Source organism: Bartonella occidentalis (assembly GCF_037070875.1).
Classification (GTDB): domain Bacteria; phylum Pseudomonadota; class Alphaproteobacteria; order Rhizobiales; family Rhizobiaceae; genus Bartonella.
Map to the genome: position 1 here is coordinate 288357 of NZ_JAYMZJ010000002.1, position 49867 is coordinate 338223.

Below are 49867 nucleotides of genomic sequence, written 5' to 3' on the forward strand. Positions count from 1 at the left end.
GATACACCACCCCAACCGAGAGTTTTCAATCCTACACAAACGAAAAATTTTTCTTCGAATAATCATGCTCGTAGGAACACCCCTCCTCCAAATGTTGATACTTATAGATTCACAGAAGAAATGGTAGAAAAAACTGGGCCAATCATGGTTCCAGAAGTTCCGTACACCGCTCCAGAGTATGATACACCTATTGATAATCTGAAAGAAGAATTTTCTGATGTATTTAATGTAGGAAATGTTCCAGAAAAAAATCCTTCACAACAACAAGATGACATCCTTAACGAAATTTTTCACCAAACTGCACAAAATCCGGAAACAGATCAATATGTAAGCACCCAAGAGCAACACGTTAACTATTTTCCTTCTGACAACATAGAGCATTACTCTTCTTTTGCCCCTAATGCACCCTATAATAATGTAAGTGCTCCCTCCTCTAATGCCTCGGCAATCCCTTTTTTAAAAACTTTTACCGTTAGTAAAATTTTTACAAAAGGTGTTATTTTTCTTATTTTGATAACAATTGGCTTTATCGGTTATTCTCATTTCTTGATACCATCACAAAAAAATAAAAACTCGCTTATTATCCATGCTGATAATACGCCTTTTAAATTTAAACAAGAAGCAACTGATAACGAAAATAACATTGCTGATAATTTAGATATTTATAAACAAGCAACAGGGCAGAATGAGGAACAAAAAAATACGCAACCATTTCTTATTGATACTTCTGAACCGCTTGAAGATTTACCATCACAAAATCAAAAAGAATCCGAAAATACCTCATCTGTTTTTGTTGATGAGCCCGATGTTGAAGATGCAGTAACGAAAGCTATCAATCACACTATTCCAACTCGAGAAGTACAAACAGTTATTGTAAAAAAAGATGGTACAACTATGCTTTCTTCAGACAATCATACAAATACAGAATCTGCAGACAGTCCTGAGATAGTTGACGAACTCAGTGCAGATCAACTTCAAGAGGATCATGCTACTTCTTCAGAAATTTCTGATAAAAATAGCCAAACAACAGAACATAACCTTATGGATGGTACTGATAAAATAATAGCACAAAATACTTCTATCCCTAAAATTATACCAATTCCTTCACCTGCAAAATTTAATTCAATGGCACAAACACATGTTGCTTCCCATTCTAGTCCATCTGTCCAAGCAAGAGTGCAAGATTCAGAAAGTTACTATGTACAAGTAGCATCCCAACCAACATCTGCATTGGCTCAAGATTCCTTGAGAAACATAAAATTCAAATTTGGATATCTTATTGGCAGTCGTCCTCTAAATATTCAGTCTGCTCTTATCCCAGGAAAAGGTACCTATTATCGTGTTCGTATTCAAACCCACAATCGTAGTGAAGCCATAAACCTTTGTGAAGATATAAAAAACTCTGGAGGAAGTTGTTTTATAACACGCTAGGAAAATAATATAATGTTTTTAGTAATATAACTCTTTATCTTTCTGCCCATTATCAACTTATCAGTTAATTCCATGGGTAGAAATTAGTTTTCATAAGTCGTGGCGTAGCACTTTTTTCAAATTTTTCTGTCTTAATAATATGCATAAGCGAAATCGTTCAAACACTCATTGAATGATAATACGTATAAAAATTTTAAGTTACTTAATAAAAACTCAAAGAAAGATTATGAAATTTTTTAATTTTATAATGACACATTGACTCAAAAAACTACTAAACATAATGTAAAATTGAAGTTATCTGAATTTATTTCTCAATAAAATAATAAGAATAAATGCATTCCAGAAAGTTTTATTTATGAAATTTCCAACATCACCGCTTCCATTTAAAATAGAACAACACCCATCACCTCTGCCAGATGAAGACCGTGAAAAGATTTTAAAAAATCCTGGATTTGGTCAATTTTTTACAGATCATATGGTAATCATCCAATGGACTGAAGATAAAGGCTGGCATGATGCCATTATTTCTCAGCACAAACCTTTAGAAATTAGTCCAGCGAGTACAGTTCTGCATTATGCGCAGGAAATTTTTGAAGGCCTAAAAGCATACCGTGCAACAGATGGACGCATTTTGTTGTTTCGCCCAGATTCTAATGCACAACGTTTTATAGAATCAGCACGACGATTAGCTATGCCAGAGTTGCCACAGGATATCTTTTTAGATTCGATTAATCAGTTGGTAAAAATTGATCAAAAATGGGTTTATAATCATCCAAATGCTAGCCTTTATATACGTCCATTCATGTTTGGAAACGAAAATATTCTAAAAGTCCACCCTTCTCGAAAATATATATTCTGTATTATAGCATCTCCTGTTGAATCATATTTTATAGGAGAAGAAAAGTCTATCAGCGTATGGCTTGAAACCGACTATAGTCGTGCTGGTCCAGGCGGTACAGGCACTGCAAAATGTGGTGGTAACTATGCAGCAGGTTTGCTTGCACAAAATAGTGCGGCAAAAAATAATTGCAGCCAAGTACTCTTCTTAGATATGGTTGAACATAAATGGATTGAAGAACTAGGTGGTATGAACGTTTGTTTTATCATGGAAAATGGTACGCTCGTAACACCTCCTCTTAATGGTACGATTCTTCCAGGAATAACTCGTAATTCAATTTTAAAATTGGCTCAACAAATGGGACTAATTGTGGAAGAACGCCCCTATTCTTTTGAATCACTCAAAAAAGATGCAGAAAATGGTTACCTTAAAGAAGTATTTGCTTGCGGAACTGCTGCTGTTATCACATCAATCGGTCATTTCAAATATAAAAGTGGAGAATTTACTATTGGAAATGAAAGGATCGGCACAGTCACAAAGCAACTTCGCACACAGCTCGTTGACATTCAAAGAGGAAACATAGAAGATAAAAACGGTTGGGTACACTCTGTACAACTATCATAATAGCAAAAAGCACTCTTAAAATATGTCGACCAAGAGCTTTCTTTATAGGGGAATCTTTCCAAAGTTCCCCTTCTACCTTATTTATAAACAGCAACTAAAAAAATTAATCAAATTTTGAGAAATCTCTATGTTGTGCTTTAATATTACGGATTGTATTTGTATGTGAACGCATCACTATAGTTTCCGTCTGAATGTTACGAGAAGTGAATTTAACACCAGAAAGCATATTGCCATCAGTGACACCTGTTGCAGAAAACAAAACATCACCCTTTACCATTTCTTCCAAAGTATAAGCTTTATTAGGATCTTCAATTCCCATTTTGGCCGCACGTGCAACTTTTTCTTCTGTATCAAGCTGTAAGCGCCCTTGCATCTGTCCACCAATACAGCGCAAAGCTGCAGCAGCTAATACCCCCTCTGGCGCCCCACCAATACCCATATATATATCGATACCCGTTTCATCTGGATCAGTTGTATGAATAACAGCAGCTATATCACCATCACCAATTAAGCGGATTGACGCACCCGTTGCACGTACTTTATTGATTAATTCCGCATGGCGAGGCCGATCCATAATACAAGCAGTAACCTGATTAACGGCAACTCCCTTAGCTTTTGCAAGCGCATAAATATTGTCAGCAGGATCAGCATCTATATCAACTATACCCTTTGGATAACCAGAACCAATGGCAATTTTTTCCATATAAACGTCAGGAGCATAAAGGAGATTACCCTTCTCAGAAATTGCGACCACAGCTAAAGAATTGGCAAGGTTTTTAGCACAAATCGTAGTTCCTTCAAGCGGATCAAGTGCAATATCAACTGCTAATCCATTTTGAACACCTACTTTCTCTCCGATATAAAGCATTGGCGCTTCATCACGTTCACCCTCTCCAATAACTACTGTACCATCAACAGGCAAACGATTAAGTTCTTGACGCATTGCATTTACAGCAGCTTGATCTGCAGCTTTTTCATCACCATGCCCTCGCCAACGGGCAGCTGCAACAGCAGCACGTTCGGTCACGCGTACCAATTCAAGAGTTAAAATACGATCAAGTCCATTTAAAATTTTTTGAGCTGTTCGCATATAAAAAATCCTACTGAATAAATGCTATTAAGAAACATTAACATTTATTGCCTAACATTAATAACAAAGATTTTTGTAAAAATAGAAACTTTCCACAAAAGAAAAGACGTAATCTTACACTGTTATTATATGATAGATCATCAGATTAGGTCATACGTTCAATACGAATGAATTGAGATTTTGCAACGAGATGGCCATCCTTTTCAATTGCTGCAAGTGCCTGTCGTATATTAACTTCTGTTGTTTCATGCGTTATTAAAATAATTGTTTTGGCCACTTGGTTTTCTACGAAAGGTCTTTGAACTATCGATTCTAATGAAATTTGATTGTCGGCCATATGCTTTGCAACTGCTGCAAAAACACCAGCACGATCATAAACATTTAAGCGAATAAAATAACCACCTGCGTGATTGGAAATACGCGCTTTTTTATGAGGAGTAAGCTCCAATGCTGGTATCGCAAAAGCAGGTGCATACTGAAAACCAGGACGAGCTTTAGCTATATCAGCCAAATCCCCAATAACCGCTGATGCTGTTGCAGCTCCTCCAGCACCAGGACCAGAAAACAGTAATTCACCTAATAAATCGCTTTTAATAGAAAGAGCATTAGTCACACCATGAATTTGTGCAATCATTGATGAGGTTGGTACCATAGTTGGATGAACGCGCTGTTCTATTCCAGAATCGATTTTTAATGCAACACCTAACAATTTAATCCTGTAACCTAATTCATCAGCCGCACGTATATCAATTTGCGAAATATTACTAATTCCTTCAACATAAACATCATTTAACGAAATAGCAGTCCCAAATGCCAAACTTGTCAATAAAGCTAATTTATGAGCAGTGTCATTTCCTCCAATATCAAAAGTCGGATCAGCTTCAGCATAACCGAGCCTCTGAGCATCTGCTAAACAGTCTTTAAATGAAAGACCTTCAGTAAACATCCTTGTTAAAATATAGTTGCAAGTTCCATTTAAAATACCATAAACCCGTGATATGTGGTTACCAGAAAGCGATTCTCTCATTGCTTTGATGACAGGAACTCCGCCTGCAACAGCAGCTTCAAAATTTAAAAAAACTCCTTTTTTTTCTGCGCTAACGGCAAGCTCTGTTCCATATTGAGCAAGGAGCGCTTTATTGGCAGTCACGACATGATGCCCAACCTGAAGTGCCTTTTTAACAGCGGCATGCACGACATCTAAATCACCACCAATTAGCTCAACAAATACGTCAATTTCATTAGAGCCCGCCATCTCTAAAGGTGAATCAAACCATTTTATATCACTCAGATCAATTCCACGATTACGATTTTTATTACGCGCGCTAACAGCAACAACTTTAATTGGCCGTCCGCATTGACAAGCCAAACTACTCTCTTTTTCTCGTAAAATACGAACCACTGAAGTACCGACTGTCCCAAGGCCTCCAATGCCAACCTTTAAAGCTTCTGACATTATTCAAACTACCTATCTCTTACTTTCATTGAAAAAGAATACTTTAAATTATTTGCAACGCAACGCGCATAGTGCTTATTAATAACCATTTAAATATGCTCTAGTTCTGTAAACTAAAAACCAACATCAGCATAACAAATCTGACCGCTTAATCAAAAGCACTAAAAATATAAATTTCTCATTTTTTGAAGATAAAAATCGATATGAATAAAACGTCTTGAGAAACAGGCACACGCTCTTAATCATTTAAAGGTGCATTGTTTTATTAATCTTTAAATCATTATTGTACACAATTACATACAAACCACCATTCTTTAAGGCTATTCCCCTAAATTACACTTCACATCAAAAACAAAAACCAGCGCATCCGATTTGTGCACGATACAATTCTAAGATATTGAAAAATAGTAAAATTTAGAAAGTTTGACATAATTTATAAGACGACAATATAAAGCGTCTTCCGATTATGCATTCTCAAATTAATAATGCCACAACCTTTTAGCGTACTAAAAGCTTTTAAACAGTGATTACTTCAAATGCATAAACTAACAAACAACTAAAATTTTCTTCAAAATTTCTTACTTTTCTGCATAAATAAATATGAAAAGAAGTAGCATCTATTATTGATGCCTGCTCTGCTCAATTTGTTTCAAGACTTGCTCAGCTTGGTGGTACGCATCATCTTTTATTTTAATGGAAAAAGACGAACTTGTAGATTTTTCTCTAGAGAAAGTTTTTACCTGCTGCGTATCGCTTGTTAATTTATTGATGAGCATTCGCCGTTCTGCATCAGTAAATTGCTTTGTAGCTGCTTTTGGTTGCATTGAGAAATCTATAATATGATCACTTTTTTTCATGACAGCAGATCTTTGAGTAAGTGAAGTGGTTTTTTCATTATACACACACCCACCAATAACGAATAAGATAGCACAAAAAAATACTCTCCAGCTCAAAGATACTGACTTTATCATTTTTATCTATTCCCTAAATAAAAAAACCAACTGATTAATGTTGCGTAAAGACCAAAATCTTTATGCAACTTTTATAATACGTTTTTAGAAAGATTTTAGAAAAGAACAATCTCAGTGAAAATATAAATATGTTTACAAATAATTCAATAAAGTACGTTTTTTTTTAAAAAAATGACATACAGGACTTGCGAAGTAAAAAGATCCTCTCTATAAGGCTCATCATTGGTTTGCGCCCATCGTCTAGCGGTTAGGACGCCGCCCTTTCACGGCGGAAACAGGGGTTCGATTCCCCTTGGGCGTACCATTTTTAGGTTGTAATAGTTTGATTTTATTCTCATTTTTTAATCATCAGAGAAGTGTAAAAGTAAAATTTCTAACACGTTTTTATATAAAGAATCACAAAAACCTTTAGATAGTTTTTTCCCATCAACAATAAGATTACGCTTCTCTACGCATTAATGATGAAATAAAAACCAACAATAAAAGATAAGTTTTTCAATAAGAAAGTTCGTAATAATCCAAGTTTAGAGCCATACCAAAACGTGTATCGCTAATTTTTTCACAAAATTTATCTCCACGATTCATGAATTCTCTTTTATACAGAAATGATTTTTACTTAAAATACTCTAAAAAACTATTCTGGAATTCAATTTATATGGCCAAATCTAATTAAGTTCGTTTGGGCTTTATCCAAATTGGTAATAAAAATTTGAGAAGTAAAATGACAAAATACAAAACTTCATCATTTTTTTGCTAATTTGTTTGTCAAATATAGTGTTTTTAAAATAATAATTTAAATAATATAACTTTATAAAATAATAAATAAATAATAAATTAAAATCTATAGTATTAATAAATATTTTTCTATCATTATGTATAGATTTTACTTAATATAAATTAATAACGACCAATCACATTGTATTTTTTGAAAATATCATATTCTATTAATGTTATATTTATTGCATTTTCCTGTCCATTTATCATACCTGTTTTTTACTTTTTATAGTGATTTTTATGGTAATGTTGAAAATGCTGTAAAAAACAAATCACTTACAATGAAAAAGGACTTTTAATGATAAAAATCAAAGTAAAAAACCCTGTTGTTGAAATCGATGGGGATGAAATGACCCGCGTCATTTGGAAATATATCAAAGAAAAACTAATTTACCCTTATCTTGACATTGATCTGAAATATTACGATCTTTCCATTGAAAACCGAGATGCGACTAATGACCAAATAACTATCGACTCTGCTCATGCTATTAAACAATACGGGGTTGGTATAAAATGTGCGACTATCACTCCTGATGAAGCACGTGTAAAAGAATTTAATCTAAAAAAAATGTGGAAATCACCAAATGGTACAATTCGCAATATTTTAGGAGGTACCATTTTTCGCGAACCTATTATCTGTAAAAATGTTCCACGTCTTGTTTCTCACTGGACAAAGCCAATTATTATTGGACGCCATGCCTTTGGTGACCAATATAAAGCTGTTGATTTTAAATTTCCTAGCAAAGGAAAATTAAGTATTAAATTTGTTGGAGATGATAATAAAGTTATCGAACATGATGTTTTTGATGCTCCAAGCGCAGGCGTTGCTATGGCGATGTATAACCTTGATGAATCAATTCGTGATTTTGCCCGCGCATCTTTTAATTATGGATTACAGAGAAATGTTCCAGTTTATCTTTCAACAAAAAACACCATTCTTAAAGCTTACGACGGTCGTTTTAAAGACATTTTTCAAGAAGTATTTGATACGGAATTTAAAAATGAATTTGAAAGTCGTAAATTATATTACGAACATCGCCTGATTGATGACATGGTTGCTTCCTCACTTAAATGGTCAGGGGGCTATGTTTGGGCATGTAAAAACTATGATGGTGATGTTCAGTCAGATATCGTTGCTCAAGGCTTTGGTTCTCTTGGTCTCATGACCTCTGTTCTCATGACATCAGATGGTAAAACTGTTGAAGCAGAGGCCGCGCATGGTACAGTAACCCGCCATTATCGCCAGTATCAAAAGAATGAAGAAACATCAACAAACTCTATTGCTTCTATTTTTGCATGGACATGTGGACTGGCACATCGTGCAAAATTAGATAACAATGAACAATTAAAGCACTTTGCCACCATGTTAGAAAAAGTTTGTATTAAAACCGTTGAAGAAGGCTTTATGACAAAAGATCTTGCTCTTTTGATTGGGCCTCAACAAAGATGGCTTTCTACAACAGGATTTCTAGATAAAGTTGATGAAAATCTTAAAAAAGCAATGGCCAATTAAACCATAACTTAATAAAATTCTAAAGCTCTTCGAAAGAAGAGCTTTAAATCTTTCCTTGGAAAATTTAAATAATTGCTTTATAAGTAAAGAAAGTCAATTCTCTATCAAATAGCAAAAAATAGTGAAACAACAAAGCTGGTCTGCGCTTTTATGGAATAAAAATGGTTTGCGCTCTTTAACGTTTACGGGCGGGGTAGCTTTACATGCCATCAACGTTTACATTGTCATCACTATTTTGCCTTCCCTTATGGATGATATTGGTGGTGAACTATATTATTCTTGGGTAGCTACTGTTTTTATTTCAGCATCACTTCTTGGTACTTCACTTGCAACAAAAATATTAGGAATACTAGGCTCTCGAAAAGCTTATGTTGTTTCTGGATTTATTTTTACTATTGGTACCTTTATATGCAGTATTTCTACGACTATGCCATTATTTTTAATAGGGCGCTTTATCCAAGGATTTGGAAGTGGTTCGCTATTATCCCTGTCTTATTCCATGGTACGCATTGCTTTCAGCCCACCTTTATGGTCACACGCATTAAGTATTATTTCCGCAATGTGGGGAATATCAACCTTATTAGGACCAGCTATTGGTGGTATTTCTGTACAATATGGCGTATGGAGAATTGCATTTTGGATAGTCGGCTTATTAGCAATAATCTTTTCACTCATAGCATTTAAAGTCTTACCAAAAGAAAATGAACACTATAATATCCCAACATCACCTCTTCCCCTCCTACAACTCTTCACACTCACCTTATTGATTTTTATCATTTCTGTTTGTGGTGCTGCAGATGCCACAGAAGCAAAAATTTGCGGGTTAATTATCGGATTTTGTCTCCTCTTTGTTTTAGCCAAAATAGAATCATCTGCACTCCATCCTATGTTGCCACGTAAAACCTTTTCTTTCTCTTCTGAATTTTTTTCTATTTACTCATTAATACTCGTTATCACCATAGTAGCATACAGTATAGAGCTTTATTTTCCACTTTTTCTTCAAGAGCTTCATGGGCAAGATCCACTTATTGCCGGTTATATGGCAGCACTAATAAGCCTTGGTTGGACATGCGGTTCTTTATTAAGTGCTGGCGTATCCGCAAAAAAAATTTGCAGCATTATTATATATTCCCCCATATTAAGCCTTATAGGCATATGTATTCTCTTATGGCTTGTTCCAACAGAAATTTCCACACCTAAATATACTTTCGTTATTGGCTTAGCATTATTTACTATTGGGGTTAGTGCTGGCACAGCATGGCCACATCTATTAACGAGAATCTTACAATGCGCAAATGATAAAGATGCTCTGCGTGCAAGTGAATCTCTTACCTCTGTACAGCTATTTTCAGCAGCTTTAAGCGCAACATTAGCAGGGACAATCACCAATCTTGCTGGCTTATTCAATCCTGGAGGAATAGCTGGAATGATTTTCGCAGCAAAAGCTCTCCTTGCAACTCTCGTTAGTCTTTTATTTTGCCTCGGTATTCCATTTTCTGTGCGTGTTGCCTGCGGTATACTAAAAAATCCAACCGGACAACCAAATAAATGAATAAAAAGTATTCATAAGTTTTTCAAATGTTGATCACGTTTTTCCACATACCATGAAAAGCAAAAAATCAATAATCCACACAACGTTAAAATACCTCCCCAAACAGCAGTATATTCATAACTATAGCCTAACTTTAAAACCCATGCTCCAGATTCCGCTCCAAGAGCGTTAGCAATATTAAAAGCAGATTGCATTAAAGCTCCTGCCAAAATCTGTCCATGCACAGAAACATCCATAATTTTTGCTTGTATAGAAGGCATAGATGCAAAAGAAGTGCCAACAAGAAAACATCCTAAGGCTGCTGTTAATGGCATATAAGATAAAAAGAAAAAAAGAAAAAAAACAAATGCACTCCAAAGCATAGCAAAAAATATCATTGGTGAAATGCCAATTTTCACTGCACATTTAGGTCCCAAAAGATTGCCTACAACCATCCCTAACCCAATCAACGGCATAATAAATGGTATCCAATCAAGCAAAACTCCTGAAACATGCATCAATGTTGATTTAATATAAGTAAAAACAGAAAATAATCCTGATGCACCAACAGAAACCATCACCAAAAGTAGCCATACCTGTTTTTGTTTTAAGGCGCTAAGTTCACGCAGAGGATTTGTTTTTGAAGTATTTGAAACAGAAGGTAAAAATTCCCAAATAAGGAAACAACACAGTAAAGCAATAATACCGACAAGAATAAAAGCAATCTGCCAACCAACAATCTGCCCAATCCAAGTTACACTAGGTGCTCCCAAAACCGTTGCGATTGTCAAACCAAGCATAACACCACCAACAGCTTTAGAACGATCATTTATCTCCACCATTGAAGATGCAACCATAGCTGCAAGCCCAAAATAAATTCCATGTGGAAGACCACTAAGAAATCGCAACACCACTAACATTTTAAAATCAGAAAAAAATGCGCTGGCAATATTTGCAAGAGCGTAAAAAAACATTAATCCTATCAAAACAATTTTATGTGGTAGCTTAGCTGTTGTAACAGCCAAAAGAGGTGCTCCAACGACAACCCCTAGTGCATAAGCGGAAATATATTGACCAGCCGTAGGGATATCAACATGTGAGCTCTGAGCCATCTCTGGCTGTAAACCCATAGCACCAAATTCAGCAGTGCCAATAGCAAAGCCCCCCACTGCAAGAGAAAAAACTGCCCAACGCTGCACTTTAGGATCAATTCCAAAAGGCAAAAATGCATTTTTTTTATTAAAATTCTTCATTATGATCATTTCTATAGTTATACTCTAACTACAAGCATCTGTAATATACATAAAAGAACTAAAAACACTTTTACTCCTATGCCTTTTATGAAGTTTCCAAACATCACCCATCGTCAAAAATGAAGCTCCAGCTATTGAAATATTTTTTATAAAACAATTATAATTAAGCTGTTTGTGTCTTTTAAGCTCTCAATTTAAAAGAAAATCACTTCACCATTAACCACATAAACAAAGCAGTTTTTATTCCTATATGAATGCCTACAAATTTTCGATTAAACAATAAATTACTCAAAATTATTACACGCGCAAAACTGTATCAATCTCTTTTGCTGAGAATTTATTTTTTACAATCAAAAATATAAAATGCTCCATAAAATATAATTTTCATATTTTTTTAAAGATTCACTAACTCCTCATTAACATTATTGCTTTAAATAACAGTGGAAACAGAAAGTCAGTTCGTTTCTCTCCGGATCAGGTAGCGCGTACCGGAGAAACAACTTCTGTTGAAAAATATAAACTGTAAGAAAAATATATAAAACAGCATTGTGTATCCATTTTCTATGGAAAACACGATTCATGCTTTTAAAAGCATTGAATAAAATACCGTATGTTATATTAATTCCTCGTTACTTTTGCATTCATAAACCTCATTTCAGCACAAAGTTAGTGCACCTCCCCTACTTCAAATAGAAGTACAAAAAGACTGCATAAATTACTGATAATAAAAAAATTATTTCATGTAAAGTATCTTTAAAAGAGGTTCACCTCATTCAATTAAACGGCGCAAATAAGCATAACTATAATCACATACAACAGATAAAGAAGTTGTAAATCAAAGGAATAATATCTTTACGTATGACCTTACATAAATAATTTTACCAAAGTTGATAAAACTAAACCATGATCATCCCATACATCTTATAACACAATAAACATATTAAAACCGAGCACAACAATTTTTAAAAGATTATAAAAAATGTCCTTATCCCCATACAAGATAGCATGCTTATCCTTCTACAAGATTAACAATTAGCCATCCAATACAACGCTAACACTTTATACTTTCACAACAGCAAACATTTCAATAAGTCCTACCTCTTTTAGTAATTGGACAAAATGTTTATGCAATTTCATATTATTTTACACTGCTCGGAATAATGCCAAACATAACTTTATCTGGCTGATGACAAAAGCTGTTTTACAACGCCATCCTCATAATAAAGCAAGTACCATAGCAGACTTACATTTCCACTGTTCTTTCAGATAATACAACAATAGATTGAACCAACTAAATCTAAATATAAAAATTAAAATAAACGCTTGCATTTCAATAAAACGCTTTAGAACTTCATCTCATAATATATTCCATTAATACAAGAATAAAAAATTATGCCTTGTTCACAATTTTATGAATTTCCACAGTCAGCATAGCTGAAAATATACTAAAATCTGTTTCAATAAATCTAAACCAACATACAAACTCATGTGAAGTTTATTCTTATTCTCCTAAACATACAACAGATTCAGTTTCCAACAGCAATATCCAAACAAATGTTTCCTAAAATGATATATCCTTTCCTCCCTCAAGCACATAATTGACTTGTTATATATGACTTTAACAATTTCTACTGTTTCATGAAAAATAAGTACAGATGTACTCAATACATCTCTATCTCTTCATCGTTTTACCTCGCACGCGCGCATATTTATCTTGAGAAATTTTCTACAATGAAATTTTTTTAGCATCATTTGCATCTTTTTGATGCCATAAAAACATCATACTATTTCATAATAAGATTTCCACAATTTGATATATTTCTTTTACAAAAAATATATATTTTAATCTATAATATGATTTGATCATTTTACAGCGGAATGCAGTAATAAATACGTAATCAAAATTGTGCATAAAACGATTAATATTACTAAATATCTAATTACCGCATCCAAATAATCCGCGTAATATTCAAATAAAAAATTCTCTCACATATGTGAGAGAAAATATAAATAAAATAATAACTTATTAAACAAGCTTAATCTAATGCAATTTTCAATATCATATATTAAATAAAAATTTCAGACTATTTTAATAAAAATTAAAAAGATCTATAAGTATAGTTATCCTATAATACTTTATACTACTTCATATCTGCAGCAATTGTAGCTTTGATAATTACATCAGGATCTGCAACAGGTTCACCTCGCTTAATTTGATCAACATTTTCCATACCCTCAATAACTTGCCCCCATACGGAATATTGACGATTAAGCCAAGGGGCATCTGCAAAGCAGATAAAAAACTGCGAATTAGCAGAATTTGGATCCTGACTACGCGCCATAGAAACTGTACCTCGCTTATGAGAAAGATTAGAAAACTCCGCTATCAAATCGGGCTTATCTGATCCTCCCATACCCGCACGCGATAAATTAAATTTTTCACCATCCTTTTTTCCAAATTTTACATCACCAGTTTGAGCCATAAAGCCATCAATAACTCGATGAAATACAACATTATCATAAGCTTGCTCACGTACAAGCTCTTTAACACGAGCTACATGACAAGGAGCTAAATCAGCAAAAAGTTCAATAACAACCCTACCCTTTGTTGTTTCAAAAATTAATGTATTTTCTAAATCTTTAGTCTCTGCCATATAACCCACTCCTGTCACTTACTTATCAACTTTTAAATAGGCAGTAATAATAACATCAGGATCTTTTACAGATCCATTATTACCTACTGTGCCTTTTTTAATCTTATCAACAACATCCATTCCCTTTATGACTTCTCCGACAACAGTATATTGACCATTTAAAAAAGCAGAGTCATCAAAACAAATAAAAAACTGAGAATTTGCTGAATGAAGATCTTGTGAACGCGCCATACCAACAGTACCACGCTTAAACGGCTGTTTTGAAAACTCTGCTGGTATATTAGGGTAATTTGAACCGCCCATACCAACACGTTTAAGATCAAAATCCACACTCCCTTTTTTACCAAACTTTACATCACCAGTCTGAGCCATAAAGCCAGGAATAACACGGTGAAATACAACATTATTGTAAGCGCCCTCCTCTGTTAATTTTTTAATTTGCTCAACATGTTTTGGAGCTAAATCAGGACGCAAACGAATAATCACATCACCATTTTTAAGAGATAAAACAAGGATGTTAGAATCATTTGCGAAAGCACTCAATGAACAAAAACAGAAAATAGATGTTAAAATGGCAAAAACTCTAAGATACACAATCACTCTCTCCTAAAGATTGAAATTTTAAACACAAAGCTTGTGCAACATTTAAAGGCACAAAGGGTGCTACATTGCCTCCCATAGCAGCAATTTGGCGCACTAAAGTGGAAGTTATCGCACGTCCAGAAATGCTCGCTGGCAAAAAAACAGTCTGCAACTCAGGAGCTATAATACTATTCATACCTGCCATCTGCATTTCATAATCAAAATCAGTACTATCACGCAATCCACGAATAATAAATGAAGCACCAATCTCACGAGCCTTATGAATCAAAAGATTATCAAATGAAATAACTTGTATTCGATCAGGCTCAACATTTAATAATTCTTTTCTTATCTGCTCAATTAAATCAACCCGTTCTTCAAAGCTAAAAAGAGTTTTTTTTGTAGCCTGCACACCTATAGCTATAACGACTTTATCAGCCAAAACTAGACCGCCTTTCAAAACATCAAGATGACCGTTTGTAAAAGGATCAAAAGAACCTGCGTAAAGAGCAATTCTCATCATTCTACTCCGCTACCTTGATCCCCCTCAATAATATCAGCAGTATCTGAATGCTTCCTACTTTCACTGTCTAATTGGCCAACATCATCTTCAGGCTCAGAAATACGCTCAACTGATACAACTTTTTCTCCCTCAGCCGTATTAAAAATCGTCACCCCCTTAGTTGAACGACCAGCTATACGAATACCATCAACTGGGACACGAATAAGTTGTCCTCCATCCGACACCAACATAATTTGATCTTGCGCTTTTACCGGAAAAGCCGCCACTAATTTACCAATTTCAACAGTTTTAGATGGATCTGTTGCACGAATTCCTTTCCCACCACGTCCCGAAATACGGAATTCATATGAAGAAGATCGCTTGCCATAACCAAATTCACTAACTGTTAAAAGCATTTGCTCACGAGCATTAAGTTCTGTGTAGCGTTCATCTGTCAACTCTGTTTCAATTCCACCATCGCCTTCATCAAGAGCAGAAATATCCTCAGAATCTGAACCAGTTGCACGACGTTCATTAATCACACGTTTAACATAAGCAGCACGTTCAACTGACGTCGCCTCAACATGCTCTAAAATAGTCATCGAAATAACTTTATCACCTTCCGATAAATTGATACCGCGTACTCCTACTGAATTACGACCTGCAAATAAACGAACTTCAGTAACTGGGAAACGAATACATTGCCCATTAGCCGTTGTTAAAACAACATCATCATATTCCGTACAAGTTTCCACAGAGAGAATTTCATCTCCTTCTTCATCAAGTTTCATTGCAATTTTACCATTACGATTAACTTGAACAAAATCTGATAATTTATTACGACGCACAGTGCCACGTGTTGTTGAAAACATAACATCCAATGCGCTCCAATTTTCTTCTCCTTCTGGCAAAGGCATAATAGTTGTTATACGCTCACCTTGCTGTAAAGGAAGCAAATTGATCAAAGCTCGCCCGCGTGATTGTGGTGTACCGATAGGTAAACGCCAAACTTTTTCCTTATAAACAATCCCACGTGATGAAAAAAACAGAACCGATGTATGCGTATTAACCACGAATAAACGCGTTACAAAATCCTCATCCTTCGTGGACATACCAGAACGTCCTTTACCACCGCGTCGCTGCGCACGGTATGTATTGAGAGGCACACGCTTAATATAGCCACTATGACTAACTGTTACGACCATATCCTCTGATGCTATCAAATCTTCATTATCCATTTCAGCACTGCCAGAGCCAAATACAGTACGTCTAGGAGTTGCAAATACTTCCCGAAGAGCATTTAACTCATCTTTAACAATGTTCATAATGCATGTCCGAGATGCTAAAATATGAAGATAATCGGTAATATCCACTCCAATTTTATTTAGTTCATCAGCGATTTCATCACGCCCAAGTGCTGTAAGCCTTTGCAAACGCAATTCCAAAATAGCGCGCGCTTGTTCTTCAGATAAATTATAAGTATTATCATTATGGATAACATGACGAGGATCATCAATCAGCTTAATCAAAGATGCCACATCAGCAGCTAACCAACGCCGCTCCATGAGTTGTATACGTGCTGTTTGTGGATCAGGAGCTTTTCGAATTAATGCTATAATTTCATCAATATTGGCAACAGAAATAGCAAGACCAACTAAAACATGAGCACGTTCACGTGCTTTACGCAATAAATATTTTGTCCGCCGACTTACAACCTCTTCTCGGAAAGACACAAATGCACGAAGCATATCGAGCAACGTCATTTGTTCAGGCTTTCCCCCATTCAACGCCACCATATTACAACCAAAGGAAGTTTGCAGCGGTGTATAACGATACAATTGATTCAAAACAACATCAGCAACAACATCTTTCTTAAGTTCAATAACGACGCGATACCCATCACGATCAGATTCATCACGCAAATCAGAAATTCCCTCAATGCGTTTATCACGCACCAATTCCGCCATTTTCTCAATCATCATTGCTTTATTAACTTGATAAGGTATCTCGCTTACAATTATTGCCTGTCGACCATTACGAATCTCTTCAATATCAACCTTAGCACGCATAATAATCGAACCGCGGCCTGTTTCATAAGCAGAACGAACGCCAGAATGACCAAGAATAATACCACCTGTGGGAAAATCGGGACCAGGAATAATTTCAATTATTTTATCAAGTGTTATATCGGGATCATCAATCAAGGCAATACAGCCATCAATAACTTCACCAAGATTATGAGGAGGAATATTCGTTGCCATTCCCACAGCGATACCACCTGACCCGTTAACCAAAAGGTTTGGAAAGCGAGCCGGTAACACTACTGGTTCATATTCACGTCCATCATAATTGTCTTGAAAATCAACAGTATCTTTATCAATATCAGCTAAAAGCTCTTCTGAAACTTTTTCTAAACGACATTCTGTATAGCGCATTGCTGCAGGCGGATCACCATCTACAGAGCCAAAATTTCCTTGACCATCAATTAACGGATTTCGTAATGAGAAATCCTGTGCCATACGCACCAATGCATCATAAATTGATGAATCGCCATGAGGATGGAACTTCCCCATAACTTCACCAACAACACCCGCAGACTTACGGTAAGGCTTGTTAAAAGAAAGCCCCATCTCGTTCATGGCATGCAAAATACGTCGATGAACGGGCTTTAAACCATCACGTACATCAGGAAGTGCACGCGAAACAATCACGCTCATCGCATAATCGAGATAAGAGCGCTGCATTTCATCAATAATGCTGACTGATTCAATACCAGTTAGCACATCACGTTCTGGTAGTGGAGTAAGATCGGTCACGGCTTTAAGACTTTCAAAAAAGAATCATTTCACTCTTTTTATATCTAAAAATACGTCAAAACGCCAACTCCCCCCCTGGAATAGAAAAAAAATTTAACAATCATTTTCAATAAGTTACTTATTTGTGTTTAAAAGCACCAATAAAAAGAACAGGATCTCCTTTCCTGCACTTTAAAAATTTAGATAAATAATTAGAAAAGCACAAAAAGAAATAAAAGATAAAATATTAAATCTTGAAGCGCTATCAAAAAGGTACATCATCATCTAATTTGTGAGAAAAACTCTCTCCTGATTGAGTGCTGTTTTGACTAAATACATCCCGCTGACTTAAGTTACTCTCACCAAAATCACCACCGCTATAATTGCCGCTCGACTGGTGTGCTCCTTGCACTTGCTCTCCGCCAGCTGCTCCACGCCCATCAAGCATTTGTAATTCACCACGGTATTTTTGCAAAACAACCTCTGTGGTATAACGATCATTACCATTTTGGTCTTGCCATTTACGCGTCTGTAACTGACCTTCAATGTAAATTTTGCTGCCTTTTCTTAAATATTGCTCTACAAGCTTAATGAGATTTTCGTTAAAAATAACAACATTATGCCACTCTGTGCGTTCTTTACGTTCATTTGTATTACGATCACGCCAACTTTCCGAAGTAGCAATACGCAAATTTGCCACTTGATCACCAGAATTTAAACGGCGAATTTCAGGATCTGCACCAAGATTACCAATTAAAATAACTTTATTAAGGCTACCAGCCATCGCATAAACTCCAAAATAGTAAACTGCGCAATTATAACAAAATATAACAACAACGTATAGTTTATTTCATCAATAAAAATAAAGATCTATCATCTTTATTTTCTTCTTATAGAATTTTCAATCTCTTTCCACATTATAAATGTGCTACACACATTGTAATTCCTTTAAAACAGTTTTATTTTACTTTAGATATTAATTTTATCACCTATGCTAGGGATAAGCATGCCTCACCAAAAATACATCTCTATTCGCGGCGCTCGTGAGCATAATCTTAAAAACATTGATCTAGACCTCCCTCGTGATAAACTGATCGTTATAACAGGACTTTCCGGTTCAGGGAAATCATCTTTAGCTTTTGATACAATTTACGCTGAAGGCCAACGCCGCTATGTTGAAAGCCTTTCTGCTTATGCGCGCCAATTTCTAGAAATGATGCAAAAACCTGATGTTGACCGAATAGATGGTCTTTCTCCCGCTATCTCTATTGAACAAAAAACAACCAGCCGTAATCCTCGGTCAACAGTGGGAACTGTCACAGAAATTTACGATTATATGCGCCTTCTTTTTGCGCGTATTGGAGTTCCTCATTCCCCTACTACAGGACTTCCTATTGAGAGTCAGACTGTAAGCCAAATGGTTGATAAAATTATGAGCTTACCAAAAGGTACACGGATATTCATTATGGCACCAATAGTGCGAGGACGAAAAGGAGAATATAAAAAAGAATTAACAGAGCTTGTAAAAAAAGGATTTCAGCGAGCCAAAGTTGATGGAGAGTTTTATGAAATTTCTGATATTCCCCTTCTTGATAAAAAATATAAACACGACATAGACGTTGTGGTAGATCGTCTTGTTGTGCATAATGACATTAGCTCTCGCTTAGCTGATAGTATAGAGACTTGCTTAAAGCTTGCGAATGGAATTGCAATTGTTGAAATGGCAGACCAACCTTTAATACAAAAAAATTCAAAAGAATCTGCCAATAAATCAAAAAATGAAACACATAAACGCCTTACCTTCTCAGAAAAATTTTCATGCCCTATATCTGGATTTTCTATCCCTGAAATTGAACCACGACTATTTTCATTCAATAATCCTTTTGGTGCTTGCCCTATTTGCGATGGACTTGGTACAAAAAAGACAATTGACCCGACTAAAATTATTCCAAATAAGAATCTTAGCTTAAAGGATGGAGCAATCGCTCCTTGGGCTAAATCATCCTCACCTTTTTATCATAATACCTTAGAGGAACTGGGAAAAATTTACGGATTCAAACTGACAGATAAATGGAGTGCACTTTCAGATGAAGCTCAAAACGCTATTCTATATGGCATAAAAGAAAAGACAATGTCTAATGATTTAGCGTTGCATAAAACAACACAACACTTTGAGGGCATTATTCCCAATATGGAAAGGCAATGGAAAAAAACAAATTCTGCCTGGTCACATGAAGAAATCGAGCGTTATATGTCTTCTTCTCTCTGTCCATCTTGCCATGGCTATCGTTTAAAACAAGAAGCGCTTGCTGTCAAAATTCATGGAATGCATATTGGAGAAATATCAGAACTTTCTATCTTAAAAGCAGATGATTGGTTTGCTAACATTCATCAATACCTGACTGAAAAACAACGTAATATCGCAGTACGTATTTTAAAAGAAATTCGTGAACGCTTAGCTTTTTTAAATCATGTAGGGCTTGAATATCTTACTTTATCTCGAAATTCAGGCACACTTTCAGGTGGAGAGAGCCAACGTATTCGGTTAGCATCTCAAATTGGATCTGGTCTTACAGGCGTTCTTTATATCTTAGATGAACCCTCTATCGGATTACACCAGCGCGATAATGAACGACTTCTAAAAATGCTATGCCACTTACGCGATCTCGGCAATACAGTTATTGTTGTTGAACATGACGAAGATGCTATTCTGACTGCAGACTATGTCGTGGATATTGGTCCTGCCGCAGGTGTTCATGGTGGAAAGATCATAGCTCAAGGCACCCCACAGGAAGTTATAGAAAATCCATCATCTCTCACAGGTCAATATCTTTCAGGGAAAATGGCAATTAAATTGCCCACTCAACGACGCAAAATATCAAAATCAAAAACACTTAAAATTATTGGTGCGCGAGGCAATAACCTAAAAAATATCAGTGCCGACATTCCTCTTGGAACTTTTACGTGCATAACTGGTATTTCAGGAGGAGGAAAATCAACATTCCTCATTGAAACTCTTTTCAAAGCTGCATCACGCCATATTATGGGGACTCATCACAACCCAGCAATCTATGACAAAATTGAAGGTTTAGATCTTCTTGATAAAGTCATCGATATCGACCAATCACCCATTGGACGCACCCCTCGTTCTAATCCAGCAACATATACAGGAGCATTTACCCATATCCGTGAATGGTTTGCCGAGCTTCCAGAGTCAAGAGCTCGCGGTTATAAAGCAGGGCGTTTTTCATTTAACATTAAGGGGGGGCGCTGCGAGGCATGCCAAGGCGATGGAATTATAAAAATTGAAATGCACTTTTTGCCCGATATCTACGTTATTTGCGATGTATGTCAAGGAAAACGCTATAATCGTGAAACGCTAGAAGTGAAATTTAAAGGAAAATCTATCGCTGATATCTTGAATATGACAATCGAAAAAGCAGAGGAATTTTTCCAAGCAGTTCCCTCTATTCACAACAAAATGAAAACCCTCATAAAAGTTGGACTCGGCTATATCAAAGTAGGACAGCAAGCTACCACACTTTCTGGTGGTGAAGCTCAACGTGTGAAGCTGGCAAAAGAACTTTCACGCAAAACAACAGGTCGTACACTCTATATTTTAGATGAACCAACAACAGGTCTACATTTTCATGATATTTCGAAACTTCTTGAAGTATTGCATGAACTTGTTGAGCAAGGCAATACAGTTGCAGTAATAGAACATAATCTTGAAGTCATAAAAACAGCAGACTGGATTATTGATTTAGGACCAGAAGGTGGGGATCGCGGTGGTGAAGTCGTTGCAAGTGGACGACCTGAAGATATTATTAATACTCCCCTTTCCTACACAGGAAAATTTCTAAAAGAAGTTTTACTGCGCCGACCTTTAGAAAACCCCAACTCTTAAAAAAAGCCCCAATATAAAATACATATAGAACAATAAAAAGTTCAAAATTTTATGTATTAATTCGTTTCTTTACAAGTATTGCAGTCTTTTTTTCATAAAACAACAGCATCTCAATTTGTGCTATAAGAAAATATTGAAAAATGCATATCTCTAAAATTTTGATTTTTTTGTCGTATAAAAGTATCTGTTAGCATATTTATATTATTAATATAATTTAGAGCGGTCTAAAAAACAAAATAGTATGGGAGATAATTTTAAAATGAAAAAAATTGAAGCCATCATAAAACCTTTTAAACTTAATGAAGTGAAAGATGCGCTTCAAAACATTGGATTATGTAGTATTACTATAGCAGAAGAAAAAAGTTTGTGGCATAACAGGGTATTAAGAATTTTACCGCAGTATGAATATACTGTTTGCACCTAAAATAAAAATTAAATTATTTACCGATGGAAAATTTAAATAAGCCGTTGAGACATACGTAAAACAGCTCAAATAGAAGATGGGAAATATATGTTTTTCCAAAGATAATATCATCCCTATCAATACTAACAAAACTAGAACCAATATCCTTTAATATATAAGATTTTCCATAATTTTATCCAACTCAATCCAATAAGGAAATGGAATATGACAACCGCATCAGATATTCTTAAACAAATAGCAGACAATAACATACGTTTTGTCGATTTACGTTTTACCGATCCACGAGGCAAATTACATCATGTCACAATGGATATTGTAGAAATCAGCGAAGATACATTTAATGATGGTGTCATGTTTGACGGTTCTTCAATTTCTGGATGGAAAACAATTGATGAATCCGATATGGTATTGCTACCAGATCCGGAAACAGCACATATTGATCCTTTTTTTGCCCAATCTACGTTAGTTATATTTTGCGATGTACTTGATCCTATTTCTCGAGAGTATTATCGCAGAGATCCTCGCTCTATCGCTAAGAGAGCTGAAAATTATATAAAATCCTTGGGAATCGGGGATACCATCAATATAGGTCCAGAAGCAGAGTTTTTTATTTTTGATGACGTGCGCTATAAAGCTGACCCCTACAACACAGGATTTAAACTTGATTCAAGCGAACTGCCATCAAATGATGATACTGAATATGAGATGGGCAATCTCAGCCATCGCCCAAAAATGAAAGGCGGCTATTTTCCCGTTCCTCCGATCGATTCTTGCCAAGATATGCGCTCTGAAATGCTCACAACACTAAAAGATATGGGCGTCCGCGTCGAAAAGCACCATCACGAAGTGGCTGCAGCTCAACATGAATTGGGCATTCGCTTTGATACTTTAGTCCGCGAAGCTGATAAAATGCAAATCTTTAAATATGTTGTGCATCAGATAGCGAACAGCTACGGAAAAACAGCAACATTCATGCCTAAACCAATTTTTGGCGATAATGGTTCAGGTATGCATGTCCATATATCAATTTGGAAAGAAAATAAGCCAATCTTTGCGGGAAATGAATATGCGGGACTGTCAGAGACTTGTCTATTCTTCATTGGAGGTATTCTTAAGCATGCCAAAGCAGTCAATGCCTTCACTAACCCATCTACAAATTCCTATAAGCGTTTGGTTCCTGGTTATGAAGCTCCTGTTCTCCTCGCCTACTCTGCACGCAATCGCTCCGCATCTTGCCGAATTCCATTAAGCTCTTCACCAAATTCAAAACGTGTAGAAATTCGTTTTCCAGACCCAACAGCCAACCCATACTTAGCTTTTGCGGCACTCTTAATGGCTGGTCTTGATGGTATTAAAAATAAAATCCATCCCGGACATGCTATGGATCAAGATCTTTATGACCTTCCTCAAAAAGAGCTCAAAAAAATTTCTACAGTTTCGGGAAGCTTGCGCGAATCACTTGAAGCGCTTGATAAAGATCGTAGCTTTCTTAAAGCCGGTAATGTTTTTGATGATGATCAAATTGACTCCTTCATTGAGTTAAAAACACAAGAAGTTTTGCGCTATGAAACAACTCCGCATCCCGTCGAATTTGATATGTATTATTCTGTTTAAAGAATGCATTGTTCTTTTTAATTTTAAAATGGAGATCAAAAGTCTCCATTTTATCAAGTTATAAAATAATTGAGGTTGGCAAAAATTTTAAAGGACTTTCATTTGAAAAATGAATTCGCACAAATGAGCGGAAAAAATTTAACTTTGTAAGAAAGTCATAATAATTGTAGCTGCTGCATCAAATTCAGCTTTCTTATAAGTTCGACGAGCCATCGCTTCCTCGTCAGCTCCCCACTGCTCTATCATCCAATTTTCATCCAAATGTGCAATATCCCAAGCATAATCTGAAGTAATTTTTCCCACCGAAAGAGCTAAAGCAATGAGAGCTGATCCGGTTAAAGTCGTAATCGTATGAAGTGCAGCGAGCATATAAGGGGACTCTATCTTACGTAAATAATTACTCACAGCTTGAATAGCTTCTCGCGGTTGTTCAACATACATCAGCCCTTCTGTTAGATTAAAACGTGCACCGAGTTTTTCTTCCGCCCAATCTAACAAAGGATCCCACTGTTCACATTGTCGTTGTACTAATTCTTTTGGTGTTTGAGCACGGTAAAAAATCATATCGCATGCAACAAAACGCAACAAGTCTTCAAAAACAACCTGCATATCATCCACTATGCCGTCAATAACAGTATTCACAAGACGTGTAACCGGCATTTTTTCTGGATCAATAACCTGTTTTTGATTCTTAAACTCCTGTACAACTAATGCAGCAAACGCTTCTGTAGGTACAATAAAGTGGCGTTTTGCCGGCGTTTTAACTGAACATTTATCCAATAATATAGAAAAGCCTCTCTCCTCACACACAATTTTAACTTCTTTATAAAATCGTTTAGGTAGCATTTTATGTGAAGGATGTTGCGACTTATGAGAAAAATCATTTTTATTTAACGGCATATCTAAATGATCAAAAATTCCACGCATATCGCTCCACCTATACTATTTAAAATTTACTAGTTTTTCTGGAAGAAAGTTCGCATTAACTTTTTATAAAACAGATATAACGCAAGTTTTTAATTTGCTAAAAGAAACATCAACTAACTCAAATCAACTTTACATTTATTTCATCAAAACTAAATCCTTTAAAATAAAATATTTTGCACATAATCAGATGAAATTCAGCTGTTAAATTTTTTCCATTATTCTGTATCACCATCAATTTCATTAAAAGCTAAAAGATTAAAGCTTTGTACCATATGAGGCGGTAAAGGTGCGACAATATCCAATATGCCTCCTAAAGGATGAGGTATACGAATGCGACGTGCATGAAGATGAAGCCGATTTTGAATTCCTCCTGGAAACTCCCAATTACTATCAGAAAAAAAATATTTTGAATCACCAATGATAGGATGATTCATATGCGCAGCATGCACACGAAGTTGATGTGTCCTGCCAGTATAAGGTTCCATTTCAAGCCATGAAAGCGTTCGACCTCTGGTATCTAAAACGCGATAGTAGGAAACTGCATGATTAGAATCCGGCTCCCCATGTTCACAAACACGCATTTTATCACCTTGCGCAGCTCCATCTTTAACCATCCATGTTGAAATTTTATCTTGGCTTTTTTTAGGAACCCCCCTAACCAACGCCCAATAAGTCTTTTTTGTTTCTCGTGCTCTAAAAGCAGCAGTTAAAGCTTGCGCAGCACCTCTTGACCGAGCAACAATAAGTACACCTGACGTTTCACGATCAAGACGATGAACCAAACGTGGCTTTTCACCTTTTTTATTGCGCCACACTTCAAGCATACTATCCATATGGCGTGTCAAACCAGAGCCACCTTGTACAGCCAAACCCGCAGGCTTGTTAAAAACAAAAACTTTCGGATCTTCATAGAGCAGCATTTTTTTTAAAATGACTCTGTCATCTTGTCCACGAATAGTTTTATCCGTTATAGGAAGATCCTTTTTATCATCAAAAGATAACGGAGGAATGCGAACAGATTGCCCAATAAGAAGCCGCGTATCAGTTTTAACACGCCCGCCATCAACCCGTATCTGACCAGAACGTAGCAATTTTTGTAAAAATCCAAACCCAAGTCCCGGATAATGCACTTTAAACCAGCGATCTAAGCGCATACCACTTTCGTCGGCTTCAACCTTTTTTATTTTGACGCTTATCATGACCAGTTTCCTTGCCATATTATAATTTTATTATCAGTTTTTGTGTCGCATCTTTAATAAACACAAGAATTTATATCCTATAGAGTAGAATAAAATTAATTTTATCACACCACATTACAGTTAGTATCTAAAATTTCCTTTTCTTATTGTTTAAATTCTATTAACTCAAAGGCTAACTGCTATCCTGTATTTTTTATGCTTACAATAGCTATTGGAGATATCATCTGTGTCCTTATTTAAAACTTATGCTCGCGTCCTTACTTATCTAAATAAAGAAAAAAAAGCATCTCTTCTTATCTGTACAGGTAATGTTATGTTGGCTATTATCACCATAGCAGAACCTGTTTTATTTGGACGCGTCATTGACTCCATCGCCGATAAATCGGGTATTATTCTTACTCTCACAATTTGGATCTGTTTTGGTATTTTTAATATTATTGCTTATGTCTTTGTTGCTCGCAGTGCTGATCGCTTGGTACATAGGCGCCGCTTAACTGTCTTAACTGAATCTTTCGAACGTGTCATTGCTATGCCCTTAATTTGGCACCAACAGCATGGAACTTCTAACGCTCTCCACACATTATTGCGCGCTGTAGATTCTATGTCAGCCATATGGCTTGATTTTATGCGACAACATCTTTCAACCATTGCTGCTTTATTCATCCTTATACCCACAGCATTTAACATGAATTGGCGCCTTTCAACAGTTCTAGTTATTCTTGCCATTATTTATGTGTTGATCGCACGTTTAGTCATGAAAAAAACAAAAGATGGGCAAGCCGCTGTAGAGCGCTATCATCACAACCTTTTTAAACATATCAGTGACTCAATTTCTAACGTTTCCATTGTACAAAGCTATAACCGAATCAAAGAAGAAACTGCGGCACTACATCAACATACACACGATCTCCTTAAGGCACAAAACCCCGTTTTAAATTGGTGGGCTCTTGCAAGTGGTTTAAACAGAATGGCCTCTACAATTTCAATAATGTGTGTCCTTCTTCTTGGAACTTTCTTTGTGACAAAAGGCCAATTACGTGTAGGTGAAGTTGTTGCTTTTATTGGATTTGCACAATTAATGATTAATCGCTTAGATCAAATTAGCAGTTTCATTAATCTCGCAGTCTCCTCACAAGCAAAGCTACAAGAATTTTTTGAAATGGAAGATTCAACTTTTCATATCAATAAGCCTGATAATTTTCCTTCCCTCAAAAATGTTAAGGGCGCAATACAATTTCATCATGTTACCTATAAATTTCCAAATTCTTCTCAAGGTGTTTTTGACATTTCCTTTGAGATTAAAGCAGGACAAACTGCTGCTATTGTAGGACCAACAGGTGCTGGTAAAACAACATTAATCAATTTGTTGCAACGCGTGTATGACCCTACGTTTGGACATATTTCCATTGACGGAGTGAATATACGTTCTATTAATCGCGAATCTTTACGTAAATCTTTAGCAACAGTGTTTCAAGACACTGGTCTTTTTGATCGTAGTATCCGCGACAACATAGCAATAGGAAAATCTACCGCAACAGATAAAGAACTTTACGAAGCTGCAAAAATAGCAGCTGCTCATAACTTTATTCTAGAAAAAATTAATTGTTATGATACACTGGTTGGCGAAAGAGGTTCCCAATTATCAGGTGGAGAAAAACAACGATTGGCAATTGCGCGTGCAATTTTAAAAGATTCACCCATTCTTATTTTAGATGAAGCAACCAGTGCTCTTGATGTTGAAACAGAAGCCAAAGTTAAGGATTCTCTCAAAAGTATAAGTAAAAATCGAACCACTTTAATTATAGCGCATCGACTTTCAACAATTCGTCACGCTGATATTGTGTTATTTTTAGATCATGGACACTTAATTGAAAAAGGGAGCTTTCAAGAATTGATCGATAAAGGTGGACGCTTCCATAAATTACTAAAAGCTGGCGGCTTAACAATCGATCAGCCAATGATAAAAACTGAAAATGAATCCTTGACTGCATTACATGAAGCTATTGCATCATAGAATCAAAATAACACCTTTAAAATAAGAACAGAACACCACAAATAATAGGTAAAAATTACCTTTCAATAAAAGCCTTCAATGCTAAAATAGCCTCATCAGCTTTATCTCCTTCTGGTCCACCAGCCTGCGCCATATCGGGACGACCACCACCACCTTGACCGCCTAGAACACCTGAAATAACACGAACTAAATCAACAGCATTCAACTTACCAACTAAATCATCAGTAACACCAACAACCGCACTTCCTTTACCATCTCCAGAAACGCCAACAAAAGTAACCACTCCAGACCCAATCTGCTTCTTCCCAGAATCCACTAATGCTTTAAGATCTCGTGGCAAAATATTTTTAACAACACGCCCCATAAAAGAAATGCCATTGACACGAATAATATCTTCTTGATCACTCTTTATGGCATTACCACCTAATGCAATTTTTTTGCGTACATCACTTAACTCTTTTTCAAGTTTACGACGTTCATCAAGAAGAATCCGAACACGTTCTTCTACACTAAAAGAAGAAGCTTTTAAAAGATCAGAAATTTCACGAATTCGCTCCTCTTGAAGACTAAGATAAAGGCGTGCAGCTGTACCTGTTAATGCTTCAATACGACGAACTCCAGCCGCTACAGAGCTTTCAGAAATAATATGGATTAAACCGATATCTCCTGTCCTCTCTACATGTGTTCCACCACATAGCTCCATTGACCAAAAGCTTTTTAATCCTTCATGCTCAAGCTGTTCTCCCATAGAAACAACACGTACTTCATCACCATATTTTTCACCAAATAATGCTATCGCTCCTTCAGAAATCGCATCATCTACTGTCATAAGACGTGTTGTTACTTCACTATTTTGCAAGACAATGTCATTAGCTAAATCCTCTACCCTTTTCAACTCTTCTAAAGAAACCGGTTTAGGATAAGAAAAGTCAAAACGTAACCGATCTGGCGATACAAGAGACCCCTTCTGCGTAACCTGAGATCCTAATATTTGACGCAAAGCTTTATGTAATAAATGGGTAGCAGAGTGATTTGCACGGATTTTTTTACGACGAACAACATCAACTGTTAATTCTACACAGTCAGATATATTGGCCTGACCAGATTTAACTTCCCCAATATGAATAAAAACACCACCAGCCTTTTTCTGAGTATCATGTACTTCAAAAAGAAAGCATTTATCACCAGAAATGATACCGCTATCACCTATTTGCCCACCAGATTCACCGTAGAAAGGCGTTTGATTCACAACAAGAATGGCTTTTTGCCCAGAAGAAACACTATTAACGATTTTTCCATCATGGACGAGAGTTGTAACTATACCCTTAGCTTTTTCTGTTTCATAACCCACAAACTCTGTAGCTCCCACTTGATCAAAAACAGAAAACCAAATTGCTTCTGTTGTAGTATCACCGGAGCCAGACCAATTTGCTCGTGCTTCTTTTTTTTGATACTCCATAGCTTTATCAAAAGCATTAACATCAACAGATATTCCGCGATGCCGAAGAACATCTTGCGTCAAATCAAGTGGGAAACCATATGTATCATAAAGTTTAAAAGCTACTTCACCGTCAAAATGATCACCTTTTTTAAGATTAACACTCGCTTCATTCAACAAGCCAAGCCCTCGTTCAAGAGTTTTTCGAAAACGTACCTCTTCTAACTTTAAAATTTCTGAAATCAAAGATTCAGCACGCACCAATTCAGGATAAGCTTGCCCCATTTGGCTGACTAAAGCAGGAAAAAGACGCCACATCAATGGTTCTTTAACACCAAGAAGATGAGCATGGCGCATAGCACGACGCATAATACGGCGTAAAACATATCCCCGACCTTCATTGGAAGGCAGAACACCATCAGCAATCAAAAATGCAGATGAGCGAAGATGATCAGCAATTATACGATGGCTCGCAACAAAATCACCAGTTGCCTTAACCCCCGTTATATCTTCTGACGCACCAATTAACGCACGAAAAAGATCAATGTCATAATTATTATGAACCCCCTGCAAAACAGCAGCGACACGCTCTAATCCCATACCAGTATCGATAGAAGGATGAGGTAAATCAACACGTTCTTCCTTGCTCACCTGCTCATACTGCATGAAAACAAGATTCCAAATTTCAACAAAGCGATCGCCATCTTCATCAGCACTTCCTGGTGGCCCCCCCTGTACTTTATCACCATGATCATAAAAAATTTCCGAACAAGGGCCACAAGGTCCCATATCACCCATCATCCAAAAATTATCGGCAGTCTCAATACGAATAATTTTTTCATCTGGAAGACCTGAAATTTTACGCCACAATTGAGCAGCTTCATCATCGCTATGATAAACTGTTACCAATAGTTTATCTGCTGAAAGGCAAAATTCTTTTGTTAAAAGATTCCACGCCAAAAAAATTGCTTTCTCTTTAAAATAATCACCAAAAGAAAAATTACCTAGCATTTCAAAAAAAGTATGATGGCGCGCTGTATAACCGACATTATCAAGATCATTATGCTTTCCGCCTGCACGAACACATTTTTGTGCGGCTGCTGCTCGCTTATAAGAAGGCTGTTCAAGTCCAGTAAAAATATTTTTAAATGGCACCATTCCTGCATTTGTAAACATGAGTGTAGGATCATCACGTGGAACGAGTGGACTAGAAGGAAGAATTTGATGATCATTAAGATGAAAATAATCCAGAAAAGTTGACCGGATGCTATTAACACTATTCATATTGATACCTATAGAATACTACACACAAAAAACATACCCATCATTAAATACACTCTTCTCTGCCACTCGTAGAGCTAATTTAATCAAACATAGAAATTAAAAATTTGAAAAATAAAGCAAACTTATATCATAAAGTTTTAATAAATGAACACAGAAAAAATCTTAAAAGCAGGAGTACATTTAGACAAATAACTCATCAAATATCTTCATCACTTTCTGTATTTTCTGATCCTACATTTTCTAGCAATTCAATTGCAATTAGACCCGCATTTTGACGCAAAGCCATTTCAATTTCCGCAGCTATCTCTGCATGTTCACGTAAAAACTGCTTCACATTCTCACGTCCCTGTCCCAAACGCTGAGAATTATACGAAAACCATGAACCAGATTTTTCTACAATACCAACTTTAACACCTAAATCAATCAATTCTCCTAATTTAGAAATACCTTCACCATAAATAATATCAAATTCAACTTGCTTGAATGGAGGAGCTAATTTATTTTTTACCACTTTAACGCGCGTCTGATTTCCAACAACCATATCCCGATCTTTAATTGACCCAATACGACGAATATCCAAACGGACAGAAGCATAAAACTTTAAAGCATTTCCACCCGTTGTCGTTTCAGGAGAACCAAACATTACTCCAATTTTCATACGAATTTGATTAATAAAGATAACCATACAGTTAGAACGAAAAATTGATGCTGTTAATTTTCTTAAAGCTTTGCTCATCAACCGAGCTTGCAATCCAGGTAAAGCATCACCCATTTCACCATCAATTTCCGCGCGTGGTGTTAAAGCTGCAACTGAATCAACAACGAGGACATCAACCGCTCCAGAACGAACAAGTGTCTCTGTAATTTCCAATGCCTGTTCACCGGTATCTGGCTGAGAAATAAATAAATTTTCCAAATCAACACCAAGCTTACGCGCATAAATAGGATCAAGAGCGTGCTCTGCATCTACAAAAGCACAAATGCCACCACCTTTCTGTGCTTCAGCAATAGCATGAAGAGCCAGCGTAGTTTTACCAGAACTCTCTGGTCCATAAATCTCAATAATACGTCCCTTTGGTAATCCACCTACACCCAAAGCGATATCCAAAGATAATGAACCAGTTGGTATTGTTTCAATTTCAACAACCTGCTCTTTTTGCCCAAGACGCATAATTGAGCCTTTACCGAAAGAACGTTCAATTTGTGATAGAGCAGCATCTAGAGCTTTTGTTTTGTCCACAATTATATCCTTACCGAGTCAAATAATCCAACATTCAATGTACACTGTTCTTTTAACTTAACGAAAGCCTTGAGTTTAAATTTTCACAGACTATCTCCATTTCTATAACTGTATATTGTACAAACAACAACTCATTAACGCGAGTAAGCAGAGATTATTTCTTTTTTCTAAGATATAAATATACTTTCAAAAACACCTTTATTAAAAGACAGAAGCTTTATACATTCTATAGCTTTCTTCCCTCAAAGAAACAATTTAAATTTAAAAGCAATCCTTTTATGCACTAAATTTTTGATATTTCTTTGTAAAAAATCACAAGATAAATTTTAAGCCAACTCTTAAAAACTGAAAAATCCATTATCAAGCAAAATACATAATGCAATATACAATTTAAAGTGTTAAATATATAAAAGCGATACAAACGCTTATAAAAGCATAAACAAGAACATATAAGAAAGCTTCATTATACAAAGAACAATACGCATTCAAAGAAAGATCTAAATTGTCACCAAAATTATAGCCGTATAGCTGGAACAAAATCAGTCGCAAAACAATAAAAAACTTTAAAATCCAAAATATATTTTAATTATTTCGTTTTTGTCTTAATTTTTTCCACCATTCAAGACGCTTAATGATCTCACGCTCAAAACCACGTTCTTGCGGCTGATAATAGATTTGATGTTCAAGCTTTTCAGGAAAATACTCCTGTCCTGAAAAAGAATCTGGCTCATCGTGATCATAACGATAATTATGCCCATATCCTTCTTCTTTCATAAATTTTGTAGGCGCATTAAGAATATGCTTAGGAGGAGGCAAAGAACCATTTTCGCGAGCACAACGCATAGCTGCTTTATAGGCAAGATATGTTGCATTTGATTTTGGAGCAGTCGCAACATAAAGGCATGCTTGTGCCAAAGCCAATTCTCCCTCAGGTGATCCTAAGTAATCATAAGCATCCTTCGCTGCATTACAAATAACAAGAGCCTGAGGATCCGCCAAACCTATATCTTCAACGGCTATACGAACCAATCTTCGTCCAATATACAAGGGATCTTCACCTGCATCAAACATACGTGCCAAATAATAAAGAGCAGCATCAGGATCAGATCCACGAACTGATTTATGCAATGCTGAAATGAGATTATAGTGACCATCTCGCCCTTTATCATAAATTGGGGCGCGACGCTGAGTAATTTTTTGCAAAGCTATAGCATCAAAAATCTCTCCTGGTCGCGCAGCAAACCAAATTTCTTCTGCCAATGTTAACGCCGCCCGTGCATCACCATCAGACATTTTGATTAAAACATCTCTAGCATAATCATCCAAGGGAAGAGCTCTCTCTTCTACTTCTTCAGCACGCTTCAAAAGCACATGTAAACTTTCATTATCATGAGGAAGAAACGTCAAAACGCGTGCACGAGAAAGAAGAGAAGCATTAAGCTCAAATGAAGGGTTTTCAGTTGTTGCACCTATGAGGATCACAGTACCATCTTCTATAACAGGAAGAAAACTATCCTGCTGGGCACGATTAAATCTATGAATTTCATCAACAAATAACAGCGTTTTATACCCAGACATAAAACGAGTTTGCGCTACTTCAAAAATTTTCTTAAGCTCAGTCATTCCAGTAAAAATAGCGGAGACTTGCTCAAAAGCGAAACTTGTTTCATGCGCCAATAAACGTGCAACAGTTGTTTTTCCTGTTCCCGGAGGCCCCCAAAAAATCATAGAACCGAATGAACCAGCTGCCGCCATACGTGAAAGCAAACCTTGTTCTCCAACCAGATGACTTTGTCCAATGACATCATGAAGAGAACGAGGACGCATTCTTTCTGCAAGCGGCCGATTTTTATTAATATGAAGATCGGAAGATGAAGTAAAAAAATCTTTATTCAAAAAAACCTCAGCGAATAAATTGACGAATATACATGCCATCACGTTCATATTCTAACTGCCAAATACTCCGATGACCTTGCATAAGAACTTTTTTTAGCTGACTAACTGTTTGAATTTTATGCCCATTAACAACACGCAAAATATCTCCGGAACGAAAAATTCCCGCAGCATTGCTATTCTGATCAAAATTAGTAATGACCACACCTCTCGTAGTCGCAGGAAGATGAAACCGCCAACTATTTTGCGACGTTAAATCCGATACTTCAACACCAAAAAGTGGACCTTTATTAGTAAGCTTTTCAGATTTTAAAAATGTAGACTCCGATACTGATAAAATAGCTATTTCTGTTTTGAAGACCTTTTCATTTCGCAAATATTCTAAAGAAAGCTTTTCGCCAACACCTGTTGTCATTAAACGATACCCAAGGCTATCTGGACTATCAATTCTTATTCCTTCAACACTTAAAACAACATCGCCTACTTTTAAACCAGCTTTTGCAGCAGGACTTTCCTTGACAACGTCAATAACAAGAGCACCATAGGGGCGCTCCAAATTTAGACTCTCTGCAATATCAGATGTAACACTTTGGAAGGATGCACCAATATAAGGTGGAACAAAATATTTTCCTCCACGTTTAACAGTATCAAGAACAACTTTCACGAGATTAGCTGGAATAGCAAAACCAATTCCGACAGAACCACCTGAACGCGAATAAATAGCCGTATTAATCCCGATTAATTGTCCTTTCATATCAATTAACGCTCCACCAGAGTTTCCAGGATTAATGGCAGCATCTGTCTGAATAAAAAAGTCCAAATCAGAAATACCCACACGTGTACGTGCCTGCGCCGAAACAATACCACTTGTAACTGTTTGCCCAACACCGAAAGGATTACCAATTGCAAGAACAAGATCGCCAACTTCAACTGCATCGGAATTCCCTAAAGGAAGAACAGGAAATTTAACATTTTTTACATCAATTTTAAGCACTGCAATATCAGTTGCTTCATCTTTTAGCATAACCTTACTTGCAAATTCTCTTCCATCAGAAAGAGCAATTTTAATTTCACTTGCGTCTTTAATGACATGATAATTTGTAACAACCAATCCACTTGCATCAACAATAACCCCAGATCCTAATGATGATTGTTTACGTAAAGGCTGATTACCCTGATAACGACCCCAAAATTGCTCAAAAAATGGATCACCTTCAAAAAGTGAACGAGTTCTGATTTGCCGATCTGCATAAATATTAACCACAGCCGGAATGGATTTTTTTACTAAAGGAGCAAATGAAAGAACAATTTCTGATTGCGTCTGCGGAATTTTAGCGTATGCACAATTGAGCGATATCTGGATCATAATCGTTCCCAAAAACCACACGAAAAGAAAATACTTCATTACTCGTTCCTCATAAAATTGGTGTACTTTAATTTAATAGAGTAATCCCTCACCCATTATAAAAAAATAAATTACTCTAAAAATAAATGTTATAAAAATCAAATAATTCAATCTTAATAATGATTTTTCTAAATTGATTATTTAAGTAAAATTTATTCTTAAATTCTAACAAAAAACCGCCTTTTAAAGGCGGTTTTCAAAAATTTATAAAGAACGAAACTACTTCACGAAGAAACATCCTTCTTCCTCGCGGTATTTTCTATACGCATGTGATCCGCAGCACCCTTCGCATCAATATCACGATCCACAAATTCTATAACAGCCATAGGCGCATTATCCCCAGAACGAAACCCTGCTTTCATAATACGCAAATACCCACCGTTGCGCAACGCATAACGCGGAGCAAGTACATCAAATAATTTTGCAACTTTTCCAGTATCACGAATAGCTGCAATCGCTTGTCGACGCGCATGCAAACTTCCACGCTTACCAAGTGTAACCAATTTCTCAACGACAGGACGAATTTCTTTTGCCTTTGGAAGCGTTGTCACAACTTGCTCATGCTCGATCAATGAAACCGCCATATTTGCAAACATTGCTCTACGATGACTGGCAGTCCGGTTCAACTTACGACCTGACTTATTATGTCGCATGAGCTTTCTCCTTAAATCTTAATTTTAATATTGATCTTCATAGCGTTTAGCAAGATCATCAATGTTTTCAGGTGGCCATGCAGGAATTTCCATACCTAAATGCAGTCCCATACACGCCAAAACTTCTTTAATCTCGTTTAACGACTTTCGCCCAAAGTTTGGTGTCCGAAGCATTTCAGCTTCTGTTTTTTGAATAAGATCACCAATATAAACAATGTTGTCATTTTTCAAACAATTTGCCGAGCGAACTGAAAGCTCTAATTCATCCACTTTTTTGAGAAGTGCAGGATTAAAAGCAAGCTCAGAAGCTGATTCCTCAACGACTTCCTTCTGTGGCTCTTCAAAATTAACAAATAACGATAATTGATCTTGAAGAATACGCGCAGCAAAAGCAACAGCATCTTCTCCATTAACGGCACCATTTGTTTCAATCGTTAAAGTCAGCTTATCATAATCTAAAACCTGACCTTCACGTGTATTCTCTACTTTATAAGATACTTTGCGAATTGGTGAATAAAGACTGTCAACTGGAATAAGACCTATAGGCGCATCATCAGCACAATTCCGGTCAGACGGAACATATCCCTTTCCTGTGTTGATAATAAACTCCATACGAATTTCCGCATCCTCATCAAGAGTACAAATAACATGCTCTGGATTCAGAATTTCCATATCGCCGACAACATTTATATCCCCAGCTTTAACAATACCAGGCCCTTCTTTAAAAACTACAACGCGTTTAGGCCCTTCCTCTTCCATACGAATAGCGATTTCTTTGATATTCAGAATAATATCTGTAACATCCTCCCGAACACCCGGAATCGATGAAAATTCATGTAGCACACCATCAATTTGCACAGCAGTAACTGCAGCACCACGGAGAGATGACAGCAATACACGACGAAGCGCATTCCCTAATGTCAAGCCAAATCCCCGCTCAAGAGGTTCAGCAATAACACTTAAAACATTTGGATTATCATGCACACAGAACTCAACCTTGTTTGGTTTTATAAGTTCCTGCCAGTTTTTCTGGATCATATTTTTATTCCCGTTCTTTTAGCTCCGCCACCATTCAATCGTAACGGCCAATGTGAACATCAGAGAAGACTCTGACAACGAAAAACAATACCCAATTAAACACGCCGCCTTTTCCGCGGACGACATCCATTATGAGGAATAGGCGTTACATCACGAATGGAAACAATTGTAAAACCAACAGACTGTAATGCACGCAAAGCTGATTCACGACCCGCTCCAGGACCACAAACCTCAACTTCCAATGAACGCACACCATGTTCCTGCGCCTTTTTAGCACAATCTTCTGCTGCAACCTGAGCTGCAAAAGGCGTAGACTTACGTGATCCCTTAAATCCCTGAGCACCCGCGGATGACCAAGCGATCGCATTTCCCTGCGCATCAGTAATGGTAATCATCGTATTGTTAAATGTTGAATTAATATGCACGACACCTGAAGAAATATTCTTGCGCTCGCGACGACGAATACGCGTAGCTTCCTTGGCCATAACCTTCCTTTCAATGATCACTTTACCGCCGTAACACCAGCAGCTCTACCACTTTGCTTTTATTAAAAAATCACAACAAAAAACACAATACCTTTTAAAAAACAAAATATCCTTTTTAAAAGAGATATTATCATTTTTTCTTACCAGCAATTGCCTTAGCTGGCCCCTTGCGCGTACGTGCATTTGTATGAGTACGCTGCCCCCGAACAGGTAAAGAACGACGATGACGTAGCCCTCGATAGCAACCAAGATCCATTAAACGCTTAATATTCATAGCAACTTCACGACGAAGATCACCTTCAACCTGATAACTCTGATCTATTGCTTCACGAATTTGCAATACCTCTGCATCTGAAAGTTCATGCACACGACGCTCGGCAGGAATACCAACCTTTTTGGTAATTTCTTGAGCAAATTTTTGTCCAATCCCGTGGATATAACGAAGCGCAACAACTACGCGCTTATTTGTCGGGATATTGACGCCAGCAATACGAGCCACGCCTCTTCTCCTTGATTTTATTGACAACCATAAAAAACCTTCTGTATCCTACAGAAAGACACTGACCTGACACATATAAGTTCTGAGGTCCACTATTTCACTAAAATAAACTAAAGGAGCTTTTGATAGATTTTACCGTAAAAGTCAACTCTTTTCATTTATTTCCAGAAAAAATTCTTACTTCAGAGACTCCTTAATCATTCGCGATACCTCAGTAACATCAGCCATTCCATCAACAACCTTCAATAACCCTCTCTCCAAATAAAATCTCGACAGTGGAGCCGTTTTTTCACGATACTCTACCAACCGTTTTGCAAAAGAAACAGGATTATCATCTGAACGAACCTGACATCCAGCCGCTACCGTTTCCTCAATACGCCTATTTATTCTTTCAATCAATGCATTTTCATCAATAAACAATTCAACTACAGCATTAATTTGTACATTTTTAGACTGCAAAATCCGCTGCAAAACCTCTGCTTGCTCTACAGTACGCGGATACCCATCTAATATAAAACCGTTCCTACAATCACTTTCATCAATACGATCCGATACAATTTGATTAACAATGCTATCGGGAACCAAAGCACCAGAATCTATAATAGCTCTAACTTTTTTACCAAGTTCTGTATTTCCAGTAACAACCTCACGCAGCATATCACCTGTAGACAAATGAGGAATACCATACTCTTCAGTTAAAATCTTAGCCTGCGTACCTTTTCCAGCTCCAGGAGGACCTAAAAGAATAATTCTCATCGCTTCCTTTTACCTCCACGAAGTTTTGACTTTTTAATCAACCCTTCATATTGGTGTGCAACAAGATATCCCTGAATTTGAGCAACTGTATCAAGTGTAACAGTAACAACAATTAACAAAGACGTTCCTCCTAGATAAAAAGGAACCTTTAGAGCGGATATCATAAACTCAGGCAATAAACAAACCAAAATAATATAGATCGCCCCCACAACAGTAATACGCGTCAAAACATAATCAATATACTCAGCAGTACGCTCACCTGGACGTATCCCTGGAATAAAACCAGAATGCTTTTTTAATTGATCTGCAGTATCGCTCGGGTTAAATACAATAGCTGTATAAAAAAAGCAGAAAAACGCCATTAAAATAGCATAAACAATCATGTAAAGCAGTTGCCCATGATTTAGAGAGTAAGAAATAGTCTGAACCCAAAGCGGCATTTTATCAGAAAAGTTATTAACAGTTGCAGGAAGCAACAACAAAGATGAAGAAAAAATCGGAGGAATAACACCAGCAGTATTCAACTTTAAAGGAAGGTGTGACATATCCCCCTGAAACATTTGATTACCAACCTGACGCTTTGGATACTGAATAAGAATTCGCCGCTGAGCACGCTCAACAAAAACAATCACTCCTACAACAAAAACAACAATAAGAACAATTCCTATCAATAAAAAAGTTGATAAATCTGCTTGACTATGAGCAGTCAAAAGCTGAGCAAAAGTTGAAGGGAAATTAGCCACAATTCCAGTAAAAATAATAAGAGAAACCCCATTACCCACACCGCGTGATGTGATTTGTTCGCCAAGCCACATTAAAAACATTGTTCCGCCAACAAGCGTAATAACGGAAGAAATACGAAACATAAGACCTGGTTCCACAACAACTTGAAGCCCTGTTCCTATACCAGTTTCAAGTGCAACTGCAATACCAAAAGCCTGCATAATCGCTAATACCACTGTCACATAACGAGTATACTGATTAATAACCTTACGACCCAAATCACCCTCTTTTTTAAGAGTTTCTAAAGAAGGAATAATCGAAGTTAATAACTGAACGATAATCGATGCGGATATATAAGGCATAATTCCCAGAGCAAAAATCGCCATACGTCCAACAGCGCCTCCAGCAAACATATTAAACAATCCTAATACACCAGACGCATGATGTTCAAATGTTTGCCGTAAAGCATCAATATTAATACCGGGAAGAGAAATATAAGTACCAAAACGATACACAAGAAGCGCACCTAAGGTAAACCAAATGCGCTTTTTTAATTCAGTCGCACGTGAAAAAGTACCAAAATTTATATTGGAAGCAAATTGCTCTGCCGCTGATGCCATAAAACGTCTCCAGTCTACACTCCATTTTAAAATTACAGAAGCGTAACCCTACAATTTATATCGTCGCACAAATAAATTAAAATCTAAACTAACTTTTCAAAAAATCCTAAAGAGGCACATATGCCTCTTCTAGATCATTATTTATCTTAAAATAAATTTACTGCGCAACTTTAGAAAAAATAACCTCACCACCAACTTTTTCAATCTTGAGGAGAGCCGCTTTAGAAACACCAGAAACGTTAAACGTAATTTTTTCTTTTAACTCACCACCAGAAAGAAGGCGAACACCATCTTTTACACGACAAATAACACCAGCTTCCCTCAGTGCAATAACATCGACCGGTTTTGTAATATCCAGCTTACCTGTATCAACCGCTAGCTGAATACGACCCAACGAAACCTCATTATAATCCTTAGCAAAAAAATTCCTAAATCCACGCTTTGGCAAACGACGATAAATAGGCATTTGCCCACCTTCAAAACCATGCAGAGCAACACCAGAACGAGACCTTTGTCCTTTAACACCACGACCACCAGTTTTTCCAGTACCCGAACCAATACCACGCCCAACGCGTTTACGATTCTTTGTCGCACCCTCGCAATTACGCAATTCATTGAGTTTCATTATACACACCCCTGCGACCTTCAATTTTCATCTATAACGCGAACAAGATGCTGAACCTTAGCAATCATACCTCTCACACAAAGTGTATCCTCTAAAATACGCCGCCGCCGCATCTTATTTAACCCAAGACCCTTTAATGTTGCACATTGAATTTGTGGGCTCCTAATTGGACTTCTAATTTGCTCTATCGTTATAGTTTTTTTCTGAGATTTTTTCTGAACCATTTTATAATCCTTTTCCTAACAACCTCAGAAATTAACTTTCCGCATCAATCAAATTTTGACGACGCGCCTGCAAAGAAGAATATTTAATACCACGCTGAGCAGCTATATCCTTAGGATGCATTTGGCGTTTCAACGCATCAAAAGTTGCACGAACCATATTATAAGGATTTGATGATCCTAACGACTTAGCAACAACATCCTGCACACCAAGAGTTTCAAAAATAGCACGCATCGGCCCCCCAGCAATAATACCAGTACCTGCAGAAGCTGAACGCAACAAGACACGCCCTGCCCCATGACATCCCTCAAGGTCATGATGCAGTGTTCGTCCAGACCGAAGCGGAACATAAATCATTCCACGCTTCGCAGAATCTGTAGCTTTACGAACCGCTTCAGGAACCTCACGCGCCTTACCATGACCAAAGCCAACACGCCCTTTCTGATCTCCAACAACAACAAGAGCAGCAAAACCAAAACGGCGACCACCCTTTACCACTTTAGCAACACGATTAATGTGAACAAGCCTATCAACAAACTCACTATCGCGTTCATCCCGCTCACTACGCTCTTTTTGTGCCATTCCTAATTCCTTTTTCTTTTCCGGAAGCACGCCGATAAAATTCCAATATCATAAAACTAACTTACATAAAACACATCAAAAACTCAAACCACCTTCACGAGCAGCTTCAGCTAATGCCTTTACCCTACCGTGATAAACATATGCCCCACGATCAAAGACCACCTCATTAACTCCAATTTTTTTCGCACGTTCAGCAATTAATCTACCAACAGCAAAAGCTGCTTTTTTATCAGAACCATTTTTAAAAGACTTTTTAAAATCACCTTCAAGAGTAGACGCAGAAACAAGCGTACATCCACGCAAATCATCAATAATTTGAGCATAAATATTCTGATTTGAACGATAAACACTGAGCCGTGGACGAGCATTAGAAACCATTTTAATTCGACGACGAACACGCCGTGCGCGACGCTGAATAGTATCCTTAGATGAAACCATAATGCAAAATCCTTATTTCTTTTTACCTTCTTTACGGAAGATACGCTCATCTGCATACTTAATACCTTTACCTTTATAAGGCTCAGGTCTACGATATTCACGAATCTCTGCTGCGACTTGTCCTACCTGCTGCTTATTAACTCCAGAAACAACAATTTCTGTTGGCTTAGGAACCGTCACAATAACACCCGCTGGAACTTCATAAATAACATCATGTGAAAAACCAAGCGATAACTGAACATTATTGCCCTGTAAGGCAGCACGATAACCAACACCACTAATTTCAAGCCTCTTATCAAAACCATCTTTCACACCACAAAAAATATTCTCAATCATTGAGCGTGACATACCCCATTTAGAGCGAGCATCTTTTGATTGATCACGTGGTGTAACCGATATAACATTTTCCTCAAGCTTAACCAAAACTTCATCATTTACAACGTAGCTCAGCTCACCTTTCGGACCTTTTGCCTTAACCAGCTGTCCTTCAACAGTAGCGACAACCCCAGAAGGAATTGAAATGGGCTTTTTTCCAATACGAGACATTGTTCTAACCTATTTTTCTGTTCTCTTACAATCACTCAGAAAACACGACAAAGAATCTCTCCACCAACATTCTGTTCACGCGCTTCATGATCTGCCATAACTCCCTTAGGAGTTGATAAAATCGAAATGCCAAGACCGTTTGCAACTTGAGGAATAGATTTAGCAGAAACATACACACGACGACCTGGCTTTGAAACACGTGAAATTTCACGAATTACAGCCATTCCTTCAAAATATTTTAATTCAATTTCAATTTCAGACTTTCCATCACCAAAGTCAACCTGATTATACCCACGAATATAACCTTCTGACTGAAGAACGTCAAGAACACGCGCACGAAGCTTCGAAGCAGGGGTAATAACCTTACCTTTCTTACGACAAAGCGCATTACGAATACGTGTTAACATATCACCAAGAGGATCTGACATAGACATAGTAATCTCCTCCTCACCAACTAGACTTAACAATACCAGGAATATGACCCAAAGAGCCAAGCTCACGCAACGCAATTCGCGACATCTTTAATTTACGATAATAAGCCCTCGGACGACCTGAAACCTCACAACGATTACGCACGCGTACTTTTGCAGAATTACGCGGCAGCTTCGCCAATTGAACAGACGCCATAAAACGCTCTTCAAGAGAAACATTTTGATTCATAATTATCGCTTTCAAACGCGCACGACGTGCAGCATAACGCTTTACCATCACTTCACGATGTTTGTTTTTTTCAACGGCACTCACTTTGGCCATAATTTTACCTCGCTACGTTTACCGTTAAGAACGGAAGGGGAAATTAAAAGCACGCAACAATTCACGCCCTTCATCATCCGTCTTCGCTGTCGTACAAACAACAATATCCATTCCCCAAATTTGATCAACTTTATCATAGTTTATTTCTGGAAATACAATATGCTCTTTGATACCCATAGCAAAATTACCACGACCATCAAAACTTTTTGGATTTAAATTACGAAAATCCCGAACCCGAGGGAGTGCGATCGTAATAAGGCGATCTAGAAACTCAAACATACGATCTCGACGTAACGTAACCTTTGCTCCCAACGGCATACCTTCACGAACCTTAAAACTTGCAATAGAATTACGTGCACGTGTAACGACAGCCTTCTGCCCTGTTATTAAAGCCAAATCCTCAGCCGCAATAGACGGCTTTTTAGAATCAGAAGTAGCTTCCCCAACCCCCATATTAATCACAATCTTATCAAGACGTGGGATCTGCATCTCATTCTTATAATTAAATTTTTCCTGTAGAACTTTACGAACCACTTCGAAATAATGCGTCTTCATGCGCGGCTCTTGCTTTTCTTCAGCCATTAATTAATTCTCCTGAACGCTTGGCAAAACGAACCTTGCTACCATCCGCATTTATACGAAAACCCACACGAGTAGGCCTACCATCTTTAGGATCAACAATCGCCAAATTAGACAAATGTATCGGAGCTTCTTTAGAGACAACCCCTGCTTCCTGCTTTTGCGTCTGGCGCTGATGACGCTTAACCATATTAATTCCACGGACAAAAGCATTCCCCTTTTTAGGATTTACTTTCATCACTTCGCCACTGCATCCTTTATCCTTACCAGATAAAACAATAACTTTATCACCTTTTCGAATCTTCTGCATGATATTTAGCCCATTTACAATACTTCAGGAGCAAGCGAAATAATCTTCATATGGTTCTTACCACGAAGTTCGCGGGGAACAGGCCCAAAGATACGTGTACCTATCGGCTCTTTTTTATTATCTACTAAAACAGCAGCATTACTATCAAAACGAATTACGCTACCATCCGCACGGCGAACATCCTTAGCAGTACGAACAACTACAGCTTTCATGACATCACCTTTTTTAACACGGCCACGAGGAATTGCATCCTTTACCGAAACAACGATAACATCACCGACTGAAGCATATCTTCGCTTTGAGCCACCTAACACTTTGATGCACATGACACGACGCGCACCAGAATTATCTGCAACGTCAAGGTTTGTTTGCATCTGAATCATAACTGGCTACCTTTTCCTAACATTCATATCCGAATGAGCCTTCAAAACACACGGACTTACTTACTAAATAATGACAAAATTACTGCTTACAAATCAACAAAATTGTTAAATTTCAAAACAATAAATCTAATTAGCTAAACCACACTATCTTTAACAACAACCCAACGTTTATTTTTCGAAATCGGTTTAGACTCCTGAATAAAAATCTGATCCCCAACCTTAAATCGATTAGCTTCATCATGAGCCTTATACTTTTTAGACTGCCTAACAGTTTTTTTAAGAAGTGGATGAGAATAATGACGCTCCACCTGAACAACTACAGTCTTATCACTTTTGTCACTAACGACAACACCCTGTAAAATGCGTTTAGGCATCTCTTACTTCCTTAGCTTTACTTTTGTTCATCTTTTCACGAAGCAAAGTTTTAATACGCGCAATATCACGACGAACCCTTTTAATATGCGAAGTCTTCTCTAACTGACCAGTAGCCTTTTGAAAACGCAAATTAAACTGCTCTTTCTTTAACTTAGCTAATTCATCCTTCATCTGATCGAGCGTTTGCGCCCGTAATTCTATGGCTCTCATCGCTTAACCTCTTTATTCAGCAATACGCTGGACGAAACGCGTTTTAACAGGCAATTTCGCAGCCCCCAATCTTAACGCTTCACGCGCAACACCTTCAGGAACTCCGTCAAGCTCAAACATAACTCGCCCTGGCGCAACACGAGCTGCCCAATAATCTACACTCCCCTTACCCTTTCCCATACGAACTTCAGTTGGCTTAGATGTAACAGGAAGATCTGGAAAAATACGAATCCACACGCGACCAGAACGCTTCATATAACGTGTAATTGCGCGCCGCGCTGCTTCAATTTGGCGAGCAGTAACACGTTCTGGCTCAACTGCCTTTAAACCATAGGCACCAAAATTTAAATCAGTACCACCTTTTGAAGCCCCGCGAATACGACCCTTGAACTGCTTACGGAACTTTGTGCGCTTTGGCTGCAACATTGCTCTCTACTCCAAATCCTAGTTTAACCACAAAAATTAAGTATTTTCGCGGCGACGGTTCGACAAAGAACCTGAATGATCATTCTCCATAGCACGACGTTCCGAAGCCATTGGATCATGTTCGAGAATCTCACCTTTAAAAACCCAAACTTTAACACCACAAATACCATAAGCAGTCTTAGCCTCTGCCGTACCATAATCAACATCAGCACGCAAAGTATGAAGTGGAACACGACCTTCACGATACCACTCCATACGAGCAATTTCAGCACCACCAAGACGACCAGAACAGTTAATACGAATACCCTCTGCTCCAAGGCGCATAGCTGACTGAACTGCACGCTTCATTGCACGACGAAAAGCAACACGACGCTCAAGTTGCTGAGCAATTGACTGAGAAATAATTGTCGCATCAATCTCCGGCTTACGAATTTCCACAATATTCAAAGACGTATCAGCATTAGTCATTTCAGAAAGCCGACGACGAAGCTTTTCAATATCAGCACCTTTTTTACCGATAATAAGACCGGGACGCGCAGAATGAATCGTTACACGACATTTTTTATGAGGGCGTTCAATAACAACCTTAGAAATAGCTGCCTGCTTCAACTCTTCAAGCACATATAAACGAATCTTCAAATCTTCATGAAGCAAAACTCCATATTCACCACTATCAGCATACCAACGTGAATCCCAAGTCTGATTAATACCAAGGCGGAGCCCTACTGGATTTATTTTCTGACCCATTATGCAGCCTCCACTTCTTCAATCACTTCACGAACAATAATAGTAAGGTGCGAAAACGGACGCTCAATTCGACTTGCACGGCCACGCCCACGCACATGAAAACGCTTCATTACTACAGACTTACCAACATAGGCCTCTGAAACAATCAACGAATCAATATCAAGGCCATGGTTATTCTCCGCATTTGCAATCGCTGATTCAAGAGTTTTTTTAACCTTTTCAGCAATACGTTTTCGCGAAAACGTTAAATCAGCTAGAGCAACATCAACTTTTTTACCACGAATCATTGCAGCTACTAAATTAAGCTTTTGCGGGCTAACACGAATCGTTCTAGCAACAGCTCTTGCCTCATTATCCTTAAGCTGACGCGGAACCTTATCTTTTCCCATCCCTATTTCCTCTTCGCTTTCTTATCTGCACCATGACCATAATAAGTCCGGGTTGGAGCGAACTCACCAAACTTATGGCCAACCATTTCTTCAGAAACAGAAACAGGAATATGCTTATTTCCGTTATAAACACCAAAAGTCAAACCAACAAACTGCGGTAGAATAGTAGAGCGACGACTCCATATTTTTATAACCTCATTGCGCCCACTTGCGCGTACCTTCTTTGCCTTCTCAAGAAGATAGCCGTCAACAAACGGACCTTTCCAAACTGAACGAACCACTTTAGACTACCTCTCTCACTTCTTGCGTTGATGACGTGTACGCATAATAAATTTACCAGTAGCTTTATTAGAACGCGTACGTTTACCTTTCGTAGGCTTCCCCCAAGGAGACACTGGATGACGCCCTCCCGACGTACGACCTTCACCACCACCATGCGGATGATCTACCGGATTCATAGCAACCCCACGAACATGTGGACGTTTACCACGCCAACGTGATCGACCAGCCTTACCATCATTAATATTTCCATGATCAGGATTTGAAACAGCACCTACAGTTGCAAAACAATTACTAGACACCAAACGCTGCTCACCTGAATTTAAACGGAGGATAGCCATCCCTTGATCTCGTCCAACTAATTGCGCATAAGTCCCAGCTGAACGCGCTATTTGACCACCTTTCCCCGGCTTCATTTCAACATTATGAATAATCGTACCCACTGGCATATTAGCAAGCGGCATCGCATTTCCTGGTTTAACATCAATATTTGAACCAGCAATAACAGAATCGCCAACAGCAAGACGTTGTGGAGCAAGAATATAATCCAATATTCCATCTTCATAACGAATCAATGCGATAAAAGCAGTACGATTGGGATCATACTCTAAACGCTCAACTTTCGCAGAAACACCACGCTTTAAGCGCTTAAAATCAACAAGTCTATAACTCCGTTTATGACCACCACCCTGGAAACGAGCAGTAACTCGACCACGATTATTACGTCCACCTTTTGATGACAACCCCTCAGTCAGTGTTTTTATAGGCTTCCCCTTATGAAGACAAGAGCGATCCACAATAACAAGCTGACGCTGCCCAGGGGTAGTCGGATTAAAATGCTTAAGTGCCATTATTCTTATCTCCGAACTTCTTAAAGACCTGTCGAAACATCGATAGACTGGCCATGCGCCAGTGTCACGATCGCTTTTTTAACATTACTCTGCCGACCAATAACACCCTTAAAGCGCTTCACTTTACCCTTACGGACTATCGTATTAACTGCCTTAACCTTAACACTAAAAAGAGCTTCAACGGCATTTTTAATCTCAAGTTTTGTTGCATTCAATGCGACATTAAAAGCAACCTGATTATACTCAGAAATCATAGTCGACTTTTCAGTAATAACTGGGCTAACAATTATATCATAATGACGAAGATCTGTCATTTAAAACGCTCCTCGAGAGCCTCAACAGCTGCTTTCGATAAAACAAGCTTGCTGCGACGCAAAATATCATAAACATTAATTCCTTGAATAGGCAAGATATCAATATTAGGAATATTGGAGGCTGCACGAAAAAAATTAACATCAATCTCTTTACCACCAATTACTAAAGCATTACTAAATCCAAGCTTAGAAAAACTTGAAGCAAGGATCTTAGTCTTTACATCCTTAACACTCAATTCATCAACTATAATTAAATCATCCGTTTTAAACTTTGCTGACAAAGCAAAACGCAATCCGAGTGCACGAATCTTCTTAGGAAGGTCATGTACATGACTACGAGAAACTGGACCATGCGCTTTACCACCACCCCGAAACTGCGGAACACGAGCAGACGAATGACGAGCACGACCAGTTCCTTTTTGTTTAAACATCTTCGCCCCTGTCCGCGACACATCAGACCGACCTTGTGATTGATGCGTTCCTTGTTGACGACGAGCAAGCTGCCAGCGAACAACACGTTGCAAAATATCTTCACGGGGAACAAGGCCAAAAATACCATCAGAAACTTTTAACTTACCAGATTCGCTACCATCAAGAGCTTTAACTATCAGATCCATTATTCGGCTCCCTCAGATTCAGAGGTTTCCGTTACTGGAGCAACCATTTTTGTTTCCTCCTCTACAAAACGGCGAATACCAGCAGGTTTCGGAGCATTATCGGGAAGACGTTTTTTTACAGCGTCCCGAACCAAAATCCAAGCTCCTTTAGCACCAGAAACAGAACCGCGCACTAAAATTAAACCACGTTCAACATCCGTAGAAACGACCTCAATATTTTGTGTTGTAACGCGCACCTGCCCCATATGACCAGCCATTTTCTTGCCTTTAAACACTTTACCAGGATCTTGACATTGACCTGTCGAACCATGAGCACGATGGGTTATTGAATTACCATGCGAAGCACGATGCCCACCAAAGTTATGCCGCTTCATAACACCAGCAAAACCCTTACCTATACTAGTACCTGTCACATCAACCCTTTGTCCCGGAACAAAATGTTCTGGAGTAATTTCAGTCCCAACATCAAGAAGATTATCTGGGGTAACATGAAATTCTGCAACTTTAACTTTCGGTTCCACCAAAGCCTTAGAAAAATGCCCGCGAAGAGCTTTCGAAATATTTTTAACTTTAGCAAAACCCACACCTAATTGAACAGCAGTATAACCATTCTTTTCAACTGTTCGTTGAGCAATGACCTGACAATTCTTCAAACGAAGTACTGTTACTGGCACATGCTCACCAGCATCATTATAAACACGGGTCATGCCCAGCTTCTGTGCTATTACACCTGAACGCATTGGGTCTGTTCCTTCTGTCCTCAAACCTCAGAGCTTAATTTCAACATCCACACCAGCAGAAAGATCGAGCTTCATGAGCGCATCAACTGTTTGCGGCGTTGGATCAACAATGTCAAGAAGACGCTTATGTGTGCGCATTTCAAATTGCTCACGACTCTTCTTATCTATATGCGGCCCACGATTAACCGTAAATTTCTCAATCCGCGTCGGAAGCGGAATGGGACCACGGACATTAGCGCCGGTACGCTTAGCAGTCGACACAATTTCACGCGTCGACGCATCAAGAATTCTATGATCAAACGCCTTTAAGCGAATGCGGATATTTTGACTGTTCATGCTCTTTATTTC

50 protein-coding genes and 1 tRNA gene (1 of these 51 running past the window's edge) are annotated in these 49867 nt (G+C 37.6%); 9 read left to right on the forward strand and 42 right to left on the reverse strand.

Annotated elements, in window-relative coordinates:
* Together WCP78_RS04755 and WCP78_RS04760 are read left to right on the forward strand one after the other, a co-directional pair.
* Positions 1-1431 carry the 3' portion of an SPOR domain-containing protein gene (locus WCP78_RS04755; RefSeq protein WP_336279359.1) on the forward strand. The gene continues 1035 nt to the left of window position 1, outside the view, so 1431 of the gene's 2466 nt are visible here — the last part of the coding sequence; the start codon falls outside the window, past its left edge; its stop codon occupies positions 1429-1431.
* A 355-nt stretch (positions 1432-1786) separates the two neighbouring features.
* The gene (locus WCP78_RS04760) at positions 1787-2893 is read left to right on the forward strand and encodes a branched-chain amino acid aminotransferase (protein WP_336279360.1); all 1107 of its coding nucleotides are present in this window, start codon (positions 1787-1789) and stop codon (positions 2891-2893) included.
* 103 nt (positions 2894-2996) lie between these two features.
* Here the strand turns inward: WCP78_RS04760 and glpX are convergent, their stop codons facing one another.
* The 3 genes from glpX to WCP78_RS04775 all read right to left on the reverse strand — a co-directional run bounded on the left by glpX (position 2997) and on the right by WCP78_RS04775 (position 6296).
* Complete coding sequence (glpX, locus tag WCP78_RS04765) at positions 2997-3983, reverse strand: class II fructose-bisphosphatase (RefSeq protein WP_336279361.1); 987 nt, start codon at positions 3981-3983, stop codon at positions 2997-2999.
* A 145-nt stretch (positions 3984-4128) separates the two neighbouring features.
* Complete coding sequence (locus WCP78_RS04770) at positions 4129-5439, reverse strand: homoserine dehydrogenase (protein WP_336279362.1); 1311 nt, start codon at positions 5437-5439, stop codon at positions 4129-4131.
* 620 nt (positions 5440-6059) lie between these two features.
* A complete protein-coding gene (locus WCP78_RS04775; RefSeq protein WP_336279363.1) occupies positions 6060-6296 on the reverse strand; it encodes a hypothetical protein in 237 nt (78 codons plus the stop codon).
* A 343-nt stretch (positions 6297-6639) separates the two neighbouring features.
* On the opposite strand from WCP78_RS04775, the gene WCP78_RS04780 reads away from it, so the two are divergent.
* From WCP78_RS04780 to WCP78_RS04790, 3 genes are all read left to right on the forward strand, one after another.
* Positions 6640-6714, forward strand: a tRNA-Glu gene (locus WCP78_RS04780).
* A 768-nt stretch (positions 6715-7482) separates the two neighbouring features.
* Positions 7483-8697, forward strand: coding sequence for an NADP-dependent isocitrate dehydrogenase (locus WCP78_RS04785; RefSeq protein ID WP_336279364.1), 1215 nt, complete (start codon positions 7483-7485; stop codon positions 8695-8697).
* A gap of 121 nt (positions 8698-8818) precedes the next feature.
* Positions 8819-10249, forward strand: coding sequence for an MFS transporter (locus tag WCP78_RS04790; protein WP_336279365.1), 1431 nt, complete (start codon positions 8819-8821; stop codon positions 10247-10249).
* 11 nt (positions 10250-10260) lie between these two features.
* Here WCP78_RS04790 and WCP78_RS04795 read toward each other — a convergent pair whose 3' ends face one another.
* The 6 genes from WCP78_RS04795 to ssb all read right to left on the reverse strand — a co-directional run bounded on the left by WCP78_RS04795 (position 10261) and on the right by ssb (position 18798).
* Positions 10261-11490, reverse strand: a complete 1230-nt coding sequence (locus WCP78_RS04795; protein ID WP_336279366.1) for an MFS transporter — start codon at positions 11488-11490, stop codon at positions 10261-10263.
* 2132 nt (positions 11491-13622) lie between these two features.
* Positions 13623-14135 (reverse strand): peptidylprolyl isomerase, encoded by a 513-nt coding sequence (locus WCP78_RS04800; RefSeq protein ID WP_336279367.1) that lies wholly within the window; start codon positions 14133-14135, stop codon positions 13623-13625.
* Between the two features lie 18 nt (positions 14136-14153).
* A complete protein-coding gene (locus WCP78_RS04805; protein WP_336279368.1) occupies positions 14154-14729 on the reverse strand; it encodes a peptidylprolyl isomerase in 576 nt (191 codons plus the stop codon).
* Positions 14719-15237, reverse strand: a complete 519-nt coding sequence (coaD, locus tag WCP78_RS04810; RefSeq protein WP_336279418.1) for a pantetheine-phosphate adenylyltransferase — start codon at positions 15235-15237, stop codon at positions 14719-14721. Before coaD ends, WCP78_RS04805 begins: the two co-directional genes overlap by 11 nt.
* Complete coding sequence (gene gyrA, locus WCP78_RS04815) at positions 15237-18035, reverse strand: DNA gyrase subunit A (RefSeq protein WP_336279369.1); 2799 nt, start codon at positions 18033-18035, stop codon at positions 15237-15239. The genes coaD and gyrA overlap by 1 nt, the downstream gene beginning before the upstream one ends.
* 244 nt (positions 18036-18279) lie before the next feature.
* Positions 18280-18798 carry a single-stranded DNA-binding protein gene (ssb, locus tag WCP78_RS04820; protein ID WP_336279370.1) on the reverse strand — a complete coding sequence of 173 codons (519 nt, stop codon included), beginning with the start codon at positions 18796-18798 and terminating at the stop codon, positions 18280-18282.
* A gap of 222 nt (positions 18799-19020) precedes the next feature.
* On the opposite strand from ssb, the gene uvrA reads away from it, so the two are divergent.
* The 3 genes from uvrA (at position 19021) to glnA (ending at position 23959) form a co-directional block, all read left to right on the forward strand.
* On the forward strand, positions 19021-21921 hold the full coding sequence (uvrA, locus tag WCP78_RS04825) for an excinuclease ABC subunit UvrA (protein WP_336279371.1): 2901 nt from the start codon (positions 19021-19023) through the stop codon (positions 21919-21921).
* 259 nt (positions 21922-22180) lie between these two features.
* On the forward strand, positions 22181-22345 hold the full coding sequence (locus WCP78_RS06265) for a P-II family nitrogen regulator (RefSeq protein WP_442895298.1): 165 nt from the start codon (positions 22181-22183) through the stop codon (positions 22343-22345).
* 204 nt (positions 22346-22549) lie between these two features.
* Entirely contained in the window at positions 22550-23959 is a 1410-nt protein-coding gene (glnA, locus tag WCP78_RS04835) for a type I glutamate--ammonia ligase (protein ID WP_336279372.1), read from the forward strand.
* 138 nt (positions 23960-24097) lie between these two features.
* On the opposite strand, the gene WCP78_RS04840 is transcribed toward glnA, so the two are convergent.
* A complete protein-coding gene (locus WCP78_RS04840) occupies positions 24098-24886 on the reverse strand; it encodes an ATP12 family chaperone protein (protein WP_336279373.1) in 789 nt (262 codons plus the stop codon).
* A gap of 215 nt (positions 24887-25101) precedes the next feature.
* Complete coding sequence (locus tag WCP78_RS04845; protein ID WP_336279374.1) at positions 25102-26085, reverse strand: RluA family pseudouridine synthase; 984 nt, start codon at positions 26083-26085, stop codon at positions 25102-25104.
* Positions 26086-26311: 226 nt separating this feature from the next.
* Here WCP78_RS04845 and WCP78_RS04850 point away from each other — a divergent pair, with 226 nt between their 5' ends.
* Positions 26312-28099, forward strand: coding sequence for a glucan ABC transporter ATP-binding protein/ permease (locus WCP78_RS04850; RefSeq protein WP_336279375.1), 1788 nt, complete (start codon positions 26312-26314; stop codon positions 28097-28099).
* Positions 28100-28154: 55 nt separating this feature from the next.
* On the opposite strand, the gene alaS is transcribed toward WCP78_RS04850, so the two are convergent.
* From alaS to rpsJ, 31 genes are all read right to left on the reverse strand, one after another.
* A complete protein-coding gene (alaS, locus tag WCP78_RS04855) occupies positions 28155-30821 on the reverse strand; it encodes an alanine--tRNA ligase (protein WP_336279376.1) in 2667 nt (888 codons plus the stop codon).
* 196 nt (positions 30822-31017) lie between these two features.
* Positions 31018-32061 carry a recombinase RecA gene (gene recA / locus WCP78_RS04860; RefSeq protein ID WP_336279377.1) on the reverse strand — a complete coding sequence of 348 codons (1044 nt, stop codon included), beginning with the start codon at positions 32059-32061 and terminating at the stop codon, positions 31018-31020.
* A 582-nt stretch (positions 32062-32643) separates the two neighbouring features.
* The gene (locus WCP78_RS04865) at positions 32644-33957 is read right to left on the reverse strand and encodes a replication-associated recombination protein A (RefSeq protein ID WP_336279378.1); all 1314 of its coding nucleotides are present in this window, start codon (positions 33955-33957) and stop codon (positions 32644-32646) included.
* Positions 33958-33964: 7 nt separating this feature from the next.
* A complete protein-coding gene (locus WCP78_RS04870; RefSeq protein WP_336279379.1) occupies positions 33965-35359 on the reverse strand; it encodes a DegQ family serine endoprotease in 1395 nt (464 codons plus the stop codon).
* Between the two features lie 224 nt (positions 35360-35583).
* Positions 35584-36012 (reverse strand): 50S ribosomal protein L17, encoded by a 429-nt coding sequence (gene rplQ / locus WCP78_RS04875; protein WP_336279380.1) that lies wholly within the window; start codon positions 36010-36012, stop codon positions 35584-35586.
* Positions 36013-36036: 24 nt separating this feature from the next.
* Complete coding sequence (locus tag WCP78_RS04880; protein ID WP_336279381.1) at positions 36037-37050, reverse strand: DNA-directed RNA polymerase subunit alpha; 1014 nt, start codon at positions 37048-37050, stop codon at positions 36037-36039.
* A gap of 95 nt (positions 37051-37145) precedes the next feature.
* Positions 37146-37535: a 30S ribosomal protein S11 gene (gene rpsK, locus WCP78_RS04885; RefSeq protein WP_336279382.1), complete on the reverse strand. Its 390-nt coding sequence runs from the start codon at positions 37533-37535 to the stop codon at positions 37146-37148.
* Positions 37536-37665: 130 nt separating this feature from the next.
* Positions 37666-38034 carry a 30S ribosomal protein S13 gene (rpsM, locus tag WCP78_RS04890; protein ID WP_336279383.1) on the reverse strand — a complete coding sequence of 123 codons (369 nt, stop codon included), beginning with the start codon at positions 38032-38034 and terminating at the stop codon, positions 37666-37668.
* A 177-nt stretch (positions 38035-38211) separates the two neighbouring features.
* Entirely contained in the window at positions 38212-38790 is a 579-nt protein-coding gene (locus WCP78_RS04895; RefSeq protein ID WP_336279384.1) for an adenylate kinase, read from the reverse strand.
* A complete protein-coding gene (gene secY / locus WCP78_RS04900) occupies positions 38787-40133 on the reverse strand; it encodes a preprotein translocase subunit SecY (RefSeq protein WP_336279385.1) in 1347 nt (448 codons plus the stop codon). The genes WCP78_RS04895 and secY overlap by 4 nt, the downstream gene beginning before the upstream one ends.
* 157 nt (positions 40134-40290) lie before the next feature.
* Positions 40291-40758, reverse strand: a complete 468-nt coding sequence (gene rplO / locus WCP78_RS04905) for a 50S ribosomal protein L15 (RefSeq protein ID WP_336279386.1) — start codon at positions 40756-40758, stop codon at positions 40291-40293.
* Between the two features lie 20 nt (positions 40759-40778).
* The gene (gene rpmD / locus WCP78_RS04910; protein WP_336279387.1) at positions 40779-40982 is read right to left on the reverse strand and encodes a 50S ribosomal protein L30; all 204 of its coding nucleotides are present in this window, start codon (positions 40980-40982) and stop codon (positions 40779-40781) included.
* Between the two features lie 31 nt (positions 40983-41013).
* Positions 41014-41562: a 30S ribosomal protein S5 gene (gene rpsE, locus WCP78_RS04915; RefSeq protein ID WP_336279388.1), complete on the reverse strand. Its 549-nt coding sequence runs from the start codon at positions 41560-41562 to the stop codon at positions 41014-41016.
* A 75-nt stretch (positions 41563-41637) separates the two neighbouring features.
* On the reverse strand, positions 41638-42000 hold the full coding sequence (gene rplR, locus WCP78_RS04920; protein ID WP_336279389.1) for a 50S ribosomal protein L18: 363 nt from the start codon (positions 41998-42000) through the stop codon (positions 41638-41640).
* Positions 42001-42012: 12 nt separating this feature from the next.
* Positions 42013-42546, reverse strand: coding sequence for a 50S ribosomal protein L6 (gene rplF / locus WCP78_RS04925; RefSeq protein WP_336279390.1), 534 nt, complete (start codon positions 42544-42546; stop codon positions 42013-42015).
* Positions 42547-42581: 35 nt separating this feature from the next.
* Positions 42582-42980 (reverse strand): 30S ribosomal protein S8, encoded by a 399-nt coding sequence (gene rpsH, locus WCP78_RS04930; protein WP_336279391.1) that lies wholly within the window; start codon positions 42978-42980, stop codon positions 42582-42584.
* Positions 42981-42993: 13 nt separating this feature from the next.
* On the reverse strand, positions 42994-43299 hold the full coding sequence (rpsN, locus tag WCP78_RS04935; protein ID WP_336279392.1) for a 30S ribosomal protein S14: 306 nt from the start codon (positions 43297-43299) through the stop codon (positions 42994-42996).
* 24 nt (positions 43300-43323) lie between these two features.
* A complete protein-coding gene (rplE, locus tag WCP78_RS04940) occupies positions 43324-43881 on the reverse strand; it encodes a 50S ribosomal protein L5 (RefSeq protein WP_336279393.1) in 558 nt (185 codons plus the stop codon).
* On the reverse strand, positions 43874-44188 hold the full coding sequence (gene rplX, locus WCP78_RS04945; protein ID WP_336279394.1) for a 50S ribosomal protein L24: 315 nt from the start codon (positions 44186-44188) through the stop codon (positions 43874-43876). Before rplX ends, rplE begins: the two co-directional genes overlap by 8 nt.
* 14 nt (positions 44189-44202) lie before the next feature.
* Positions 44203-44571: a 50S ribosomal protein L14 gene (gene rplN / locus WCP78_RS04950; protein ID WP_336279395.1), complete on the reverse strand. Its 369-nt coding sequence runs from the start codon at positions 44569-44571 to the stop codon at positions 44203-44205.
* 134 nt (positions 44572-44705) lie between these two features.
* A complete protein-coding gene (rpsQ, locus tag WCP78_RS04955; protein ID WP_336279396.1) occupies positions 44706-44945 on the reverse strand; it encodes a 30S ribosomal protein S17 in 240 nt (79 codons plus the stop codon).
* Positions 44938-45156 (reverse strand): 50S ribosomal protein L29, encoded by a 219-nt coding sequence (gene rpmC, locus WCP78_RS04960; RefSeq protein WP_336279397.1) that lies wholly within the window; start codon positions 45154-45156, stop codon positions 44938-44940. Before rpmC ends, rpsQ begins: the two co-directional genes overlap by 8 nt.
* A 12-nt stretch (positions 45157-45168) precedes the next feature.
* Positions 45169-45582 carry a 50S ribosomal protein L16 gene (rplP, locus tag WCP78_RS04965; protein ID WP_336279398.1) on the reverse strand — a complete coding sequence of 138 codons (414 nt, stop codon included), beginning with the start codon at positions 45580-45582 and terminating at the stop codon, positions 45169-45171.
* 36 nt (positions 45583-45618) lie between these two features.
* Positions 45619-46329, reverse strand: a complete 711-nt coding sequence (gene rpsC, locus WCP78_RS04970) for a 30S ribosomal protein S3 (RefSeq protein WP_336279399.1) — start codon at positions 46327-46329, stop codon at positions 45619-45621.
* Positions 46329-46718, reverse strand: coding sequence for a 50S ribosomal protein L22 (gene rplV / locus WCP78_RS04975; RefSeq protein WP_336279400.1), 390 nt, complete (start codon positions 46716-46718; stop codon positions 46329-46331). Before rplV ends, rpsC begins: the two co-directional genes overlap by 1 nt.
* A gap of 2 nt (positions 46719-46720) precedes the next feature.
* A complete protein-coding gene (rpsS, locus tag WCP78_RS04980) occupies positions 46721-46999 on the reverse strand; it encodes a 30S ribosomal protein S19 (protein ID WP_336279401.1) in 279 nt (92 codons plus the stop codon).
* Positions 47000-47014: 15 nt separating this feature from the next.
* Positions 47015-47848 (reverse strand): 50S ribosomal protein L2, encoded by an 834-nt coding sequence (gene rplB, locus WCP78_RS04985; protein WP_336279402.1) that lies wholly within the window; start codon positions 47846-47848, stop codon positions 47015-47017.
* A gap of 20 nt (positions 47849-47868) precedes the next feature.
* Positions 47869-48162, reverse strand: coding sequence for a 50S ribosomal protein L23 (locus WCP78_RS04990; protein WP_336279403.1), 294 nt, complete (start codon positions 48160-48162; stop codon positions 47869-47871).
* Complete coding sequence (rplD, locus tag WCP78_RS04995) at positions 48159-48779, reverse strand: 50S ribosomal protein L4 (RefSeq protein WP_336279404.1); 621 nt, start codon at positions 48777-48779, stop codon at positions 48159-48161. The genes WCP78_RS04990 and rplD overlap by 4 nt, the downstream gene beginning before the upstream one ends.
* Positions 48779-49519, reverse strand: coding sequence for a 50S ribosomal protein L3 (gene rplC, locus WCP78_RS05000; RefSeq protein ID WP_336279405.1), 741 nt, complete (start codon positions 49517-49519; stop codon positions 48779-48781). Before rplC ends, rplD begins: the two co-directional genes overlap by 1 nt.
* A gap of 27 nt (positions 49520-49546) precedes the next feature.
* On the reverse strand, positions 49547-49855 hold the full coding sequence (rpsJ, locus tag WCP78_RS05005) for a 30S ribosomal protein S10 (RefSeq protein ID WP_004855744.1): 309 nt from the start codon (positions 49853-49855) through the stop codon (positions 49547-49549).
* Between the last annotated feature and the right edge of the window lie 12 nt (positions 49856-49867).

What these genes read in the sequence shown, in the direction of transcription:
- WCP78_RS04760 (WP_336279360.1), top strand. Translation starts at nt 1,787, where the DNA reads ATGAAATTTCCAACATCACCGCTTCCATTTAAAATAGAACAACACCCA.
- glpX (WP_336279361.1), bottom strand. Translation starts at nt 3,983, where the DNA reads ATGCGAACAGCTCAAAAAATTTTAAATGGACTTGATCGTATTTTAACT.
- WCP78_RS04770 (WP_336279362.1), bottom strand. Translation starts at nt 5,439, where the DNA reads ATGTCAGAAGCTTTAAAGGTTGGCATTGGAGGCCTTGGGACAGTCGGT.
- WCP78_RS04775 (WP_336279363.1), bottom strand. Translation starts at nt 6,296, where the DNA reads ATGAAAAAAAGTGATCATATTATAGATTTCTCAATGCAACCAAAAGCA.
- WCP78_RS04785 (WP_336279364.1), top strand. Translation starts at nt 7,483, where the DNA reads ATGATAAAAATCAAAGTAAAAAACCCTGTTGTTGAAATCGATGGGGAT.
- WCP78_RS04795 (WP_336279366.1), bottom strand. Translation starts at nt 11,490, where the DNA reads ATGATCATAATGAAGAATTTTAATAAAAAAAATGCATTTTTGCCTTTT.
- WCP78_RS04800 (WP_336279367.1), bottom strand. Translation starts at nt 14,135, where the DNA reads ATGGCAGAGACTAAAGATTTAGAAAATACATTAATTTTTGAAACAACA.
- coaD (WP_336279418.1), bottom strand. Translation starts at nt 15,237, where the DNA reads ATGAGAATTGCTCTTTACGCAGGTTCTTTTGATCCTTTTACAAACGGT.
- ssb (WP_336279370.1), bottom strand. Translation starts at nt 18,798, where the DNA reads ATGGCTGGTAGCCTTAATAAAGTTATTTTAATTGGTAATCTTGGTGCA.
- uvrA (WP_336279371.1), top strand. Translation starts at nt 19,021, where the DNA reads ATGCCTCACCAAAAATACATCTCTATTCGCGGCGCTCGTGAGCATAAT.
- WCP78_RS06265 (WP_442895298.1), top strand. Translation starts at nt 22,181, where the DNA reads ATGAAAAAAATTGAAGCCATCATAAAACCTTTTAAACTTAATGAAGTG.
- glnA (WP_336279372.1), top strand. Translation starts at nt 22,550, where the DNA reads ATGACAACCGCATCAGATATTCTTAAACAAATAGCAGACAATAACATA.
- WCP78_RS04840 (WP_336279373.1), bottom strand. Translation starts at nt 24,886, where the DNA reads ATGCGTGGAATTTTTGATCATTTAGATATGCCGTTAAATAAAAATGAT.
- WCP78_RS04845 (WP_336279374.1), bottom strand. Translation starts at nt 26,085, where the DNA reads ATGATAAGCGTCAAAATAAAAAAGGTTGAAGCCGACGAAAGTGGTATG.
- alaS (WP_336279376.1), bottom strand. Translation starts at nt 30,821, where the DNA reads ATGAATAGTGTTAATAGCATCCGGTCAACTTTTCTGGATTATTTTCAT.
- WCP78_RS04870 (WP_336279379.1), bottom strand. Translation starts at nt 35,359, where the DNA reads ATGAAGTATTTTCTTTTCGTGTGGTTTTTGGGAACGATTATGATCCAG.
- rplQ (WP_336279380.1), bottom strand. Translation starts at nt 36,012, where the DNA reads ATGCGACATAATAAGTCAGGTCGTAAGTTGAACCGGACTGCCAGTCAT.
- WCP78_RS04880 (WP_336279381.1), bottom strand. Translation starts at nt 37,050, where the DNA reads ATGATCCAGAAAAACTGGCAGGAACTTATAAAACCAAACAAGGTTGAG.
- rpsK (WP_336279382.1), bottom strand. Translation starts at nt 37,535, where the DNA reads ATGGCCAAGGAAGCTACGCGTATTCGTCGTCGCGAGCGCAAGAATATT.
- WCP78_RS04895 (WP_336279384.1), bottom strand. Translation starts at nt 38,790, where the DNA reads ATGAGAATTATTCTTTTAGGTCCTCCTGGAGCTGGAAAAGGTACGCAG.
- secY (WP_336279385.1), bottom strand. Translation starts at nt 40,133, where the DNA reads ATGGCATCAGCGGCAGAGCAATTTGCTTCCAATATAAATTTTGGTACT.
- rplO (WP_336279386.1), bottom strand. Translation starts at nt 40,758, where the DNA reads ATGAAACTCAATGAATTGCGTAATTGCGAGGGTGCGACAAAGAATCGT.
- rpmD (WP_336279387.1), bottom strand. Translation starts at nt 40,982, where the DNA reads ATGGTTCAGAAAAAATCTCAGAAAAAAACTATAACGATAGAGCAAATT.
- rpsE (WP_336279388.1), bottom strand. Translation starts at nt 41,562, where the DNA reads ATGGCACAAAAAGAGCGTAGTGAGCGGGATGAACGCGATAGTGAGTTT.
- rplR (WP_336279389.1), bottom strand. Translation starts at nt 42,000, where the DNA reads ATGGTTTCATCTAAGGATACTATTCAGCGTCGCGCACGGCGTGTTCGT.
- rplF (WP_336279390.1), bottom strand. Translation starts at nt 42,546, where the DNA reads ATGTCTCGTATTGGAAAAAAGCCCATTTCAATTCCTTCTGGGGTTGTC.
- rpsH (WP_336279391.1), bottom strand. Translation starts at nt 42,980, where the DNA reads ATGTCTATGTCAGATCCTCTTGGTGATATGTTAACACGTATTCGTAAT.
- rpsN (WP_336279392.1), bottom strand. Translation starts at nt 43,299, where the DNA reads ATGGCCAAAGTGAGTGCCGTTGAAAAAAACAAACATCGTGAAGTGATG.
- rplE (WP_336279393.1), bottom strand. Translation starts at nt 43,881, where the DNA reads ATGGCTGAAGAAAAGCAAGAGCCGCGCATGAAGACGCATTATTTCGAA.
- rplX (WP_336279394.1), bottom strand. Translation starts at nt 44,188, where the DNA reads ATGCAGAAGATTCGAAAAGGTGATAAAGTTATTGTTTTATCTGGTAAG.
- rplN (WP_336279395.1), bottom strand. Translation starts at nt 44,571, where the DNA reads ATGATTCAGATGCAAACAAACCTTGACGTTGCAGATAATTCTGGTGCG.
- rpsQ (WP_336279396.1), bottom strand. Translation starts at nt 44,945, where the DNA reads ATGCCTAAACGCATTTTACAGGGTGTTGTCGTTAGTGACAAAAGTGAT.
- rpmC (WP_336279397.1), bottom strand. Translation starts at nt 45,156, where the DNA reads ATGAGAGCCATAGAATTACGGGCGCAAACGCTCGATCAGATGAAGGAT.
- rplP (WP_336279398.1), bottom strand. Translation starts at nt 45,582, where the DNA reads ATGTTGCAGCCAAAGCGCACAAAGTTCCGTAAGCAGTTCAAGGGTCGT.
- rpsC (WP_336279399.1), bottom strand. Translation starts at nt 46,329, where the DNA reads ATGGGTCAGAAAATAAATCCAGTAGGGCTCCGCCTTGGTATTAATCAG.
- rplV (WP_336279400.1), bottom strand. Translation starts at nt 46,718, where the DNA reads ATGGGAAAAGATAAGGTTCCGCGTCAGCTTAAGGATAATGAGGCAAGA.
- rplB (WP_336279402.1), bottom strand. Translation starts at nt 47,848, where the DNA reads ATGGCACTTAAGCATTTTAATCCGACTACCCCTGGGCAGCGTCAGCTT.
- WCP78_RS04990 (WP_336279403.1), bottom strand. Translation starts at nt 48,162, where the DNA reads ATGACAGATCTTCGTCATTATGATATAATTGTTAGCCCAGTTATTACT.
- rplD (WP_336279404.1), bottom strand. Translation starts at nt 48,779, where the DNA reads ATGGATCTGATAGTTAAAGCTCTTGATGGTAGCGAATCTGGTAAGTTA.
- rplC (WP_336279405.1), bottom strand. Translation starts at nt 49,519, where the DNA reads ATGCGTTCAGGTGTAATAGCACAGAAGCTGGGCATGACCCGTGTTTAT.
- rpsJ (WP_004855744.1), bottom strand. Translation starts at nt 49,855, where the DNA reads ATGAACAGTCAAAATATCCGCATTCGCTTAAAGGCGTTTGATCATAGA.